Source organism: Psychrobacter sp. CoH-33_TS_01 (genome assembly GCF_058189395.1).
The window spans coordinates 57,672-115,342 of record NZ_JBVGQI010000006.1 but is presented as its reverse complement, the minus strand read 5'-3'; the positions used below and the strand labels follow the sequence as shown (position 1 = coordinate 115,342).

46 protein-coding genes and 1 pseudogene (2 of these 47 cut by a window edge) are annotated in these 57,671 nt (G+C 45.5%); 20 read left to right on the top strand and 27 right to left on the bottom strand.

The window, feature by feature from the left end:
- Positions 1–114 carry the end of a glutathione S-transferase gene (locus ACZ2XM_RS10735; RefSeq protein ID WP_490588875.1) on the top strand. It extends 645 nt beyond the left edge of the window, so 114 of the gene's 759 nt are visible here — the last part of the coding sequence; the start codon falls outside the window, past its left edge; its stop codon occupies positions 112–114.
- 70 nt (positions 115–184) lie between these two features.
- Here ACZ2XM_RS10735 and ACZ2XM_RS10730 read toward each other — a convergent pair whose 3' ends face one another.
- Positions 185–1,915 (bottom strand): retron Ec67 family RNA-directed DNA polymerase/endonuclease, encoded by a 1,731-nt coding sequence (locus ACZ2XM_RS10730; protein ID WP_490588876.1) that lies wholly within the window; start codon positions 1,913–1,915, stop codon positions 185–187.
- A gap of 398 nt (positions 1,916–2,313) precedes the next feature.
- A complete protein-coding gene (gene ahpF, locus ACZ2XM_RS10725; protein ID WP_490588965.1) occupies positions 2,314–3,882 on the bottom strand; it encodes an alkyl hydroperoxide reductase subunit F in 1,569 nt (522 codons plus the stop codon).
- 394 nt (positions 3,883–4,276) lie between these two features.
- On the opposite strand from ahpF, the gene ACZ2XM_RS10720 reads away from it, so the two are divergent.
- Positions 4,277–4,501, top strand: a complete 225-nt coding sequence (locus ACZ2XM_RS10720) for an HP1242/YdcH family protein (protein WP_490588877.1) — start codon at positions 4,277–4,279, stop codon at positions 4,499–4,501.
- 302 nt (positions 4,502–4,803) lie between these two features.
- On the opposite strand, the gene ahpC is transcribed toward ACZ2XM_RS10720, so the two are convergent.
- Positions 4,804–5,370: an alkyl hydroperoxide reductase subunit C gene (gene ahpC / locus ACZ2XM_RS10715; protein ID WP_490588878.1), complete on the bottom strand. Its 567-nt coding sequence runs from the start codon at positions 5,368–5,370 to the stop codon at positions 4,804–4,806.
- Between the two features lie 590 nt (positions 5,371–5,960).
- Between ahpC and ACZ2XM_RS10710 the strand changes: the two genes are divergently transcribed.
- Positions 5,961–6,890 carry a hydrogen peroxide-inducible genes activator gene (locus tag ACZ2XM_RS10710; RefSeq protein WP_490588879.1) on the top strand — a complete coding sequence of 310 codons (930 nt, stop codon included), beginning with the start codon at positions 5,961–5,963 and terminating at the stop codon, positions 6,888–6,890.
- A gap of 63 nt (positions 6,891–6,953) precedes the next feature.
- A complete protein-coding gene (locus ACZ2XM_RS10705; RefSeq protein WP_490588880.1) occupies positions 6,954–7,610 on the top strand; it encodes an HD domain-containing protein in 657 nt (218 codons plus the stop codon).
- 93 nt (positions 7,611–7,703) lie between these two features.
- Here ACZ2XM_RS10705 and ACZ2XM_RS10700 read toward each other — a convergent pair whose 3' ends face one another.
- The 7 genes from ACZ2XM_RS10700 to ACZ2XM_RS10670 form a co-directional block, all read right to left on the bottom strand.
- Entirely contained in the window at positions 7,704–8,354 is a 651-nt protein-coding gene (locus tag ACZ2XM_RS10700; RefSeq protein ID WP_490588881.1) for a methyltransferase domain-containing protein, read from the bottom strand.
- Between the two features lie 76 nt (positions 8,355–8,430).
- Positions 8,431–9,093: a M48 family metallopeptidase gene (locus ACZ2XM_RS10695; RefSeq protein WP_490588966.1), complete on the bottom strand. Its 663-nt coding sequence runs from the start codon at positions 9,091–9,093 to the stop codon at positions 8,431–8,433.
- An 81-nt stretch (positions 9,094–9,174) separates the two neighbouring features.
- Positions 9,175–10,632, bottom strand: a complete 1,458-nt coding sequence (locus ACZ2XM_RS10690; protein ID WP_490588882.1) for a DUF1513 domain-containing protein — start codon at positions 10,630–10,632, stop codon at positions 9,175–9,177.
- A gap of 3 nt (positions 10,633–10,635) precedes the next feature.
- Positions 10,636–11,793, bottom strand: a complete 1,158-nt coding sequence (locus tag ACZ2XM_RS10685) for an imelysin family protein (protein ID WP_490588883.1) — start codon at positions 11,791–11,793, stop codon at positions 10,636–10,638.
- 105 nt (positions 11,794–11,898) lie between these two features.
- Positions 11,899–13,509 carry a di-heme oxidoreductase family protein gene (locus ACZ2XM_RS10680; RefSeq protein WP_490588884.1) on the bottom strand — a complete coding sequence of 537 codons (1,611 nt, stop codon included), beginning with the start codon at positions 13,507–13,509 and terminating at the stop codon, positions 11,899–11,901.
- Between the two features lie 427 nt (positions 13,510–13,936).
- Complete coding sequence (locus ACZ2XM_RS10675; RefSeq protein WP_490588885.1) at positions 13,937–15,409, bottom strand: imelysin family protein; 1,473 nt, start codon at positions 15,407–15,409, stop codon at positions 13,937–13,939.
- 262 nt (positions 15,410–15,671) lie between these two features.
- Positions 15,672–16,325, bottom strand: a complete 654-nt coding sequence (locus tag ACZ2XM_RS10670; protein ID WP_490588886.1) for a YiaD family glycine zipper/OmpA-like lipoprotein — start codon at positions 16,323–16,325, stop codon at positions 15,672–15,674.
- A gap of 604 nt (positions 16,326–16,929) precedes the next feature.
- Between ACZ2XM_RS10670 and yihG the strand changes: the two genes are divergently transcribed.
- The 5 genes from yihG (at position 16,930) to minE (ending at position 21,901) form a co-directional block, all read left to right on the top strand.
- Positions 16,930–17,883, top strand: coding sequence for a 1-acylglycerol-3-phosphate O-acyltransferase, YihG family (gene yihG, locus ACZ2XM_RS10665; protein WP_490588887.1), 954 nt, complete (start codon positions 16,930–16,932; stop codon positions 17,881–17,883).
- Positions 17,884–18,239: 356 nt separating this feature from the next.
- Positions 18,240–19,361 carry a hypothetical protein gene (locus ACZ2XM_RS10660; protein WP_490588888.1) on the top strand — a complete coding sequence of 374 codons (1,122 nt, stop codon included), beginning with the start codon at positions 18,240–18,242 and terminating at the stop codon, positions 19,359–19,361.
- A gap of 102 nt (positions 19,362–19,463) precedes the next feature.
- The gene (gene minC / locus ACZ2XM_RS10655) at positions 19,464–20,297 is read left to right on the top strand and encodes a septum site-determining protein MinC (protein WP_490588889.1); all 834 of its coding nucleotides are present in this window, start codon (positions 19,464–19,466) and stop codon (positions 20,295–20,297) included.
- Between the two features lie 501 nt (positions 20,298–20,798).
- On the top strand, positions 20,799–21,611 hold the full coding sequence (gene minD, locus ACZ2XM_RS10650) for a septum site-determining protein MinD (RefSeq protein WP_490588890.1): 813 nt from the start codon (positions 20,799–20,801) through the stop codon (positions 21,609–21,611).
- A 2-nt stretch (positions 21,612–21,613) separates the two neighbouring features.
- A complete protein-coding gene (gene minE / locus ACZ2XM_RS10645; RefSeq protein WP_490588891.1) occupies positions 21,614–21,901 on the top strand; it encodes a cell division topological specificity factor MinE in 288 nt (95 codons plus the stop codon).
- A 154-nt stretch (positions 21,902–22,055) separates the two neighbouring features.
- Here the strand turns inward: minE and ACZ2XM_RS10640 are convergent, their stop codons facing one another.
- From ACZ2XM_RS10640 to pilG, 9 genes and pseudogenes are all read right to left on the bottom strand, one after another.
- Positions 22,056–22,595 (bottom strand): cytochrome b, encoded by a 540-nt coding sequence (locus ACZ2XM_RS10640; RefSeq protein WP_490588892.1) that lies wholly within the window; start codon positions 22,593–22,595, stop codon positions 22,056–22,058.
- Positions 22,596–22,900: 305 nt separating this feature from the next.
- Entirely contained in the window at positions 22,901–23,470 is a 570-nt protein-coding gene (locus ACZ2XM_RS10635) for a hypothetical protein (RefSeq protein ID WP_490588893.1), read from the bottom strand.
- A 21-nt stretch (positions 23,471–23,491) separates the two neighbouring features.
- Positions 23,492–24,457, bottom strand: a complete 966-nt coding sequence (locus tag ACZ2XM_RS10630; RefSeq protein WP_490588894.1) for a chemotaxis protein CheB — start codon at positions 24,455–24,457, stop codon at positions 23,492–23,494.
- Complete coding sequence (locus ACZ2XM_RS10625) at positions 24,447–31,727, bottom strand: Hpt domain-containing protein (RefSeq protein WP_490588895.1); 7,281 nt, start codon at positions 31,725–31,727, stop codon at positions 24,447–24,449. Before ACZ2XM_RS10625 ends, ACZ2XM_RS10630 begins: the two co-directional genes overlap by 11 nt.
- Positions 31,728–31,840: 113 nt before the next feature.
- Positions 31,841–32,743 (bottom strand): CheR family methyltransferase, encoded by a 903-nt coding sequence (locus ACZ2XM_RS10620; protein WP_490588896.1) that lies wholly within the window; start codon positions 32,741–32,743, stop codon positions 31,841–31,843.
- A gap of 99 nt (positions 32,744–32,842) precedes the next feature.
- Positions 32,843–33,892, bottom strand: a pseudogene (locus ACZ2XM_RS10615) (methyl-accepting chemotaxis protein); the annotation flags it as partial.
- A gap of 1,332 nt (positions 33,893–35,224) precedes the next feature.
- Complete coding sequence (locus ACZ2XM_RS10610) at positions 35,225–35,755, bottom strand: chemotaxis protein CheW (protein WP_490588897.1); 531 nt, start codon at positions 35,753–35,755, stop codon at positions 35,225–35,227.
- A gap of 3 nt (positions 35,756–35,758) precedes the next feature.
- A complete protein-coding gene (locus ACZ2XM_RS10605; RefSeq protein WP_490588898.1) occupies positions 35,759–36,121 on the bottom strand; it encodes a response regulator in 363 nt (120 codons plus the stop codon).
- Positions 36,122–36,203: 82 nt separating this feature from the next.
- Complete coding sequence (gene pilG, locus ACZ2XM_RS10600; protein ID WP_490588899.1) at positions 36,204–36,581, bottom strand: twitching motility response regulator PilG; 378 nt, start codon at positions 36,579–36,581, stop codon at positions 36,204–36,206.
- Between the two features lie 607 nt (positions 36,582–37,188).
- On the opposite strand from pilG, the gene ACZ2XM_RS10595 reads away from it, so the two are divergent.
- The 7 genes from ACZ2XM_RS10595 to ACZ2XM_RS10565 all read left to right on the top strand — a co-directional run bounded on the left by ACZ2XM_RS10595 (position 37,189) and on the right by ACZ2XM_RS10565 (position 46,339).
- Positions 37,189–38,592 carry an efflux RND transporter periplasmic adaptor subunit gene (locus ACZ2XM_RS10595; protein WP_490588900.1) on the top strand — a complete coding sequence of 468 codons (1,404 nt, stop codon included), beginning with the start codon at positions 37,189–37,191 and terminating at the stop codon, positions 38,590–38,592.
- 525 nt (positions 38,593–39,117) lie between these two features.
- Positions 39,118–39,840 carry a response regulator transcription factor gene (locus ACZ2XM_RS10590; protein ID WP_490588901.1) on the top strand — a complete coding sequence of 241 codons (723 nt, stop codon included), beginning with the start codon at positions 39,118–39,120 and terminating at the stop codon, positions 39,838–39,840.
- Between the two features lie 182 nt (positions 39,841–40,022).
- Positions 40,023–41,978, top strand: a complete 1,956-nt coding sequence (locus ACZ2XM_RS10585; protein ID WP_490588902.1) for an ATP-binding protein — start codon at positions 40,023–40,025, stop codon at positions 41,976–41,978.
- A 310-nt stretch (positions 41,979–42,288) separates the two neighbouring features.
- Complete coding sequence (locus ACZ2XM_RS10580) at positions 42,289–43,059, top strand: methionine ABC transporter ATP-binding protein (RefSeq protein WP_490588903.1); 771 nt, start codon at positions 42,289–42,291, stop codon at positions 43,057–43,059.
- 2 nt (positions 43,060–43,061) lie between these two features.
- Positions 43,062–43,748, top strand: coding sequence for a methionine ABC transporter permease (locus tag ACZ2XM_RS10575; RefSeq protein WP_490588904.1), 687 nt, complete (start codon positions 43,062–43,064; stop codon positions 43,746–43,748).
- 462 nt (positions 43,749–44,210) lie between these two features.
- Positions 44,211–45,149 carry a MetQ/NlpA family ABC transporter substrate-binding protein gene (locus ACZ2XM_RS10570; RefSeq protein ID WP_490588905.1) on the top strand — a complete coding sequence of 313 codons (939 nt, stop codon included), beginning with the start codon at positions 44,211–44,213 and terminating at the stop codon, positions 45,147–45,149.
- Between the two features lie 338 nt (positions 45,150–45,487).
- Positions 45,488–46,339 carry an aldo/keto reductase gene (locus tag ACZ2XM_RS10565; protein ID WP_490588906.1) on the top strand — a complete coding sequence of 284 codons (852 nt, stop codon included), beginning with the start codon at positions 45,488–45,490 and terminating at the stop codon, positions 46,337–46,339.
- A 168-nt stretch (positions 46,340–46,507) separates the two neighbouring features.
- On the opposite strand, the gene ccmE is transcribed toward ACZ2XM_RS10565, so the two are convergent.
- The 5 genes from ccmE to ccmA all read right to left on the bottom strand — a co-directional run bounded on the left by ccmE (position 46,508) and on the right by ccmA (position 50,165).
- Positions 46,508–47,011 (bottom strand): cytochrome c maturation protein CcmE, encoded by a 504-nt coding sequence (ccmE, locus tag ACZ2XM_RS10560; protein ID WP_490588907.1) that lies wholly within the window; start codon positions 47,009–47,011, stop codon positions 46,508–46,510.
- Between the two features lie 186 nt (positions 47,012–47,197).
- Complete coding sequence (gene ccmD, locus ACZ2XM_RS10555; RefSeq protein ID WP_490588908.1) at positions 47,198–47,443, bottom strand: heme exporter protein CcmD; 246 nt, start codon at positions 47,441–47,443, stop codon at positions 47,198–47,200.
- Between the two features lie 97 nt (positions 47,444–47,540).
- On the bottom strand, positions 47,541–48,332 hold the full coding sequence (ccmC, locus tag ACZ2XM_RS10550) for a heme ABC transporter permease CcmC (RefSeq protein ID WP_490588909.1): 792 nt from the start codon (positions 48,330–48,332) through the stop codon (positions 47,541–47,543).
- Between the two features lie 142 nt (positions 48,333–48,474).
- A complete protein-coding gene (locus ACZ2XM_RS10545) occupies positions 48,475–49,158 on the bottom strand; it encodes a heme exporter protein CcmB (protein WP_490588967.1) in 684 nt (227 codons plus the stop codon).
- A 383-nt stretch (positions 49,159–49,541) separates the two neighbouring features.
- On the bottom strand, positions 49,542–50,165 hold the full coding sequence (gene ccmA / locus ACZ2XM_RS10540) for a heme ABC exporter ATP-binding protein CcmA (protein WP_490588910.1): 624 nt from the start codon (positions 50,163–50,165) through the stop codon (positions 49,542–49,544).
- Positions 50,166–50,389: 224 nt separating this feature from the next.
- Between ccmA and ACZ2XM_RS10535 the strand changes: the two genes are divergently transcribed.
- The 3 genes from ACZ2XM_RS10535 (at position 50,390) to ACZ2XM_RS10525 (ending at position 53,414) form a co-directional block, all read left to right on the top strand.
- Positions 50,390–51,520, top strand: a complete 1,131-nt coding sequence (locus ACZ2XM_RS10535) for a hypothetical protein (RefSeq protein WP_490588911.1) — start codon at positions 50,390–50,392, stop codon at positions 51,518–51,520.
- Positions 51,517–52,377, top strand: a complete 861-nt coding sequence (locus tag ACZ2XM_RS10530; protein ID WP_490588912.1) for a YbjN domain-containing protein — start codon at positions 51,517–51,519, stop codon at positions 52,375–52,377. The genes ACZ2XM_RS10535 and ACZ2XM_RS10530 overlap by 4 nt, the downstream gene beginning before the upstream one ends.
- A gap of 131 nt (positions 52,378–52,508) precedes the next feature.
- Positions 52,509–53,414, top strand: coding sequence for a histone deacetylase family protein (locus ACZ2XM_RS10525; protein WP_490588913.1), 906 nt, complete (start codon positions 52,509–52,511; stop codon positions 53,412–53,414).
- Between the two features lie 361 nt (positions 53,415–53,775).
- On the opposite strand, the gene ACZ2XM_RS10520 is transcribed toward ACZ2XM_RS10525, so the two are convergent.
- The 3 genes from ACZ2XM_RS10520 to coaBC all read right to left on the bottom strand — a co-directional run bounded on the left by ACZ2XM_RS10520 (position 53,776) and on the right by coaBC (position 56,606).
- Positions 53,776–54,426, bottom strand: coding sequence for a DNA-3-methyladenine glycosylase family protein (locus ACZ2XM_RS10520; RefSeq protein ID WP_490588914.1), 651 nt, complete (start codon positions 54,424–54,426; stop codon positions 53,776–53,778).
- Between the two features lie 124 nt (positions 54,427–54,550).
- Entirely contained in the window at positions 54,551–55,318 is a 768-nt protein-coding gene (locus ACZ2XM_RS10515; RefSeq protein WP_490588915.1) for a sulfite exporter TauE/SafE family protein, read from the bottom strand.
- A 34-nt stretch (positions 55,319–55,352) separates the two neighbouring features.
- Entirely contained in the window at positions 55,353–56,606 is a 1,254-nt protein-coding gene (gene coaBC, locus ACZ2XM_RS10510; RefSeq protein ID WP_490588916.1) for a bifunctional phosphopantothenoylcysteine decarboxylase/phosphopantothenate--cysteine ligase CoaBC, read from the bottom strand.
- Between the two features lie 517 nt (positions 56,607–57,123).
- On the opposite strand from coaBC, the gene radC reads away from it, so the two are divergent.
- Positions 57,124–57,671, top strand: partial view of a RadC family protein gene (gene radC, locus ACZ2XM_RS10505; RefSeq protein ID WP_490588917.1) — the 5' portion only. It continues 133 nt past the right edge of the window; the window shows 548 of its 681 coding nt (coding positions 1–548); the start codon lies at positions 57,124–57,126; its stop codon lies beyond the right edge, outside the window.

Sequence of the window (57,671 nt, the reverse complement as noted above, 5' to 3'; positions counted from 1 at the left end):
TTGAATAATGCCTATGTTAAGCAATGGCGAGAAGCGGCGCTTAATGAGACGCACCGCATTGTAAAGGATGAGGCGGGTGAGATATTGAGTTTGGTTGGGGTGTTGAGCGGTTGATTTTTGTTTAAAGCATTTAAATAACAATCTAATAAATATTAACTATCTATACTTAAGCTACGACTATGAGTTAATTTTTTCTTTTTTCAAAGTCTTCTATAGCTAATTGTATTCTTTCAAAAATTTGGTCAAAATTTGACCAGTCATTTAATACATGGTGCTTTGGCACCACATGAGTAGCAAATAAGGATTTAGGATAGACATTACCGCTTGAAGATTTGGCTGACTTTTCAAAAAACCTTCCGTCAACTTGGATATCAATAATTTCTTCAGAGTAGAAGCTTTCTATATCTGTTTCTTTATCACTTAGTCTAGGTAAAAAAACCACATACATATTATGAGCTATATGATAAAAACCATCTAAACCCGCAGGTCCTTTAATTTTTTTAGAAGTTTGTATATATTTACTTATATCCTTCGACCCTTTATCATTATCTACTAAAATTATTAGTGGATTCTGAGTCTCATCTTTATAATATCTTCTGCAAATCTGACTATAGTCCTTTATTAGTTTCAGGATGTCTGCCGTGCCGCCGCTTCCTGAGATAACATTAAATAATTTATTTTCAAAATTATTAAAGTCAATCTTCTTCCAACCATTAAAATTAGATGGAAGTGGTTGTTTATCTTCATTACGAAACTTTAAATAATGTAACAAATGAGACTTATCCGTCTTACCTTCACCAAAAATAGTTGTTTGTTTTGGATTAAATAAATAACGGTACATTAAATAGTCTTTTAAAACTTTCTCATCTTTTGTAAGACGGTTGTAATTTGGGTAACTATTCTTAATTTTAGGATTATCTTCTCTATAGTCGTGCTCAATCCGAGCAATATAATTAAGCATTCCTTGCAAGCTATCTAACTTATTATCGTCATTAATTTTATCTTTTTTAAACGATTCTTTAAACTCGAAGTCACCCGTAATGCAGAGCTTATGTACTAGAGCACGCACAGTATCTCTATATTTTCTAGGAGTATTAACTCGACAATTTACAGTTAGACCTGTCACCTGCTGCTGTGAATAGAAAAAGCTCATCCTAACTTTTCTAGAATTTATTTCGAAACCACTTTTATTAATTATCTTAGTCAGACTCTGACTCGGAATGTATTCACTCCCCTCAATTGTAAAAGCAATCTCATGAGGAAAAACTCTTTTGTTAGTTGAAAAAGTAATATCATCACAGTATCTAGAATAACTACAACCACATTTTGAAGCCAATTGGGCTAATTTAATATCAAGAATGTGGCCTATTAAGTTTGAGATAACTGGTGAGCAAGGACTGCCCTGAGGAAGAGTATTGTTATAGCAAGCGATTTGGGCAAGAATGGCAGCTACTTTAGGATGAAGTCCAAAATTATTATTAGCAATGAAGAATCCCCTAACCCTTCCAAAGTTAATAGAATCAAAAAAATTCTTTAAATCTATATTAAACACATATCTTTTTTTGACATGAACCTTTGCATGGCTCATTGTTGAAAGACCTTTCTGATAACCGTAGGATAGATTACCTTTAACCCCTCTAATTATATTGATTTCTTTAATACATTTATAAAGCAATTCAGACAAAATTTTTTGAATCTTTTTAAGACCATTAATGGGTGCAAGTATTTTCCTTACACCACCTTGCTTTTTAGGTATCTCAAACTCTTTATACTTTTTCTTATTACTATTATCTTTATCTGTATCTAATATATAGAGATGATATGATAGTATTGAAGGTTTAATTTTAAGTAAGAAAGCAATATCTTGAAGTGTTGTTGCTGATTGAAGTGCTTTCAGATTAGGAGTATAAGCCATAATTTTTCTTAAATATTAAAGTAGAAGACCTACGAATACTCTTATGCCCTTATAGTTATACTCCATAATACTCTACGGAACTCTAAGGATAAGTTTAGGACGGCAAAATCGGCCGTAGCATGAAAATCACTCAAGGTGAAACACCTTGATAAAATCTATTCGTAGGTCTATCAACTAATTTATACAAATATTTAAATATGTCAATAAATTAAGTATAAATAGTTTTAATTTATAGACATATTTATAAATCGAGGCAACAGGAACTCTACTAGCCATTAGTCACCGCTCCAGTGGACGAGCAAGATATGAGCGCAAAGCAAGATTGGCTAAAAAATGAGCACCCGTAAAAAACCACCTCAATGAATGAGACGGTTTTTTTATTTTTCAAAGCTTAAAGCCTACTGCATAACTAGATATTCAAAAGCACTTAGAGCTGCCTTAGAACCTTCGCCCATAGCAATATTAATCTGTTTAAAAGGTACCGTAGTCACATCACCACAAGCAAAGATACCTTTGCGATCTGTCTGGCAGCGCTCATCGATTTCAATCTCACCAAAGCGGTTCATATCGACAAAGCCTTTCACGAATTCAGAGTTTGGCACTAGACCGATTTGCACAAACACTGCTGATAAATCAAGCTCTTTAGTCTCACCGCTGTTGCGGTCTTCATAGACGATTGAACTTACTTTACCGTTGGTAGCTTTGACTTCTTTAGTCGCTACAGATGTCATGATATCGATATTGTCTTTGGAGTTTGCCTTGTTGATAAGCACCTGATCCGCTTTTAAGTTATCTGCAAATTCAAATACGGTCACATGGCTAACGATACCTGCCAAATCAAGCGCTGCTTCGATACCTGAGTTACCACCACCGATGACCGCTACGTCTTTGCCTTTGAAGAATGGACCATCACAATGTGGGCAATACGCCACGCCGTTACCGATATTCTCTTCTTCGCCAGGGACGTTCAGCTTACGCCATTGTGCGCCAGTCGCTAGGATGATACTGCGGGTTTCAAACTGCTCACCTGTATTTAGGTGGATAGCGTAGTTTTCTTCAACCGTTTCAGTGATTTCTCTAACGACTACGTGCTCTTTCAAGGTGACGTCGTACTCTTTTAGATGCTTATAAAAGTTAGCTGACAGCTCGGTACCATTGGTCAATGGGATAGAAATTAAGTTTTCGATATCTTGCGTGTCTTTGACCTGACCACCGATACGGTCCGCGATAAGCGTCACTTTTAAGCCTTTACGAGCGGTATAAATTGCGGCTGCAACACCTGCTGGGCCACCACCAATCACGGTGACGTCTTGCTGCTCAAGCTGCTCTTCATCGCTAGCACTGCCACCTGATAATAGGTCAGGATACTGCTCTTGTAGCTTGTCTAAGATACGCGCGGTGTCCACTTTACCATTGATGAAAGGCTTGCCGTTTAAGAACACTGCAGGGACGCCTTGGATGTTATTGGCTTCCACTTGCTCTTGGAATAAGGCACCATCAATCATCTCATTGCTAATGCCGTCATTTAATAAGGCAAACTGGTTTAACGCTTGCACCACGTCTGGGCAGCTGTGGCAAGACAGCGACACGTAAGTCTGGAACTGCATGGGCTCATTAAAGCGTTTCACTAGCTTTTGTATGCCATCGTCCAGCTTTAGGGTATGACCACCTGCTTGTAAGATAGCTAGGATTAGTGAAGTGAACTCATGGCCCCCTGGGATACCGCTAAAGACGATACCGGTGTCCTGACCTTCTGTCATAACTTTGAAGCTGATGGGGCTTGGCAAAGTGCTATCGCTATCCGCTTCATTAAAGTTAATTTTATGGCTAGTGCCTGCTATTTTGCTTAGAAAATCAATAAGCTCAGCACGTTTCTCATGCTCACCTTGACCCAATACAAAAGTGATTGAACGCGTCATATTTTCGCTATAGCTTTTGACGGCATCTAATAAACCTTGGTCCAACATAGTCATTTCCTCATCTTTCTAATTAGTGTTTATTTAAGTGTTTGAATAAGATGGGACTATTATCAGTCTTCCCCACCTGAACTGCAATCTGAGAAACTCAATCTACGACTTTTAAAAAACCAATCATTATTTAATAATTGTTTTGAAAAACAAATACTAACGGAAATAATACTTTGTGTTATTGCTTGATAATTTCATTGGAGAAAGGCGCTGTTATTAGATACACTCATAGGGATATCTACGCAATAGTATGGTCATTATGCTAGGCAAATAGACGTGATGTTTCATGAGTTACGGGGTTTTCCTACCGGTGTCCAAGATTGCTTCCTTGGTATCAAAGCGGGCTGTCTATGGCTCGAGTCACTATATTATTTATTTATACAAGGAAAGTATTATGTTGCATGAAAATACTGATTTGATTAATGAACTTAAACAGTCTGATGCCCATTTTGCCAAAATGTGTGATGAGCACAGCCAACTGGATATGGAAATTGGCAAGTTAGCAAATGATGTCGTCAAGCACGCCAGTCGAGATGAAGAGATCGAAGTCAAAAAACGCCGCAAGCTCCAACTCAAAGATGAAATCTATCGAACCGTAGAAAAACACAGTAAGGCATAACTTTAGCCCTCTACCACAGCGCTGAGTCTTACTAGCTGGCTCTTACGAAGTTAGGTCTATAACAGTTACCTTTAGCTGCGCTTACCTGGTTATTTATTAACACGACTTATCAGCGCTACTTATTAACGCTACTTATTGACGTTATTTACTAACCTAACATAATTTGGCGGTTTCAGGTCAGCAGCAATGCCCTAACCTCCCAGCCAAATTATGCATAATAAAAACCCCACCTACTCACGCAGATGGGGTTTTTATATTGTAGACTCTAAGAAAGAGCCACAACTTACTAATTAAAGGCTAGCTTAGATTTTACCAACTAAATCTAGGCTTGGCTTTAGAGTAGCGTTACCTTGTTCCCAAGCAGCTGGGCATACTTCGCCGTCGTTTTCACGAACGTACTGAGCAGCTTTAACTTTACGAACCATATCTTTAGCGCTACGGCCGATGCCTAGGTCATGAATTTCAGCTACTTTGATTAGGCCATCTGGATCGACTAAGAAAGTACCGCGTAGTGCTGCGTTGTCTTCTTCGATCATGATGTTGAAACCGCGAGTGATTTTACCAGTACCATCACCTAGCATTGGGTAAGTCACTTTGCCGATAGCTTCTGAAGAGTCATGCCATGCTTTATGCACGAAATGAGTGTCAGTAGACACAGCGTAAACTTCAACGCCTAGGCCTTTTAATTCTTCGTAATGGTTGGCCATGTCTTCTAGTTCTGTAGGGCATACAAACGTGAAGTCATGTGGGTAGAACATAAAGATCGCCCAGCTGCCTTTGACGTCTTCAGACGTGATGGTTTTGAACTCACCATTTACAAAAGCTTCAGTTGAAAATTCTGGGATTTCTTGATTGATAATAGCTGCCATGATTGGCTCCTTTTTAGTTAAGGTTTAGTTATGAATTAAATAAAGAGAGGGTAATCACTTGAGCCGCATCGACTCCTATTACCGCTAATCACAATACTCATTTCTTAGGGAGTATCTGCTTATAGTAGTAAGACTATCAGATGCTTATGTCAGCTTAGTGACTTGGTTATCTCTAGTAGTAGTTGAGAACAAGATTAACTATACGCTAAATCTATAATTAATCTAATTAAAAGTTTTTAATATGATGATTTGTTTTATAAAACTTGCTACAATATTTGACCATTCTATAGCCGCTTAAATTTTTTGGCAATAGCTTAGCGACTGCTTTGTTATAGCCATACTATAGGTAGATTTATAGCCTTAAGCGATTTAATAATATAACAAGGATTCACGAATAGCTGTGTTAGATATCCGTGTGAATTGTTAACGAAACCTTTTTTAATTAGAAGACTTTACATCACCTATCCAACACTGAATACTGTGCTTTTGGTGTGGACATCCTTATCGTACAATCCAGGCCTGCGCTAAGTCATAGCTTATAAGCTAGATACCACCCTCTATAACCCTTAAAATATTTTAAGAGAGCCGCTATGATCACCCTACGTCAATTAGAATTTGCCCTAGCCGTCGCCAAACACCGTCACTTTAAGCGGGCTGCTGAAGAGTGTAGCATCTCGCAATCGGCGCTAAGCTTGGGTATTGCTGAGCTAGAAAAACAGTTGGACACGCAAATATTTGAGCGTAATAACAAGCAAGTATTGATTACTCCTATTGGCGAAGAAATTTTGACCCGTGCGCAGCGTGTATTTTCTGAAGTACACGATTTGACGACGCGCGCGCATAGCCATCAGACCCCGCTGGCTTATCCGATGACCGTGGGCATTATTCCTACTATCGCGCCTTATCTGCTGCCTAAAGTACTCCCGGCTATGAAAAGCCAGTACCCTAACTTTCGCATGACTATTGTAGAAAACCAAACTGAGCGCCTGTTAGAGCAAGTGCGCTATGGTCATATCGATACCGCTATCATTGCCCTACCGTATCCGGTTGAAGGGCTGCATACTTTTGACTTTTGGTCAGAGAATTTCTTTGCCGTCTTCCCCAGTGATGATGTGCATGCCAAACTAGAGACTATCAATGCGGATGAGCTGGCCACAGCAAACCTTATGTTATTGGGTGAGGGTCACTGCTTGACCGACCAGGCGCTATCGGTGTGCCATTTTGATAAGAATGAGATGAAGTCAAACTTTTCAGAGGCGAGCCTGAACACTTTGATTCAAATGGCATTGGCCAATATGGGCACGACTTTAGTCCCTGATATGGCTTTGGACCAGCTGCATCTACAAAATCAAAATGCTGTCGCTATTCCGTTAGCCGAAGCTGGACCGCATCGTCATATTGCCTTTGTTACCCGCTTAAATTATGCGCGGGTAGATGATGTCAATCTATTGGGGGAAGTGTTTGGTGAAGCGCTGCATGCCGATAAAGACGCTAAACAAAAGAGCGAGCACACGGCTTAAGATAGCTCATTTATGGCGCATAGGTAAGGCACGGCTGCAGCGGCAAGAGAGAGGGCGAAAGAGATGACTGCAACGCTTAAAAACCGTTTTATTCAGCATTTACAGGCCTTGTCGCCAGACCTAGCAGCGGCAACTATAGAGCCGCTTTGGCAAGATATCGAGCAGCGCTATGCAGAGCCGCAGCGGGCCTATCATACACTCGCCCATCTTGAGTTTATCTTCGCGCAGTTTACTGGTATTAGCGAGCTCTTGCGTCAACCGCATCTAGTAGCAATGGCGCTGTTTTATCACGATATTATTTATCATGTAGGGGATAAGACAGCCGCGCCTACCGTTACCAAGAGCAATGAGGCGTTAAGTGCCGACCATGCTACAACCCAACTTAGGGACTGGCTCAATCCTGTACAGATTCAGCGCATCTATGAGTTAATTTTACTTACGGAAACGCATCAGCTGAGCGATGCTGCAGATAGCGATGCCGCTTACCTATTAGATTTAGACTTAAGTGTGTTAGGGGCCGCTTGGCTGACCTATCAGAACTATGCGGAGGCCGTGCGTTTTGAATACCAACACGTGCCACTAGAGACCTATCGACTAGGACGTACCAAGGTTTTAAAGCAGTTGTTAGGCCATGCTAGATTATATATGACAGAGCAGTTTTACACGCAATGTGAGGAGTCTGCTAGAGCCAATATAGCGCGAGAACTGCAGATGCTATAAAGACTCTAACAGCGGTTTAACGCTTAGCTGGGCTAGGCAGTTAGCCATTTAAAGCTTAGTCGTTAAAAGCTTAGCCGTTAAAAACTTAGCTGTTTAAGGCTTAGCTTTAAGAATAATAAACAGCTCGCTACCTTGGCGTGCTGGATGCGAATTATGGCACTGCTCCATCACTTCGATATCGAAATAAGGGGCAAACAATTCGCGATATTCCGCTTCTGTGCCACCAAATGGCGGCGTAGGCCTACCAAAGTCTTTATCAAATAACAGTCCCACCAATTTGCCGCCCGGCTTGAGTAAAGTATGCATTTGCTTGACATAGTCGGGACGCATATTGGGATCAATAGCGCAAAAGAAAGTCTGCTCGATAGCCAAGTCAAACTGATACTGCTCAGGCGCTAGCGCAAAAAAGTCAGCACAGACCAAGTGGTCTTTGGGAAAGTCAGGATAGCGGCGCGCAAAGCCCTCTAATGGCGGCGTAACGATGTCAAAGACAGTCACTTGGGTAAAGCCCTGCTCGTGCAAATAGCCGACCTCATAGGCGTTGCCTGCGCCAGCGACCATAATGGCTTTGGTTTTATCTGCTGCGGGTAATTGGTCGATATAAGCTTGAATTGGTGGTGACACTTGCCCCATATCCCAACCTAACTGTCCCGCCTCATAACGCTCTTGCCAAAAGTCTGCATCTACCTTCACCCGTTGTCCGGGTTGTAAACCAGAGATATCTACTGCACTGCCTTCATCCATGACTCATTTCCTTGTTAGCTTTGATTACCTTATGGTCATCACCTAGTATAAGTATCTTATATTTAACCAATTTTAGCTAATCTATCTCGCGATTGTCTAGAGAGCCATCGCCCTTCCCGGCCAACATATCATGCCACTGCTGATACGCTGGCATCGCCTTAGCGACTTCTTGCCAAAAAGCCTGGCTGTGATTGGCATGATGTAAATGACAGAGCTCGTGGACGATGACGTATTCTGTGCATTCGATAGGATAAGCTGGGAGATAAACCGATAACCAGACCCGCCGCGCTCGCACATTACAACTGCCCCAACGCGTGGTCATCTTTTTGATGCGCTGCTCATGGGCGGCCTTGCCTACGATAGGTTGCCATTTGGCAAACAAGGTAGGCATCACTGCCGCTAACTCTTGCCGATACCAAGCTAACCGCTGTAGCTCACTCATAACGCCCTCTTGTGCCACGCCCCACAGTCTTAGTGCTTGGCGTGCCTCGCCACCCTGTTGGACTTGCTCGCGGGCTTGCTGCGCCGCTATAATTTTAGGGTGCTGCGTCAATATCCACTCTAAGCGCTGCTCAATAGACTGAGCAATGCGCTCATGGCTTAATCGCGCAGGCGCAGACACTACTAATAGCTGCGGCTTTAGACGAAAATTAATATTTTTGACGCGTTTACGTTGCAGCTGCAGTTGAATACCCGCGGCTAGCAAGACCTGTTGCAGGTCTCGATAAGCGGCGGGCAGTGTTGGAGATTGAGGTAAGGTATGTTCGGAAATAGGAGAGGATGACAAAACAGTGGCTCAAGACAAAGAGATACTGCAGTTTTATAACGCCTGCAGGTGATTGTCAAATGACATCTTGTGATAGACCGCTGTAACGATCACTTGCCAGCTATTATCAGTAGTAAAATCCAAAGTTTGCTCACTTATTTTTTGTGAGGCAGCTGTCATTCGACTTAGCGTTAATGCTGTGATACTGCCTTGACCATCACTGACAATAAAACCTGCCTGTTTAGGCTGAGCCACCGCAGTTTTAATGACTGACGCGCCGGCACAATCGGGCAAAGTGACCACATCGATAAGCTGGCGCGTGGTTAGGTCATAAACCGCAGCACAGCCACCAATAGGCGTGGTCACACACAAAAGATTGTGCTCGTCGTCCATCGCCACACTGGCGATATATTGATGGAAACACTGCCACTGATTTTGGGGCATTTGCAATGGGGTAAAGTCTGTATCCCCGCGTTGATGGGTTAATACTAGCGGCACGTTAATATGCTTGGGGCCTTGGAACTGAATACCAATCATGACCGTACCATCGCGGTGAATATCTAAATGGCGCACACTCATCTGCGGGTGCTGAGGAACGATCTGTTCTAATAGCATGCCATCATGCCGATTAAGGTAAGCCAAAGACGGACGCATACTGTCGAGATTTAGCTCATCGCGAGAGGCCTTTTCAGTCTTGATACCACCATTGGCAATGATTAAAGTCTCTCCATCCGGATGCATAACCAGCTCATGGGGGCCGATACCATGCGAGTCAAATTCCTTGACCTTTTGGTAGCCTTGCCTCGCGTCATACACACCAATTTTACCGGCTAGGCTGACCGTGTCATTTTCGGTGACATAGAGATAATCCCCATCGAGACTAAAGCAAGCATGGCCATAAAAATGACGGTCGCTTTGTGCCTTTATAGTATGACGCAGCTCACCGTTCGTAGTATCCAACACCCAAAAGTGCTCGCTTGGGCGGCGACCCATGACCACCACTTCGCGTATTTTAGTAGCAGTCGTAGCATCTGTTCTAGTGTATGTTGTAGCGCCTGTTTTAGTAATGATGCCATCTGTAGCAGGTTGTACCACGATATCGTGGACCCGCTCAGACATGGGCGTTTGCCAAACAATCTGGCGCTCGCTATCTACTCCAACGACCCCATAACCGCCTTCGACTAAAGCCGCTACCCCACTGACCCATTGCACCGTATCAACAGCTGTATCTGACTGATGGCTAGTCGCTAAATAATGAGACTCGCTAGGAGTTGCGGATGCCGTTTCTAAGGCAAATTCGCTGTCTTGATAGGCGTTAATAAAGGCTTTCGCCCCGATTTGACCTGCCCGCGCTAGCTTTAACAACTCACTTTTTACGCCTGCGGGATAGTCAGCTAACCGCGCAGTCTCAATAGACTGGCTGCGGTAGCGATGGTGTACGGCTATAATCGCGGCGGTCCCTAAAGTCGACCAAGCGAGCGTTTTTACCGTTTGTTGCACTGGGCTAGTCATGGCTTAATCGCCATCGGTGCTATTAAAGCCGACGCGGATACCTAAGGTAGGAATCAGTTCGCGTTTGATAATTTGCGTCACCGTCGTCAAGTGGTCATAAAGCTTCTGTTGCGTCGCTTTATCCGCTTGGCTGATGTCTTCTGGCATTTGTGCCAATAGCGTGCTTGTATCGGCTAGCGCGGTCGATAGCTTATCGCCGACTGCAGAATCAGTGTTATCGCGGCTTAAAATGGCGGTTAATACCGGATCAGTAAAGGCTTGGTTTAGGGTAGCGAGCTTGGCGTTAATAATAGCGCGGCTCTGCCCTGCCGTCATAGCGGGCACATGACCTTTACTCTTACCGTTTAAGCCTAATGGCTGCTCGATAGCGCTCGATTTCATAGTTTCAATCAGCGATAACAAGGAGTTGACCCACTGGTTGAGGCCTTGGTCTGAGCTGGCCGTTTGGTCGATAGCCAAAAGACTCACAGAATCTTTTTGCCAAGTCGCTTCAATATCTTTAAGACGAGTGGTCAAAGCTTCACTGGCACTAATGACGTAAGCACACTGCGCAGCCTCTAAACGGTCATTGGCATAGAGCGCTTCTTCCAAGCCTGGCACCCCTTGCACGATAGCACTCTCTTGCGCCAGTTGTGTAGGGGTGAGATTCGGATTGGCAGCGATTAGATCAGCGACTCCGCTATGCACTAGGCCACGCTCATCAGGATAGTAGTTGATATAAAGGTTGCTCATGCTTTGGGTCGCTGGACCAAAATTAATCATCTCAGCACCGGCCCAAGCTTGTGCTAATTTGAGCCACTGCTCGCGCAGCTCGGTTAGCGGTGCACCTTGCACACTACCACTCGCACAATGCTTAATAGCTAAATCGTGTAGCGCTTGGCTCTGTGCAGCGGCATCGCTATAAGCGGGGACCACAATGTCATCAGCCACGTGCGTCAGGTAGGCCTTTTGCGTGTCTGCTGAAATCGTTACCGGGGTAATTTTGCTAGTACTTGCTGTATCGGTGGCCGGCGTCTGTTGTGCTGCCGACTCATTACTGACTTCACTTTCGCTGGCAGCTGTATCAGTAGACACAGCGTCATCATTAGGTTTGGCGCAGCTGATTAATAGACCAGCACTCAGCGCAGAGATGGCCATAGCAATGGCGTGATGTTTTTTCATAAAGGTCTCGTTATCGGAGTCTTACGGTGTATTGCACCCATTATCGCTGCGCCAGCCCTATAATCGAGAGCTGAGCGACAGCCTAATGAATAGTATAGTAAATCGTTATAAAGACAGTAGAAAAGCATTGAGCGCTTCTCGACCTTTTTTGTCAAGCTTGAGAACTTGCTGTTTTTGTTGCTCAGCCTCGCCGCCATGCCACAGCACCGCTTCCATCGGAGTGCGAGCGCGGCCATCGTGTAAGAAAGTCGCTTGGGCATCAACCGTTTGCGCCAAGCCGATACCCCATAACGCTGGGGTACGCCACTCAAAAGAATTGGCCAAAAACTCAACTTGCGCACTCTTGGGCGGCAGCTTACCAGCGATAGTCCGATCTGCTAAATCGTCGCCCATATCATGCAAGAGCATATCGGTATAAGGGTAGATAATTTGCCCGTGTTGCTCTAAGCGGTCATCATCGGTGGTCGGCAGTTTATAGCGCGGGGTATGGCATTGCACACAGCCCATATCGTAAAACTGTTTTTTACCGGCCAATACCACTGGATCATCAGCATTACGGCGGTGCGGTACCGCCAAGTTGCGCGTATAGAACTCTACAAACTTAGCCACATCATTGCTGACCTCAACTGGAGGACCGCCATCGCCTTGCTCATCGGCACCCGTAGGCGCGTTTAAACAATCGGGCTGATTTTTCGTGCAGGATTCTATCGGGCGAATTCTCGAGGTCAGCCCCATATCTTCGTTAAAGGCACTCTGGTTTTGCGTTAATAAGCGTGTCTGTCCAGCCTTCCAACCAAAGCGACCTAGCGCCGTCTTACCCGTCTGTGGGTCGAGCACCCAGTTGTATTTACCGGTAACCCCATTGCCATCTTTATCTTTCGCATCCGCCTGACGTTGAATATCAGCATCCGGGATTTGCTCTAATAACCCCAGACCAATCATCGGCAGCGCTATCCTTGGCGAGACCATTAGCTCAGGGTCAAACTCGCCATAACCGGGATTGCTCAAGGTATAAGTAGGCCGACGTAAAGTCTCAACGTGACCATCGGCAAATTTTACCGGTACAGGAGTCCATTTTACTTGGACGCGGGCTTCTGCCGCGACGCCCTGAATACCGCGGTCTTGCAGCTGGCCACCATAGACCGCATGGGGGATTTTTTCGACTAAAGAATTTTGCAGCTGCTGTTGCTGCTCAGGCGTGGTCGCGGGCATGGCCAAACGAATCAGCAAACTATCAGCATCGTCATCAGCGCTCATGGGCGCATGGCCACGACCATCTTTGATATGGCAAGACTGACAAGCGGCCACATTAAATAATGGCCCTAGCCCATCACGGCTGTCTGTACTGGCGGGCGCGACCACCCAAGGTTGCCGAAAAAAAGCATTGCCAATGAAGAAGTCGCCTTTACGCGAGGCAGGAATATTTGAGGAAGGTTTGGAGTAGCTCTCACTGGTGGTGATAGTAATGCCGGTGTCGCCGCCCTGTTTGACCTCTTGCGGATCAAAGGTGAGCAGCGTCTTATAAGGCACTCCAGCCAATTGCTCAAGGGTTTGTTCGCGAGCATTTAACTCAGAGTCTGCGGTTTTATCTTGGTCAGTATTAGCCGGCGAACAGGCTGTTAAGCTTAACAAGCTGCACAACATACCGCTCAGCAAAGTCCCACTAAGGCGCAAAGGTGTAGCTGCTTTTACTTTATCACGAGACGTTATAACCATTTAATTCTAGTTCCTTTAGGGTACTACTGATAAGACATAACTTGCTCTCATGCAGCTTGGCCTATGGCCCAACTCACCTTAATTCGTCCCTGACCCTTCACTTCCTATCGCTATGTCTAACTATCACCATAATAAAGGCGCTAATCACTAGCGTTATTTTACCTGAATCACCCTTTACCTAAACAGCACTTTTTGTGACCCTGCTTTTATCTAAATCGCACTTTTAAAAAACCGATTGCTAAACTTAGATAATAGTGAAAACCTATAATAGGTTAAAACTGGGAAACGGTGAAAACCTGTGAGACGATAAAAACGCAAACACACCGCCAGAATGCTCTGACAGTGTGGGGATAAAGCCGCTAATGACTATTAAGAGTCGCTGTTAACGCAATCTTGGTTAAAAACCCTTAAAACTGCTTATAACCGCCTAAAACATTGACCCTGCATCCGCATCTAAATTATCAATACCAACGGCTTTAGCCGCATTTTCAATGCCTACAGTTACTTGTTTCAAGTCATTGATAGCCGCTTCCATCCAACTACGGCGCTGCGTTTGCTCTTCAGCAGAGATACCATGCTTACTGGCTTGACCGACGGTAGCAATCATTTGATCCACTCTAATACCATCTTTTTCGCCTTTACTCACGATAGTGTTGAAGCTATCAGCCACTTTATTAAAGTCAGCGGCTAGTTTATCCGCTTCAGCTTTATGACCACTGTCCATCAAGTACTGTTTGATGCCGTAGCCGCCAATAGACTCCCCCGCTACCGTTTTGTAGCTGCCATTAAAGACATTGTCGATACCACGAGCATTGTTGGCATAGCTTAGATGGGTCAAATCACTAAAGCACTCGTGCTCATCTTCGGTAGAGCCCGTGACAAAGGCTACCTGCATGCGCTCAGAGGCCAACTCACCTAAAGATAAGCTGCCCATTTGGTACATGATTTGGCGCAAAGCATTACTGTTTTTGCGGGTCATAAAATCACTGCGCAAGGTATTGGTACTATCAGGCTGCCATTCAGCGACCATATCGGTTAAATCATTCACCAATAAGGTAGCAGCGGCTTTTAGATAGGTGCCACGACGCTCACAAATCGTCACGCCTTCATTGACCGTATCACCGCTGGTGCATTTACCCTCTTCAGTCAGATAATCACTGACCGGACGCTCGCCAGCACCAGGCCCTGTACCATTCAGGTCTTGACCCCATAATAGAAACTCAATGGCATGGTAGCCAGTCGTTACGTTGGCTTCACTACCGCCAATCTCATTCATCTCAGCCAATAGCTCAGGCGTGATTTGCTTAGTATCTTGGCTCACACTGCCGACTTTAATACTATCGCTATTAATGATGTTGTCTTTAGCGTTATATTCGCCTTCGTAGCTGTCGCTTACGTAATCGATTAACGCTTCATCCAATGGCCAAGCATTCAATTGCCCTTCCCAACCATCGATGCTGCCAATTTTACGTTTATCATCTGCAGTGACAAAGCCTTCATCAAAACGGAAAACTTCAGTTTGTGAGTAAGGCTGACGCGCTGCTTTATAGGCCGCTTTTGCTGCTGCTAAGTTTTCTTCAGTTGGCGTTGCTACAAAAGTATCGATAGCCGCTTGTAATTTTTTGGCTTCGGCTAAGGAATCTTCATAGGCCGCTTGTGCCATATTGGCATAGCTGACCGCGAGACGGTCGATATGCGCATCGCTAGCTGAGGCGGTGACCGCTTGACTGTCGGTTGTCTCTACGGCTTGCGCATTGTCTGCTGTTACTGCCTCTTCATCCGCCTTTTTCGTACAGCCCGTGATGCTTAACAGTCCTGCGAGAGCGAGGGCTACTGCCATCGGCAACGCTTTAGAGGGTCGATTGGTCATACTAGTGGTCGTAGACGAATGATTTTGCATGCAAATCCTTAAAGACGAATAAAGAGTAAGTTAATAATTTTAATCAATAAAGTAACAACTAATTCAAGTAAAATTCATGAATAACGGTAATTATAATGTTATTGAGAATGATTATCAAATTAAATTTTGCTCAAAAAAAAGCCAACCCTAAGGCTGGCTTTTTCTAACTTACTCAAAAACAGCTCACATTTTTTTTTGAGCAGGCTACCAAATAGAGATTCTCTCAAATAAATAAAGAAGTTCTCTACCAAGTTAGTTGATTCTAGTTAACGCTTTGTGGAGCATTAAGCGTTAGCTCAACACGACGGTTTTGCTGACGACCCGCTTCTGTGTTGTTAGTAGCTACTGGACGTGACTCACCGTATGGGATAACTTGGATACGGTTATAAGAAACGCCACGTTGGCTTAAGTAGCTGGCTACTGCGTTTGCACGTTGCTGAGATAGGTTCATGTTGTAACCTGCATCACCTTTACTATCGGTATGACCCGCGATAGTGATAGTGTTTTGGTTGTACTCAACTAGCGTAGAAGCCAATTTGTCTAAAGTTGGTTTGAAAGAGTTGTTTAGCGTAGCATCATCAAAAGAGAAAGTGATACTGCCTGGCATAACTAGGTCGATGTTACCATTTGGGTTCTGTTGTACAGAAACGCCAGTACCTTGCATTTGTTGCTTAAGCTTATTGGCTTGGTTCTGCATATACAGACCAATACCACCACCAACAGCAGCACCAATGGCAGCATCACGGCCAGTTTTATCACCGCCCGTTGCTTTAGAAATAGCTGCACCGCCTAAACCACCAGCTAGAGCACCAAGAGCGCCTTTATTGATTTGTGTTTGACCGGTCATTGGGTCAGTAGCACAACCGGCTAGCATCATGCTAGAAGCCACAGCAGCGATCATAAGTTGGTTACGCATAATATATTCCTCATATTTTGTGACAAGCCGCTCACCACTATAACTGCTAACATAAAGTCTCAGTCTAGGCAAAATCAGCTTTTAAGTGTTGTTTTTTTAAGATAAATAAGTCGTCTTTATCGTTTCTTATTATCCCAAGTGTAATCTAACTGTGTGTAATATTTTGTCACATCTCTGTATAAGTAGTGCGCTTAGTCTCTTTAGCTCTGATATATAAATAAGCTTATTTTGCCAAGCTGTGTACTCCGATAAATACGCTCACAAGTGTAGACCTATGGCGTTCATACTAAGCACTGGTACAACAGGCGTGCACTGATATAATAAATTATTACAGCTCTATTCCTACTTTAATCGCCCGATTGACTGAGCGTTGTTAATACCTGTTTTTAATAACCGCTTTTAATAGTTAGCTATTGGGTGCATTGAACTAAATATTCATTTAATATCAGAGCATTAGCTGATTTTCAGCAAGCCGTTTAATAATAAATATCAGCCACTATTATCGCTAGCTATTATGCTACGTTTATTTTGCATGCCCTTTTAGTGTGCTAGCCCGCGTCTTATAAACTGGCTTAGAAAATGTCATTAATTTGCAAGGATAATTATGCGTGCCGCTTCTTTAATTCAACGTCTTCATAATAAAAAACCGAAGCTTGGTAAAGCCGTTTCATTCAGCGCTGCCACTGGGGTCATTTTAGCCAACAGTTTTGGTGGCGGTATCCCACTTTGGTTAATGGGCGCTACAAAAATATTAACGGGTGCCAAAATCGCTGATGACACGGTGATTCGCATTGCCGACCACTGGATTCGCAGTAACAATGCGGTCATTAATCACCTATTGCCCAAAAAAGACTGGCGTATTAACTTGCCTGCTGATGTGCGCCCTGATGGCCAGTATCTCCTAATTTCAAACCACCAATCTTGGGTGGATACCAGCATCGTGCAATATATCAGCGAAGACCGTTTGCCATTAACACGCTTTTTTACGAAATTTGAGCTGATTTATATCCCTATCGTCGGCCAAGCCTTTTATTTCTTAGATTTCCCGATGATGCGTCGTCATTCTAAAGAAGCCATCGCAAAAAATCCTGAGCTTAAAGACCAAGATATTATAGAGGCCAAGCGCGCTTGTGAATTATTAAGAGACAAGCCTTTTACGCTGCTGAACTACTTAGAAGGCACACGCTTCACCCCGGAAAAGAAGGCCAAACAAGACTCTCCTTATAAGCATTTGCTAAAACCTAAAGCCGGCGGTTTATCCTTAGCCATTGGGGCATTAGGCAGCCAAATTGATGGTATTTTAGACATGACTATCGTCTATCCAGACGGCAAGCCTAACTATGCTGATCTTTGGAAAGGCGATATTACCCGTCTTGGTGTAGACGTGCGCCATATCGATATGCCTAAGCCATTATTTGACGCTATTGTGGCGGGTAATTATGAGAAAGACGCTGAGGTTAAGGCCGAAATGTTTACTTGGTTGGATGATGTTTGGGCACAAAAAGATGCTCTCATCGACACTATGTTGGCAGAGTTTGATACGCCAAAATCAGATTAATCGCTACTAGACCGATGCTCCGCTAAGCGGCTTTTAATACGCACTGGTAGTTAGTAATATTTAGCTAATGATTAATAAATAGTAAATGCAGTGTCCTCTTAATAAGTATTTTCTTAAATAGGGGGATGCTGCTTTTTAGCTTTTAACCTTTAAAAGGCAGCTATAGTCAACCCTAGTTAAAACTAGCATACGGCGAGTCACGGGTTAAATACGCCGAAAGCATTAGCCCCTCGTTGAGCAATCAAACTACGCAATCCCTTGATTTTTTTTGTGAGTCAATTCACTATACCTACTGAATCAATGCCGTAACTTCCCTACCCTAATTTCCCTTAGCCACTCCTATTGAGCGCCTCTATATGTCTGTTACTGAGGTGGCCGCTGTGCCGCCCTCCGACTCGTCTGACCCTAAGCCTGCTGACCCTAAGCCTATTGGTGATAAGCCTACCAAACCCAGTAAGCCTAAGCTCGTTTACGATATCGCTATGGTCGTGATTATTATCATCGACCTGAGCCTGATTGCCCTCGATAATATTTTTATGAGTGCCACCTTCTCACAGCTGATTGCTAGGTTGAGTTTCGAGGCCAATACTAGCGCTATGACAATAGTGGGTTGGTTAATGTATTATCGTGAGCATATTCACGAGCCACTGCGCGGCGCAGGGGGTATCTTTACAGTATTCCTAGTGTTTGAGCTGCTAGTACGTTGGGCGCTCGCTATTAAAAACAAACGCTATTATCGTTGGTTTTTCTTTCCGTTTGCGCATTGGTACGAGGTGCTGGGCTGTTTACCGCAATTGCGTGCGCTGCGTTTACTGCGAGCTGTCATTATTGGTCACCGTCTCTATCAGCTAGGCTATCAAGTGCTGCCGGCCTCTTGGTTGGCTACCGGTAAATTCTATTTTGAGGTGGTTTTAGAGGAGCTGTCCGACCGGGTTATCCTGACGGGGCTGAGTAACATCCGCCATCAGTTTCAGGATACTGAGGCCTCAAGAGCCCTGATAGCCAAGACCATTCAACGCAATCAAGTCGAGGTTGAAGCCGCCCTAGTCGCCTTATTAAAACAGGTCATTGAGCCGCATATCACAGCCAAGCCCGGCAGCGCTACCCCACCTGCTGTCTCGCAATTTTTGGCCACAGAGGTGGGCGCGGCAGTACAGGAAGGTTTAGCGAATACCCCCGAAATTAGCCGCTATCTGAAGCTAATTCCCATTGCAGGCACGCTGATCTCAGGGCAGCTGCTACAGATTGGTCAGCACGTCGGTGAAAATGTGGTATTGTCGCTGAATAAACGCTTGCTTGAACCGCAATCCTTGGATAAGGTATTGCAAGAAGTCGTGCATGGTATTGTGACTTTGGATATGAGTAACCCAGCTTTAGAATTGGTGGTAAAGTCGCTGATCGAAGACACCCTCGATGGTTTAGAGGCGCAAGTGAAAGTGCAGCAGTGGAAGCACTCTCAATATCTGAAGATGCCATAACCTTACAGCCGTAATAATTAATACTCTGTTGGCTGTGCCATTTAAGCGACCCCCTTCCCTATAAATTTACTATACTTTTGATACGTTTTAAGGATTTAGATAATGTCTAATTTAGATACTGACCAAGCGGCCCAATCCCCTGAGCACAGTGTCATTTTCTACGGCAAGATGCTGAATTTTACTCAGATAAAATTGCAGACTGCTGACCTCGCGGTCATTGAGGCAAAGCTCGAAGCCTTACTTAGCAACAAAACCAGTCAAATCCCTATGGTAATTAATAGCGAGGTCGAGCAAGACTTAGACGCTCTGGTAGATTTACTGTGGTCATGGGGCCTACAGCCTATCGGCGTGGTTACTGGGGTGCTGGACGAACAGGCCAAAGCCCGCAAGCTGGCTATCTTTCCAGGCGATGGCAAGCGTATTGAGCGCATCAAAACCAAGCAACCGGCTCCTACCCAAACGGTCCATGCTACCGAAACGGTATTGGCCTCTACGGCAGACAGTGACAGTCAAAGCGTCGCTCCTGCACAAGCTAGCGTAGCCAATAAACTGAACTCAGACAATATGATAGGGCAGCAAAGCAGCCATGGCGACCATATCTCTAGTATGATTTATGATCAAATGCTGCGCTCTGGGCAAAGTATCAACCATGTGGGTGGCGACCTAATTATGACCAACAGTGTCAATAATGGCGCCGAAGCTATTACGGACAATAGCCTGCATATTTATGGCCGCGCTAATGGCCGTTTGGTCGCGGGTGCTACAGGTGATAAAGATGCGCGTATCTTCTGCCAGTCCTTTAATCCGTCTTTAGTCTCGGTGGCCGGCACTTACTGTCTACGCGACAATATCCCTGAAGAGATGATTGATCAGCCTGTGCAAGTGCGCTATCAAGAAGGCGAAGGCTTAGTCTTTACTGTGATGAATAATACTTAATCTATGCTCAAATAAACGGCAGCCCTATAAAAACATCTGGCGCTATGCTACCCTACGATGATACCTTGTTTTTAGTTATGTTTTGTCGAGCAGCTATGTTTGGTTGAGCAGTTATGTTTTATTGATCAAAGATGCTCAAGTTATTATGCTAAGGATAAATAGGAGGTTTTAGCGCTGCTGTAAAACGGTAATTGATGCCGCTATAGCAGCTGAATCTCCTGCCCAAAGTTTGCGTTAATATTAATGAATGGTGACTTTTTTATGCAACTGGCGTAATCTCTTTATGTTAGGCTGTGAATTTGCTAAAAAGCGTATAACATAGCATTTTATGAGACTCGCTCTAGTAGTATGCATGTCGAGTAGTATTCATGAGCAGCCGTCTTACTTTATCAGTATTAATCCACTTGATTGCTAGTAACTAATTTTGAGTTATGAATCCAGTACATTGCTGGATTTGGTTTATATACTATTTATATATTATAGGTATAGGAGTGTGCCATTGTGGCAAAGATCGTCGTCATCACTTCCGGTAAGGGTGGTGTGGGTAAAACTACCACCAGTGCTTCTTTTGCAGCAGGTTTAGCTTTACGCGGTTACAAGACCGTGGTCATCGATTTCGATGTAGGCTTACGTAACCTAGATTTGATTATGGGCTGCGAAAATCGTATCGTTTACGATTTTGTCGATGTCATTAGTGGCAATGCCAGATTATCGCAAGCGCTGGTTAAAGATAAGCGTTTAGAGAATCTCTTTATTCTACCTGCCAGTCAAACCCGCGATAAAGATGCCTTGACCGACGAAGGGGTCGCTGATGTGATGGCTGAACTGTCTAAACAGTTTGACTACATTATCTGTGATTCCCCTGCCGGTATCGAGCGCGGTGCACAATTGGCTATGTACCATGCCGATGAAGCTATCATCGTGACCAACCCAGAAATCTCTTCTGTCCGTGACTCGGACCGTATTATTGGTATTTTGCAGAGTCGCACGAAAAAAGTAGAAGACAACGCAGGCAGCGTGCGTGAGCATTTGGTGATTAGCCGTTATAACGCTGAACGGGCTGCTGCGAATGAAATGATGGATATTGATACCATCTCTAACGATATTTTGAAAGTACCCTTACTAGGGGTCGTGCCAGAGAGCCATACTGTGCTAGAAGCCTCTAACCATGGTGAGCCTGTGATTTACTATACCGATTCGGTAGCTGGGCAGTGTTACGATGATATCGTGGCACGATTCTTAGGTGAAGATCGTGAGCTTCGCCATATTAATGTGAAGAAAAAGAGCTTCTTGCAACGCTGGTTTGGAGGATAATCATGAGTAAGAAAAAAGGATTTTGGAGTAATCTCTTTGGCACAGACGACCGTACCCCGGGCAGTGCCAATACCGCAACCGAGCGTTTGAAAGTCATCGTTGCCAGTGAAAATCGTCTTAACAGCCGCCTAACCAGTGATCGTATCGAAAAAATGAAACGTGAAATTTTAGAAGTGGTGAATAAATACGTTAATGGCGTGCAGATTGACGATGTGAATATCCATCATCGCCACGAAGACACTTTAGACGTGCTTGAGATGAACATTAGCTTGCCAGACCGTCGCCCTTAAAGCAGTGCGGCCTGAATAACACTGCCCCAGCCCTCAGCTGTCTATAGTGTCTTATATAATGGCGGTGCCTAAAAAAAGCCCTAAGCTTATTAGCTTGGGGCTTTTTTGTGAGCTAGGGATTTTGACGTACCCTGCTAAACAGGCTAAAAACTGACTATTTCATGCGTGAGATTAAGCCATCTTTTTTGATAAATTGATGGTATAACGCAGCAACAATATGCATGAGCGTAAAGATAATAATCATGGGCCAGATAATATCAACATGAATATTATTGAATACGCGAGCTAAGCTGCGGTCGGGGGTGACAAATACGGGAATCTCAAATAGCCCAAACATGCTGACAGCTCGGCCCCCATATAGCGACATTAATAGCCCGGCGATCGGCATGGCCAGCAATAAACCGTATAAAATGAAATGCGTTAGATGACCCACTAGCGCTTGGAGTTTAGGCATAGGCACAGCAGGCGGGGTCTTAGAGATGAAACGGTTAATCAAGCGCGCTATCGTCCAGAGTAGTAGACTCACCCCAAAAGCTTTATGCAGGTTAATGAACTGATTGCCCTCACTATTGCCATGTAAAAGAATCATGGCCCATGTGACTAGCAATAGCACTGCGCTGGTCCAATGAAAAATACGGCTGGATAACGCCCACTTAGCCATATTATTGTGTGAAGAAGAGGGAGAAATAGACATCGCGGAACTCACCTATAAAAAATGTTGGGTTTGCATACGGATATTTGGTATAGCGTTTGCTCAGAAAAATAGCGAGTAATTCATCATAAGTTATAAATTTAGACAATAAAATTGGCCAACACGGTGATGCGGCCAATCAGTTTATGTACATTATTATAATTTTTACAGGGCCTTATGCAGCCCCTATTATAGACTTACTATAATACGCAGTAATTATGTCTATACTGTGCCAAAAGTAGACAGAATTGTGACCGTCTAAAGCAAGTTTTTACTCTCCCTCAATAGGCCAGTCACCTTAACCCTTATTAGCTGTCTAAATCGACCAAATGATGCGCAATTTTATCCAAGTCTGGGATCATATAAATCTTGCCGTCTATCTCTACGCACTCAAATAAGTAAGATAAGATGGCCGATTCATTAAACTTTTCATCAAAGCTGCTGTAAGAGTCGACTTTCACAGGCGCATCAAAGCTCAAAATTGAGTCTGTAACTGCGTCTTCAGGGCTATCTTTATAGCTGTCTGGAAGATACTGTTCTGGTAAGGGCACGTCTTTTACATCACTAATACGCACCTGTTTATTTTGTAAAGAACCCTTAAACTGCAAACCGAATCTATGCACATCCGTATTGCCTTCGAGTATCACGATAGAGGTTGGCGCCACCTCACGAGGCAGGAGATGGAAAATAGAGACCTGTTGCTGTTGCCATGAATACGTCCAAATATATTCATTAAATTCAACAATATCTAGGATCAAATTACTAGGAATAACCCAATCTGGCTGTCCGACTGCTGGGATAATGGTCACACTCATTAAGCCATTTTCAGCCGTTAATAAACTGACGGCCTCAAAACGATGTTTTAGAATTTTTTTCATAATACGCTTATTAGCTCCTAGCTATTCACTATGCCTATGCTCGGTGACATAATCCGTAAGGTGTTGTGCCAACTGCGCAGGGGTACCAACGAATTGACAGTAGCCTGAATCAATGATGGCTTTAGGCTGACTGGCACAAGCACTATCAGCAGGGTCTTGCGCCCACAGCTGACTGTTATTTTCTTGAATCTGCTCAAGATGCTGCGAGCCATCTACCCCCATACCAGAGAAGATGATACTGATAAGATCCGCGCCAAACACGTCACTAGTATTTTTCAATAACGTACCAATAGCGGGTTTATACTCCCCTTCCCAACCTTGTTCAGCTAGGATGACGCGGCCATTTGAGTCACAGACTATCTTTTTATCGACCGGCGCAATCAAGCATTGCCCGGGCTGTAACATCTGCGTGGTCGTAATGACTTGGCAGCGCCACTCATTGTGACGGTTTAGGATACGCGGTAACGTATGAATCATCTTATCGTTAAAATGATGTGCCAATAAAATACAAATGGGCAGCTCAGTAGACAGATGATCTAAGAAACTCTTAATGGCACTAGGTCCTCCCATAGAGGCACCTAAAAGCACCACAAATTGCCAAGAGCGATTACTGACTTCAAAGCGTTTGCTGCCGATGATTTCTGGCATATCTAGCATATTTGCCAGCTTACGTTTTAGCCGGCGTTGCCACTTTGCATAACGTTGCGACTCATTTAAAAAGGGGGCGGTATCAAAGCCCACTAGGACTGTATCTGGCTTTGAAGCTTCAATAGCAGCGATCATCTTATAATCATAACTGCTGTCAATCAGCCAAATATCCACGTCAGACTGGGCATACTTTTGGGTCACCTGCTCGCAGGTAATACAATCTACTAAGGTCAAGCCACAGCTGCGTACCGTATCACTAAAGGCAATGCGCTGATGCTGAGTTTCGGAGACGACAATGACCCTGATCTCATCCAACCGCCGCGTAGGCTTAGCCGTCATGATGACCACCTGTTTGCGTAGCTGCTGAGCCTTGCTTTAGACTGCTTGAACCATTCGCTGCTAAGTCACGCTCTCCTAGCAATTCGTCGATACGGTCTAGCAACTCGTCTTCTTGGAAAGGTTTGCCCATATAGTCATTGACCCCAATTTCCATAGCACGCTCACGATGCTTTTCTCCCGTACGTGAGGTAATCATGATAATTGGAATGTCTTTTAGGCGGCGTTGATGGCGTACTTGGGTCGCCACTTCAAAGCCATCCATACGGGGCATTTCAATATCCAATAGAATAATATCAGGGGTGAGATCCTGTAGTATTTCAAGAGCATCGATACCGTCTTTAGCGACGACTGCCCGCATACCTTGACGCTCTAAGAAACGCGAGGTGACCTTACGAACCGTCACTGAGTCATCGACTACTAGGACCGTAGTTTGCGTATCAACGGCTACCGCTTGTATCTCGCTATCGACTACTGGCTGCTGCAACACTTGCGGCTTAGCTTGCGCCGTGCGCATAAGGGCTACCATATCTAAAATGAGCATCACTGAGCCGTCACCCATAATAGTCGCAGCTGAGATACCGGGTAATTGCGCCATTTGTCGGCCCAGTGGCTTCACCACTACCTCGATTCTAGAGCCCGCAATTTCATCCACTTGCATAGCAATAGACTGGCCTGTCTGACTCTTAATAATGATAACCGGCAGACTGCTGTTGCTCGTCATCAGCATTTCATTAAAGGTATGCCCAGATAATATTTCGTTGAGATAACGGACTCGATAGTCTTTATTTTCAATCATTAACGTGCTGTCTTCAGACTGATAATAAGCATGTAACTCTTCAGGACTAACCCGCACAACACGCTCAATCTGCACCAGCGGAATAGCATAGTAACGATCTGCTGCGCGCACTACTAGGGCGTCAGAGACCGCCACGGTCAATGGCACACGCATGGTAAAGCGTGAGCCACCACCCTCTACTGAATCAACGGCGACGACACCACCTAATTGACGAATCTCACTGCGTACCACATCCATGCCGACACCACGACCCGAAATTTGGGTCACTTTTTTGGTGGTCGTTAATCCGGCATTAAAGATGTATTGCATCACCTCTCTGTCCGTCAGACTAGTATTATCGGCGTCAATTAACCCTTGATCGATAGCCTTTTTGCGCACAGCTTCGATATCAATCCCGTTACCATCATCCGTTAAGTGGATAACGATTTCACTGCCCTCACGCATCACCTCTAGCTTAATTTGACCTGCGCGTGGTTTGCCTGCTGCTACCCGCTGATCGGGCATCTCTACGCCATGGTCAACAGCATTTCTAAGCATATGCTCAAGCGGTGAGGTAATACGATCCAAAATGGTTCTATCGATTTCATCATCGGCATTAATAACGTCAAGCTCAACGACTTTATTCAGCTCGCTTGCCGTCTGACGCAAAATACGTTGCAGACGCGGTAACAGCCGTGAAAACGGTACCATGCGCGAGTCCATCAAGCCGTTCTGTAGCTCAGCCTGAGTACGGGATAGCTGCAGTAGCAAGGCTTCACTATCGCGCGTCTTCTCTAGTAAAGTCGTCTTAATATCGACCAAATCCGAAGCCGACTCTGATAGTGATTTAGACAACTGATTTAGGGCTGAATATTGATCCATCTCTAGCGGGTCAAAGTCAGCGTTATCTAAAATCTCTTCTTCATCAATTTGCGACAGAATCTGTACTTCAAGCTCGATATCCATACGCCGTAACTGATCGGACAAACGCTGAACCGTAATGCCCATTTCTTCAATACTATTGGTCAGGCTGCTCATGCCCATATCGATACGGGCGCGGTTAATCGCTGACTCACCCGATAAGTTAATCATGCGCTCGATCAGGCCTGACGGGATACGAATCATCTCATTGGTATTGTCTGACGCCGTTTGACCTTGCTCAAAGCCACCTGTCATCAGCGGCATTTTACTGATGTCGCGTTGCTTAGAGGCCGCTTTTAGCATCGCCTCATGCTCAGCAATAGCGGCCATTTGTGATTGCAATGACGCCGGCACGACTTCTTGCAGACTATCTGGGTTTTCATTAAAGCTTTCTAACGCCGCCGTCATTTTTGCAGGGGCCGGCGGGTTGATATGGTGCGAGATAACAAAGATAGCGTCTGTGAGCCAGTCTTGACAGTCAATCAGCAATTGTATGACCAGCTTGGTCGCAGGACGGCGGCGACTGGCAAGCGCTTCAAACACGGCTTCCATCTGGTGCGCTAGATCGGCCATGCCGTTAGCAGACACCATACGAGCGCCCCCTTTGAGCCTATGTAAGTTACCTTGTAAGCTTTGCAATGCTACCACGTCACTAGTATTGCTGATGAAAGACTGCATATGCTCACGGATACTACTGTCTAGCTCACGCGCTTCTGCTAAGAAAACAGCCAAAATATCAGGGTCAGGCTGCTCCTCTGGCCAAGATTGGGTGACCATCTCTAAATAATTATGCTCAGGTTGGTCACTGGTTGACTCATCTTCACTATGCTCATCTAGGCCAGTCACTAACTCTACTTCGCTAGCGGTCGCTTCGGCTGCTACCGTTCTAAATACTGGTAAGCTAACTTTAGCGTCTTCTGGCAGCGTACCCATGCTGATAAAGCTCTGTAAAGCTTCCACTAAATCTGTGGCATAAAAAGATTGTTGATGCTGTACTAAGTAATCAATCTGCGCTGACATGGTATCTTGGATACCTTGCATCACATTGACCCAACCTTGCGAGGGGGTTAGCTTACCGCCAACAAAGTACTCATAGACCGTTTCAGCTTCATGGGTCAAATCGCCGAGACTCTTAATCCCTGCCATACGCGCACCACCTTTGATGGTATGCAAATGGCGCTGCAAGGCTTTTAAGGCCTCCATGTTATTAGGAGCCTCTACCCATGTGGTGAAAATATTATTGATATCGGCATCTAGCTCTTGAGCTTCTTCTAAGAAAATCTCTAGGAGCTCAGCATCCGTGTTGATGGGCTCAAGCTCTAATTCGCTCACTTCCATAGTTTGTGATTTAGCGCTTAAATTCGCTATCATCTCATCTTCAATGCGCTGGCTCTTTATCTCTGCTAAAGCAGTTTCTGAAGCCACTGTTTGCTGACTTAAGCTGGGGCTGGCAGACAGCTGAGCGATATGAATTAACTCATCAACTACGGTCTCATTTAACTTTAAGGAGATACTGCCTGCTAGCGCATCAAACAAGCCCGTAAGCTCGCCATGACCGGCCAATAAGCCATTAACCATTTCATCCTGCCATGCTAATTCTGGGTCGGTTGTTAGCCGCTCATATACTGCCAATAGCGCTGTCAGAAGCTTTTGGAATTTGCTCAAACTAATGGTCGAGGCCAATAGTCTATTGATTTGCTCCGTCATAGTTAGCGCATACGCACTAATATGAGAGACGTTTTGCTCAGACAAATGTGACTCTAACTCCCACTCGGCATCTAGCAAGTCATCGATATCATCTTGAATCAGCTGGGCTACTGAAATCTCGTCTGCACCAGACTGAGAGTCTGACTCGCCCAAAATATCTTGAATCGACTGTAAATCTGTCGAATTGACCTGAGCCTCTAAGGGGTCTTGCTCGGTGTCATCTTGCGTTCGGTCAGCTATCCCTTGCAAGTGGTTACTTTGATAAGTCGCTAAACGGCTTTCTATTAATTCAACAGCCTGCTCGAGAGCTTGCAGATGCTGTGGTCTCATCGCCGCATCATGCTGCTGCAACTGCTCTAAGCTATGCTCTATCGCACTACTAATCTTACTAATAGTAGTGAGAGACTGCGTACCAGAAGCGCCTTTTAAAGTATGGAATGCGCGTACAATCTCGTCATCTACCATAACTTCAGACGCAGAGTGGTGGGTCTTTACAAAGTTTCTAATGGTCTCTAACCGCTCTTGCGCTTCTTCCATAAAGACTTCAAAGAAGGCCTTTTCTTCTTCATTTTTTGGTTGCAGAACCACGGGTGCGGCCACCAATTGCTCATTAATACGGGTAAACACTGCCAACGAGTCAGCCTGCAGCGCGTCTATTTTAGAGTCTATTTCAGGGTCTGCATCCTGATTATCTACTTGCTCAGTGGTGGCAACGTTCTGCTTTTTGGCTACCGCATAACTGAACTGTTTGCCCAACCCTTTACTATAAGCATTGGCACAGGCTGCCCACAAAGCCACTTCTTCAGGATAATCATTGGTGCCTGCTTCGTAGATGGATAAGAAGGCAGGATAAGCACTGATGACGTCTGCCACTAGGGCTAGCATATCCGCAGTTGGAGCTAAGGTATGCTCCAGAATTCGGTTGAGCATATCTTCTACCGCCCAAGCCAGCTCTGCCGAGTGATTGGCGCCTACCATACGTCCTGAGCCTTTTAAAGTATGGAAACCACGCCGCACTTCTAATAACGCCTCTTCCGCTTCTGCAGACAGTTTGCCATTATTTTTACCGCTATTGTCGGCGTGCGCTAACTCCGTTTGATACTGAGCGAATTTAGGCATGATAGTCGCTAAGACCTCATCCGCTTCTTCGATGAATATCTCTTTGATATCAGGGTCAGTATCTTTGGTATCTTTAGGTAAAGCTAAGGACATAAAAGGCGCCAATACTTCGGGAAACTCGGCCAACATAGGGTCTGTCGCTATATTATTAGCAATGTCAGCATCAGTATTAATCTCAGTATCAGTATTAATGTCAGTCAGCTGCTCTAATGCTAGCGAAGGGTTACTATCGATAACATGACTATCCCCGCTATCTTCAAGCATGTCAGTCACCGTTAAGTCTGCAGCAGTCGTCACGGAATGCTCTAAACTTGAAGCGCTGTCATTATTAGCTTCTGTAGAGCTCAACATCTTTACCTCTGGCTGACCCTCTCCCACCAAACCTTGATTAATGGGCTGACCTGCCAAGATATTTTTCGCCTTCAATACGGTAATAGCAGGATCGATACTAGGCTTGCGCAAATTGGCAAAGTCATCGACTAAGGTAGGAATTAAATCTTTGGTATCTCGGATAAAGCTTATTAACTCATCGGTTACCGGTACGGTCTTATCCAACACACGGTTAAGCATATCTTCGACCGCCCAAGCCATCTCGCCTGCATTGAAAGCGCCGACCATACGACCAGAGCCTTTCAAGGTATGGAAACCACGGCGTATCTCAGCTAGAGGGGTAAAGTCTTGCGGCGCGTCCGCCCATTGCGGCAAATACTGATCGAGCTGCTCTAATACCTCTTCGGCCTCTTCGACGAAGATTTCACGGATTTCTTCATCCATGTCAAAGTTATCGTCTTTTAACGTCGCTCGTGCTGCTATTAATGCCTCACTGTCCTCAGAAACGCTTGGAGCGCTTGTGTCTAAGGCCTCTGCACTTACTACTTCGGTAGTGGCTTCCTCAGCTAAATTGCCCTCAACCAGACTAACTGTAGCCTGGGCTGCCGGAACGATTTCTATAGAGCTAGCTTGTTGCTCACTATTTACTGCGACTATTTCACCGCTATCATCGTAACGAGTGACATTGTCAGCTGCCGCGAGCTCACTAGAGAATAATGCGGCCGTAGCAATATCGGACGCATCAGGGTCAGCAATAATCTCATTCAATAAGCCATTGGCCACTTCAATATGAGCTTGTAGTTGCCCCAGCAGATTTTGATCAAAGACTTGTTGCGCCAGATAGTCTAAGAACAGCTCTAAAGAAGCTAAGCTTTCAGCAATGGCATTCACTAAAGGCCAATGTAACTTAGTTAATTCAGCTGCTTTTAGTTGTGAAAATAATTTGGCTATCTGCGCACTGACCTCAGCCACTTCGTGCAATTGAATATCGATAAAATCTTGTTGAATGGCCGCAAATTTATCTGCGCTAGGTAAGCAAGCTGGTTGGCCCTGCTGTAAATAGCTATTAAAATCTGACTTGATGCCTTCAACCGCAATTCTAAGTTGACGCACAGTATCAGGTTGAGAGTGATAAGGCGCGTGGGCAGAATCTGACCCCGCCGCCTCTAAACTTGGCGCAAAGGTATGGGTTTGACCAATCTTATTAACAATAGTCTCATGAGCATTTAATATCGTGGTGGTGAAGGCCTGCAGTTGCTGTTCAATCTGCTGTTGCAACTGGCCCGAACCATCCGCTGCATGTGGCAAACGCTTAATATCAGTAATGATGTGATCAATATCGCGCTCATATAGCGACCAACCGCGTTGATGCAGTAGTCGTCTAATATCTGACAAAGTAGGAACGATTGCCAATGGCTGCTGTGGCTCAAAGACTGCCGCTTCTAGCTTGGACAGGGTACGAGGCAAGAATCTCTGCGCGCTTTCCGTATCTGTGTTGATGGCAGACAGAACCACTTTGGCTGCTGAATTATTGTGAGTTAACGCGCTTAAATGAATACAGACTTGCGCCACTACCCCTTCAATAGTTAAGCCTTGCAAGACTTCATTGAGCATTTGACTATCAATAAGTGCGCTATCTACCTCGGTACTCAATTGACTGAGCACTTGCAATACTTGGTCGAGTTGCGCTAATAGCCCTGCATATTGGCTAGGGGTTGGGTGCTCGTTATCTCCCAAGTTATCTAACCATATTTTACTGAGATACCAGATGGCTTGCAGCACTTGGGAACTACTGGCTTGCCACAAGTAATGAGTGATTTTTTGCAGGGGAGCTAGATACTGCGCCTCATTACTGTTCACCAGCAATAGTTGACGCACAGACTGACGCCAGGCTTTCAGCAGTAAACTGTATTGCGCGGCCATTAGTGGTCTGGATAAAGTTTCTGGAATAGGCCACTGGGTAGCAAATAGAATATTAGGGAAAGCTTGGGTATCCATCTGCGCTGAGGCAGTTGAAATAGTGGCTGGTAGTAAGCGGACAACTTTTTGATTACACTGTACTAAAAACTGGTGACGAATATCGCCCGTAATCGCATAGTGATTGAGCTCACCTTGCAGCAATGCATTCGCAAAAGCACCCGAGCTGTGAGCAGTTTTGCGAATCTCGCGGTCAGAGATTAACTGCTGTGACAATAGCTCTAGACTTTGGGTCAATGGAAGGAATGCGGACAGCTCTGCCATGTGCAAAGCGCCACTAAGCTCATGATAGCGTGCCGTCATATCGGCAAAATCTGGCCAAGCGTCTGCGCTAGTCTCCTGCGCTAGCTTGTCCCATGACCTCTGCAGGTGCGATAACTCCTCATTGAATAAAGGTATCAACCACTCAATGGTCACAAAATTGCTAGGCAAAGAGATCATAGAATCATCCTAAAGTTGTCGTCTGTCAGACCACGGTATTGTTCCCGCAGCTGCCATAGTTATATTATTGTTTGCGGCACTCAGTTTTAGGAGCGTACGCTAGAGCAGTCTAATCATGCCCGTATCTTTTGCCATAAGTTCACTTCTGGGTGGGAGATACGCTGCATCTTAGGATGCTGCCAAAATAGCGCCTCGCCGGGAGCTAAAATAATATGGCCCCCAAGCTCACATTGTTCTACGAATCTCGCCAAGATATCGCGTTGATCAAATTGTCGAAAATAAATCAGCATATTTTGGCAAATAATGACTTGTTGCTTGGTATGAGTCGCCGCCTTAGTACCAAATATATTATGATGGCGAAAACTCACCTTACTGCGTAACGCGTCTATTACTTGCCAACGGCAGCCCGTCTCTATGCTTTGGGATTCTGTGAGCGGGCTGAGTAAGCTGTCGTCAGTATCACAGGGTTGTATGTAATGCTGGTAGTCCTCTGGAATGGTCGCTATTTCCCGAGGACAATAGAGGGCTTGCTGCGCGTCCTGAATAGCTTCGTAATTCACATCAGTACCCAAAATACAATAATCTGCTATTCCGCTATTTTCCAGCAGCATGGCCAATGACCATACTTCTTGACCCCTAGCACACCCGACACTCCATATTCGATAGGAAGACTGCTTTTGCGGTCTATTATTTAGTCTGTTATCAAGGGTATCGTCTGCAGTTATGCGGTGCTCGCGAGCTACAGCCTGCTCCTTGGCTAAAGCCGCTATATACTCAAGAGATGGCCCGTGACGAAAAAACCGACTTTCCACTATTAATACTCTATCAAGCAGTTGTTGGCGCAGTCTCACATCCGTTTGTACTGCGAGCCAAAGCTCAGACAAACTCCGCCCACTGTCCTCTGCGGTCGTCAAAATGGCATTACTTAGCCATCTCACTTGAGTTTTGGGCAGCACAAAGCCTATCTTACTTTCGATGTAGTTTTGCCACCTTGGCGTATTAATAGTGCTGCTCATAACCACCCGTTAAGAGTATTCATCAGCGGCCAACCCCATTATAGTGTTGGCCCCTATCTATCAGTATGAAGGCATTAACATCAGCTATATTGATCCTGCTTATGCCGAGCGTAGGTCTTCTTCTGCAACAAAATCATCGTCTGACAGCTTAAAGCCAGATACTGACTCCTGCAGCGCCACTGCCATCTCACTTAGCTGACCTACTGAACGTGCCGTAGTCATGGTACCTGACGAGGTCTGTGAGGTAATATCTTGGATAATATTCATCGTGTTAGAAATATGACCTGCAGAATCTGCCTGTTGCTGAGCGGCGTTCGAAATATTCTGAATCAGATCTGCCAAGGTATTCGAGACGCTCTGTACTTCCTCGAGGGCTTCACCAGCATCTTTCGCTAGGCGGGCACCACGGACAACCTCTGAAGTCGTAGACTCCATCGACATAACCGCTTCACTCGTATCGGCCTGAATCGTTCTCACGAGGGTTTCAATCTGTTTGGTCGCATTAGCAGAGCGCTCTGCAAGACGTTGAACCTCATCGGCAACTACCGCGAAACCACGACCCGCTTCCCCAGCCATCGAGGCCTGAATAGCGGCGTTCAAGGCTAGAATGTTGGTCTGATCGGCAATGTCGTTAATCAAGCTAACGATATCTCCAATTTCTTGTGAAGACTCACCCAGACGCTTAATACGTTTTGAGGTCTCTTGAATCTGATCACGAATAACGTTCATACCTTCAATCGAGCGCTGTACAACGGCAGCGCCATTATAAGCAATAGCAACCGAGCGTTGAGCAACTGCGGTTGACTCGTTAGCGTTCGCAGATACCTGGTCAATAGAAACTGCCATCTCATTAATAGCAGCCGATACCCCAGCAATTTCTTGCGCCTGATGCTCAGAAGCTTCAGCCAGTTCAATCGCATTCATCTGAGTTTGTTCTGAAGAGGTTGCTACGCGCTCAGCTGTGGTGTTAATGGCAGTAACCAGTTGACGCAGCTGATCGATTGCGAAGTTGACCGAGTCAGCAATGGCTCCCGTAAAGTCTTCTGATACCGTCGCATTTACCGTCAAATCACCTTCTGCCAAATCGCCTAACTCATCAAGTAGACGCAAAATAGCGATCTGGTTACGTTCGTTTTCTTCCTGAATCTTACGCGCACGCTCTGACTCAACTTCAGCTTCTTGTCTCTGACGCATGGTTTCTTTTTCGATCAAGAGGCGCTGCGAGCGACCACGGCGGTTCAGTAGGTTATAGAAAGAATATATCAAGCCTAAGAGGCCGATTAGGAACCCTAGCGCCGGTAAAATAATGCCACTACGCGTTAGAATATTACGATTTACATTCTCTAGCTTAGTTTGGGTATTGCGGGCGATATCGTTTAACGCGTAAGCATTTTCACGGGTTTTAATAACCGGATCATTTAGCGTCTTAATTTGCTGTGAAACTGGGGCTATCAATTGTTGATAGGTTTGATCCACCTGTTGTAGGGCAGGTAGGTTTTGACCATAGCTGGTTTTCTGCGCGGCTAAAGTGGTGGCGAACGCTGCTACTTGCTCATTGAAAGTTTTTGAATTGCTGTCGATACCACGCGTCAACGCTTGCATTTCAGTATTGATGCGCTGCGCACGTAGCATTTGCTCTTGAATATCGCTGATAGCTGCTGCGGGTAGACCGGCTGCAACCGCTTGCTGAGTCACTTGACGGTAATGGTTTTGTAGCTGCTCACTGCCACCCGTTACGCGCTCTTGCAAATCTTTTAGCGCATTGACATCATTGATATGCGCCAAGACATAGTCAATCTGCTCTTTATTAGCTGCCCAATCGTTAGCCAAGTCTTTGAATACAGCTCGGTTATCAGAGGCCGTAGCTTGGGCTTCGTTTAATGCCCCTTCATACAGCTGCACATCTCTCTGGAGTTTTTCGTAGGCCTTACTGGTGACTTCAAAATCTTGCGAGAAAGTCGCTTCATTTAAGTCTTGCACGATATTAGCAGAGCTGATCTCTAACTGGTTGACGCTACCTAAGTAGTTATTCATATTCAGTAGAGTGTAAATCAGCCACGCTAAACTGGCTAAGCTTAGGATAGCGAAAACCCAACGCAGTACTTGCCAAATATCGCGTTCATTGTCCGCGGCTGAAGGATCTGTCTGAATTATTTTCGCTTCGGTCTGGTTATTCAAAGTACTCATTGTATTTAATCTCTCCAAAACAGTCGCCTAAGCCATTCGCCAAGTGTGCATTGCTAATGTCTATGTTGCTGATATCGTTGACTGATTAATATTAAACCCCAAAATAATAGCGCTTGGTCATAGTCGTATTGCTCAACACAAGGTTTGGTGTTGCAATAGCGCTCACCACCGTAAGGGTTAGCCTGAATTAACTGAATTTATTAGTCTGTTTATAGTTAAGTGGTTAGCTAAGTTGTTATAAGCAGATATCTGCTTTAGCCCACGCTCTATTAACGCAGCCACAAGGCCTTTATTTTAAATAGCGGCTTCTACATAGCGCTGATCTTGTACCAGTAAGCTGGGCATAAAGACGAACCACTCTTGCTCATCTTTCACGAACTTACCATGGCTGTACGCGGCAAGAGGCGAGTCACTAGGCAAAGATTCTGCCCGATATTGGGCACTCGTAAACTGCTGGATACCTAACACGGCGTCGATGACTAAGCCTGAAAAAAATCCAGGCTGGTCAATAACTAAGACTTTTCTTTGGCTAGGACGCACCGATGCTCTAGGCAAAGATAAAAACGAAGTCAAGTCGGTTAGTGGGAGCAGGCGGCCACGAACGTTGGCCACCCCAAGCAGCCAAGGCTTAGTTAAGGGTATGGTGGTTAAATCAGGCATACTGAGGACTTCAGAGACTTCGCCCATAGGCGCTACTAACCGTTGTCCTGATACTTCAAAGACGACGCCTACCCATTGCGTTTTTTGTGCATTATAGCGACCACTTTGCCGAGCTTTGGCGAGATCTGCTAAGCGAAGTATTTCAATAAACCCTTTAGAAGCCACAACTTACTCCATTACTGAACGGATGACCCGCATAAGTTCTTGTTCTTGGATAGGCTTGGTCAAGTACTCCTTGGCCCCTTGACGCTTGCCCCAAAGGCGATCGGTCTCTTGATTCTTCGTGCTGACCATGACCACAGGAATATGGGAGGTGGTCTTGCCGCGGGTGATGCGACGCGTTGCTTGAAAGCCATTGACTTCAGGCATAACGATATCCATTAAGATAACGTCAGGTAGGTGCTCAGCCGCTTTCGCACAGCCTTCCTCACCATTACTCGCCTCTATAACCGTAAAGTTATTTTTTGCCAGTATGTCGCGAAACCTAGCCATCTCGGATGGTGAATCATCGACAACTAAAATGGTAGTCATACCATTCCCCTTAAATGTATGCAAAGACTAAAATTAGCCCTAAAAAAAAGCCGGCGCTGCAGGTAGCAGCTGGCCGGCAATATTATCGATATTGGTTAATGGCGTTAAACAGCTCATCTTTACTAAAAGGCTTGGTTAAGTACTCATCAGAGCCAACAATACGTCCACGTGCCTTATCAAATAAACCATCTTTAGAAGACAGCATAATGACAGGCTTACTGGAATATTCTGGATTATTCTTAATTAGAGCGCAGGTTTGATAGCCATCTAAGCGCGGCATCATAATGTCGACGAAAATAATATCAGGGTTATTGTCTACTATCTTAGCTAAGGCATCAAAACCATCGACTGCCGTTATGACTTCACAACCCGCTTTTTGCAGTAGGGTCTCTGCGGTGCGGCGAATGGTTTTAGAGTCATCAATGACCATGACCTTTAAACCTTCAAAGTTATTTTCCATTACCATTATCCTATAAATATCTGAGTCAAATTATGAGATATTAAATTATGCCAGAGTCGCCTCATTGCGATATCTGCTAGTGGTTTCAGGCTACTCAAACCGTGTAACTACGTCCTTGCAGTATCAACGCAACCTGCTAGCGATGTAAATGTCTAGAACGCATCATAGCACTTATGGTAACAAAAAAAATCATATATTAAAGACTACAGAGATACATTTAACATAAGAATATTATAGCCATAGCCTGACAATATCTAGCTAAAAATATGGATTGAGGAGTTACTAAATATATATTTTTATAAGTTTTTTTTAGTCTAACGAACAATAGTTGTTTTCATAAGTAATAAAATTTGTTGATTTATCTGTCTTTTATATCATTTTATAATCAATAAAAGCTTTGTTCTATTCTTATAATTATTCAGCATCTGTTTTAGCATTTATCCCTATAATCGGCAGATATTCATGAATTTCCCCAGATTACATTAGCATGGCATTATCCCAACCGGCCCTTACGGTTATTAATTCGGACTTTCTTGTAATTAATCCGGACCTTACTGTTATTACGCAATTGCCTTATACTTCTGCCTTATATATCGAGCCCCTACTTATGACTGACCGATCCTCTACCCCACCTCGCTCAAAGTCTATCGAATTACCTGCGATGGCTTTTCACCCTGCCATATCTAGTAATAAAGCTCATACAAAAGGCAGGCTATCGGGGTCGCCGCAGCCCACTACGCGAACAGGGTTAAAGTCTTCTTTAGTAAAGCGTCCTTTATTAAAGTCCTCTGTATTAAAGTCATCTGTGTTATCGCGGCTTTCTATAAGTGTGCTATTGGGATTAAGTTTGGTCGCCTGCCAGCCCCCTGCTGAGCAAGCTACCAATGAGGCCGCAGCAGACCCTACTCAGGGCAGCGACGATAAGGTCATCATTACTGCCGATACGGTGACGCTAACTACCAACCATATTTTGAATATTAAATCCAAACGTTATCAGCCCAGCTTGGGCTTAAAAGGCACCATGTTTGCTACCAACACCACCACGCTAGCCAGCCCCACCAATGCTAGCGTACAAGAGGTATTGGTCACTGCAAATCAACAGGTCAAAAAAGACACCCCATTATTCGTCTTAAAAGTACTGGCGAATGCAGAGGGCGCCACAGACGACCTAAAAACAGACAGCGCAGAAGCCGACGAATCAGCAACAGACACGGTAGCAACAGGCGCTCAGGCTGAAGAGTCTAACCCTACAGTCGCTGCTACGAAGACCACGCCTACTAAGCCAGCAGCTAATGAGCAACCTCCAGAATTGGCCAAAAATGCTCCCAATGACCCTAGCGCACCTGCTAGTACAACACCCGCAACGCCGCCAGCCACCGTATATAAGGTAGGCCAACTGCTCACCTTTAAAGCCCCGTTCTTTGGCAGTATTGAGCAGCTCGATATCAAGGCAGGCGATCGCGTAACGGCGCAGCAGCCCCTACTCAAACTGAGTAACCCTAATGATCTACAATTTATAGCGACGTTGCCTATCAGCGCGAAATCGCAGCTGTCTATAGGGCAAAACGTGACTTTTTCGGTAACGACCTTGCCAGACACGTTTACCGGACAAATTAGCAAGCTAGTGCCCTCGAGTAATCCACAACATCTGCTGGTTCATGTGCATATCACCCAACATGACGAAATACACAACCAACTCAAACCTAATATGACGGTGCTAGGCCGAGTCGATTACGGGCAGATTGAGGTCGGTACTATCGTGCCTAAATCTGGAATTCATAATGCCGATTTGACCTCGCTGCTAACCCCGCCATACCGCGCCATCAATCCTATTAAAGCTGAGGTGTGGATTATTGGTCAGGATCAACGTCTGAGCCGGCAACAGATTCAGGTCATTGAATATGACCCGGAAACTCAGCAGTATCTGGTGGCCGGTATTAATAATGACAGTTTAATTTGCCTTGCGCCCCTACCCACGGACTCAGAAGGGAAAAAAGTAGTGGTGTCTTAATCGTAAGGCCTGCTAGGATTCTGTACTGGCGTCTTTGCGGCTAGGGAGCTTTCTATAAATAAGCGTTAATTGCGCCATAAATAAAAGATGGTTGCCCCACAAATAAGGGATAACGACAGCGGTGTTTCCTTTATAACGCAACGTTTCTTAAATAAAGGGACAGGGCTTAGACAAACGTATAAAGACAGGGGTAAGGGCGTTACATTTAAGAGACTCAGTAACAATTGGCCTCTTGTATGGTTACCCCGTAATTCGGCACTATAACAGCCTAAGACTAGAGGTCTTAAATGTGCCTCTTAAGTCCGAAAATTAATACCAACGGCTAATCCTATAATCACCGACAGCTAACCCTACAACGTCCTATAACAATAACGACATAAAATTAGCCATTATAGTTAGTCAGTCTGTAGTAAATATCATGTGACAGCCACACTAGTATGAAAACCACTGGGTGTATTATCCAAGCGTTTCCTAACGTAGTCCGAGTCTGCACATTCCTATAAAAATTTAATTAAAGGATATCTTATGAGCAAGCAAATTTTATTAATTGAAGACGATCCAGACCTAGCCGAATTAATCAGCGAATATCTGTCGATGAACTATTACGAAGTACATCATGCTGGCTTGGGCCAAGATGGCCTTAATGTCCTAGATACCAAAGAGCGCGATATTGATCTTGTGGTGCTCGATTTAATGCTACCGGATATGGATGGTATGCAAGTTTGCCAAAAGATTCGTGGTGGTAAGAATAATCAGACCAACAAAGTCCCCATTATCATGTTGACGGCTAAGGGCGATACTACGGATCGCGTCTTAGGGTTAGAGATGGGCGCTGACGACTATATCGCCAAGCCTTTTGAGCCGCGTGAGTTATTAGCGCGTATCCGTGCGGTACTGCGTCGCCATGAGCAGCCGAACCAAGCGGATAGCCATTCAGACAGCCTTACCTTTGGCCGCCTAAGCGTGTTCCCAGACAGCCATGAAGTGACCATTGATGATCAAGCTGTGCGCCTGACCACGCATCAGTTCCAACTGCTGCATTATTTTGCCACCCATGCCGGTAAAGTCTTGAACCGTGAGCAGCTCTGGCAAGCCATGCCCAATGACGACAGCTCAGACAATATCGACCGTGCTATTGATGTGCATATCTCTAGACTGCGCGCCCTGATTGAAGACAATCCGCGCCAGCCTAAACGCATCATTACCGTACGCGGAGTGGGCTATCAGTTTGCGACCGATCAGGTGTAGCCACTGACTGCTGAATTCTAGCCATCTACCGCTACCTAACTGCGTTATTATTATCAAATTAATAGGAGGGGTCTCCTGCAGGCCACCTCCTATTTTCTGCGTTATTGTTTATCGCTTTAGCTTGCTAAACCCCTTACCTCTAGGCAATAATGTCCTCTATTGGTCCAACTCGAGTTTTATAAATGCAGCAACGCGGCTTTCGCTCAGTATTCGTCAAATTATTTGCCAGTGTCATGCTGGCATTGACATTATTCGCCATAGCGATGGTCCTGTTAACGCAGCTGGTACACGATAAAGACGCTACAATTCGCTCGCAAGTTCTGGCCACGCAAATTCTCGGCCAAGTCGACCCTTTCTTAGTAGACCTCAATAAAGCGGCCTTGCATAACAACCGCTTGCAAGCCCGGTTTATGCTGGCTGTGGTGAAAAAAAGCTTTGATATCTTTGATGAGTCGCTACAAGCCAAGATGGGTCTGTACGATCACGAAGGTCACTTGCTGATGCAGACGGAAAGTAGCGATCTGCCGACCACTTTGCCCAAAAAGCCTTCTATGGCCAGCCGAGTTTTTCCTTTTTTATCAGATGCCCCAGCGCAGCAAGTGCAAGTCTATAGCAGCACTGGCTATACGTTGCTGTTCGAATCTCGTATTCCTCCCAAAAAAGCCCCTTTTTCAGCAGCTCTAAATTTATTTACCGGCACTATCTTGCTGCTACTCATCATGGCGGGGGTATTGTGGTGGATTGCGCGCTCGATGACTTGGCGTATCGATCAATTAAGCCAGCAGATGGTGCAATTAGGCGACGGGGACTTTAGCGCCCGCGTCAACGTTAAGGGCAATGATGAGATTGCCTCCTTAGCCAAAGGGTTTAACCAAGCTGCCCAAAAAATCGAACATTTGGTCAATGCCAATAATTTGCTATTAGCGCACGCCTCGCATGAGCTGCGCACCCCCATCACGCGTATTCGTCTACAAATCGAAATGATGGATATGCTAGCCTCTGAGCTCAAGACCGAAAGTAAGGCGAAATTCGATAAACGTGCCTTGGCCATTAATCGCGACCTTATTGGTCTGAACGATTTGGTCGAGAGCATCCTACTGGTGAGCCGCTTAGATGCCGGGCATGCTTTACAGCAAGTGGAGCGTTTGGATTTATATGAGCTGGTCCATCAAGAGCATCAGCATTATCCTGAAGCCTTTTTGATGGGCGAACATATCGTGATTGAGGGTCAGGCACAACTGCTAACCCACCTCATTCGTAACTTATTAAACAATGCTATGCTGCATGGTATTCCGCCTGTCACGGTCATGCTATATGGGGTAGAAAAGTATGAAGATGCGGGGACGATCCCTGAGCATTTGATACAAACTGTACTGACTCAAGACCTTGAGCCTATGGCGGATGATGAGTGGGGCAGTCATGTCGCTGCCACGCCTTTCATCAATGAGATAAGTGCTGATATAAATGCCGATATGAGTGCAACTGCAAGCCAGTCTGTAGATGAAACTGGCCTAGTAACGGATGGCACTACTGCCAATAACAACGCCGCTAACGATAAACTTCCAGAGAATAAGACAGCGATAGCAAATAATAATGCTACTAATGCCAGCAATAGTAAAAGCAATGCCAGTATTAATAATAATGAGACCGCCGCTGCTGGTCCAGTGCATGACCATAGCTATGCCGATATTATTAGCTCGTTTTCTGCCGTATCCTCCTCATCTAAATCGCAACCAGCCAACGTCACCGAGCTGCCAGCGACTGCGGACGACGAGTCGAAATCTACTACTGAGCCGGCACCGATAGTAGAAGCGAAAACCCGTAGAGAAAGCTTATTTACCAAGCATCTCCGCAAAGCTAAAGCCGAAGCACCTACTATTAAGCCTAACTATGCCGTGCTGGCGGTCATCGATGAAGGAAGCGGTATTCCAGAGGATAAACGCGAAGATATCTTTAGTCCTTTTGTACGACTACAGCAAAATAAAAAAGGCTCAGGGCTTGGCTTATCCTTAGTCTCGCAAATTGTTCATGCCCATCAAGGCCGCATCTCTACCGATACCGTAAATGGTCATACCCGCTTTTTGGTAGTCATACCCATCGAGGCCTCCAACCATTCGCTAGTGGTAGAAGACGCTTAAAATGGCACTACTTGGCTGATACCGCCTATAGCGGATATGAAGTATTGGCATGCGCTAATAGCGCATTAATATATCTAGTCAGGCTAAGATATGCTATATTACTGCGCTTTATTTAAGCGGGTTATCTCGGCGTATTAGCACTGCTAATTCCTTATTCAACGTCTATTGAATCCCGTTTAATTAGTGATCGCGGCCCTAGACTATGTTGCCCTATTGATTAGCCTTGCTACTGTATTATGTAGTACGCGCCACTAGCAACCCGCCTCTTTTTTTAATTTCAGTAGCCTTATCCGATAATTTTGAGTCTTTTATGAGTGATATGATCGTTCTAAATGATGTGAGCAAACGCTTTATGAGCGACCGCTCCGTCAAAGACAAGGCCGGCAAACCGCATTGGTTTACGGCAGTGCAACCGACTTCATTACGCATCAAAAAGGGTGAAATCTTTGGTCTGATGGGGTATTCAGGCGCGGGTAAATCCACGCTACTGCGTCTCATTAATCTGCTTGAGCGTCCTGATGGTGGTCAAGTTATCATCGATGATGAAGACCTTACCAGTTTATCTGCAAGCGACTTACGGGTAGCACGCCATAATATTGGCATGATATTTCAGCAGTTTAATTTGATGTCGAACCGCACGGTTTATGACAATGTCGCCTTTAACTTAAAAGTGGCCGGCTACCCGTCTAAAGAAATCCATGCCCGAGTGATGGCCTGCCTAGATATCGTCGACTTAAACGATCGCGCGCAGCATTATCCAGCACAGCTGTCCGGTGGCCAAAAGCAGCGCGTCGGTATTGCCCGCGCCATTGCTCCTAACCCAAAAGTATTATTGGCCGATGAGCCTACCAGTGCGCTAGACCCGGCTACCACGCGGAGCTTACTAACGTGCTTGCGGGATATTAATGAGCAGCTAGGCGTGACCATCGTCATCGTGACCCATGAGATGAGCGTGATTCGTCGTCTATGTAACCGCGTCGCCCTACTCCATCAAGGCGAGCTGTTAGAAGTCGCTGACATCAGTGACGGCGCTATTCAAGCGATGACACCTATCGGCCAAGGCTTGATTCTAGAGGACTAATTATGATTATCAGCGCAGCACTCTCTGAGTCAATAGCCAAACTGCTCACCATGAAAAAAGAAATCTTGCAGGCTTTGCTAGACACTTTTATCATGCTCGGCATCTCTACCACGGTCGCTATCTTGATTGGTGGTATCTTTGGTATTTTTCTATTTTTATCGAGCGATCGGCAGTTTTTGCAGAATAAAACGGCTTATGCCATTCTGGGCGGTATCACCAACTTTGTGCGGGCTTTCCCTTTCGTTATCTTAATGATTGCGATGAGCCCATTTACTAAAGCTATTGTCGGTACGGGTATTGGTCCAATCGCCGCCTCATTGGTATTGGCCATTGCTGGGTCGTTTTATTTTGCCCGTTTGGTCGAGCAGAATTTACGCGAAGTACCGCGCGGTATCATCGAGGCAACCGAATCTATGGGCGCCCCGCCATTTACCATTATCAAAGTGTTGCTGAACGAAGCGCGCTCAGGCATCGTCTCTTCGGTGACTATCCTAAGCATCAGCTTGCTGTCGTTTTCAGCGGCTGCCGGTATGATTGGTGGCGGTGGTTTGGGGGATTTGGCCATTCGTTATGGTTATTATCGCTATCAAACCGAAGTGATGGTGTTTATTGTCATTCTATTATCAATCATGGTGATTCTGATTCAGGCGGGGGGTAATTTATTAGCCCAGCGTTTGGACAAACGCTAACGCGTCTACTTTATAATAGCTAAACTGATATAACTAAGCTGACATAGAGAAACCGAGATAGTTCAACCGCCATAGCTAAACTCATAAAGTAGTCCTACCCAGTATAGACTCCTGTTAAGCGCCCTGGCTTACCGTCAAGCAAAGCGGTCGTGTGAAAAATAGTTCATGACCTTATGAAGATTAATCATAACTAATGTTACCGAATTGTACTATACTGGCGGGCTGAAAATGACCGTTACTGGCTTGCCCTAGCGTCTCCTTAATCCTGCCGTATAGGTTAGTGTATTAAGGTAATAGAGGCTTATTAATCCCAATATAAGTTTATTAGTCTCGTTAGGGCATCACAATCAGTAGCGTGCCACTCCCTCTTATTCATGATAATCGTTGCGTGACTGTCTCTTTTAAGACCAACCGTCAAAACGCTGCGTTATCCCAGTTTTTTAAGTCCTCAAAGGAAAATATATGAAACTTTCAACTGTTGGCCGTCAAGTCGCCACTGCTTTTGCTGCTGTTGGCGTATCTGGCTTTGTTTTAGTCGGTTGTAACAATTCTTCAGCGCCTGAAGCGACGAAGCAAGAGCCTACCACCACTGAAACCACAGAAACCACTACTGCTACGACTGAAGCTACCAAAACTGGCGACCGTGATCCTAATAAAGAAAAAATCGTCATCGGGACTACCGAAGGTGACTTTGCTGATATGGTTCGTAACCAAGTTAAGCAATCGCTTGAGTCACAAGGTTATGAAGTTGAGCTAGTGACTTTCACCGATTACGTTCGTCCGAACCAAGCTTTGGCCGATGGCGATTTAGACATTAACATCTTCCAGCACAAGCCTTACCTAGACACTTTCAAAACTGAAAACAAGCTAGACCTTGTTGAAGTTTTCCAAGTCCCTACTGCCCCACTAGGCATCTACTCTGGCAAAAAAACCAAATTAGAAGAAGCTTATAAGGGCATGAGCGTCTCTGCGCCAAACGATCCAAGCAACTTTGCTCGTGCCCTAGTAATGATGGCCGACCTAGGCTGGATCACGCTAAAAGAAGGCATCGACCCATTAACTGCCTCTAAAGCTGACATCGATGACAACAGCAAATTCGATATCAAAATCGTCGAATTAGAAGCCGCTCAGCTACCACGTGCGCGTGATGAAGTAGACTTTGCCGTGATCAATGGTAACTACGCGACAGACGCTGGTATCAAACTGACCGACGCTTTATTCCAAGAGCCTAGCTTTGCTTATGTCAACTGGTCAGCTATTAAGACCGCTGATAAAGACCAGCCATGGGTGAAAGACGTGACCAACGCTTATAACTCTGACGCGTTCAAAGCCTATGCTCATGAAACTTTCCCAGGCTACAAATACCCTAAAATTTGGGGTGAGCAACCTGCTGCTAAATAATGCAAGTTAGCTAGTAGACCCGTTGGACGATTAGAAAACACTTTAGTCGTTCAATAAAAAAGCACTTTTAGCTTGAGCTAGGAGTGCTTTTTTTGGTCTCGAGTTTTTGTTAATAGATTAAAAACCAATATGAATAATAGCGTTACTGGTTATAAAACTACCCGTGACAGCCTGTGGCAACTTTGTAGGGTTTCGTCAGCATCCCTATAACCGCAGTCTAAACTTCCTTATAGTAAGGTTATGGCGAGCAGCACTGATATTTTATAAATAGCTATTTTATAGACCACTATTTACGCTAGCCAAAACACTTTAAATGAATAAAAAATAAGGAAAATTATATGAACTTGCATAAAACTTATAATATCCGTACGGCAGGCCCTGCCAATATCCCTGTATTAGGGTTAGGCACTTGGCAATCGACTGGTCAAGACTGCATCGATATCGTCAGTCAAGCCCTACAAATGGGCTATGAGCATATTGATACCGCTCAAGCTTATAGCAATGAAACCGAGGTTGGCAAAGGCATTCAGCAGTCTGGGGTTAATCGTGAGAAGTTCTTTTTGACCACAAAAATATTCCCCGACGACATGAAGTTTACTCCTGAGAATTTGCAAGCGGCGGCCGAACGTTCGCTAGAGAATTTAGCGGTGGATTATGTCGATTTGCTGCTGCTGCATTGGCCGGATGAGCGGGTGCCATTAGCCGACACTATCCCTGCATTATGTGCCTTACAGAAACAAGGGCTGACTCGCCATATCGGAGTTTCAAACTTTAATATCGACTATTTGCTAGAGGCCAAAGCACATGCGGATGTGCCTATCGCAGTCAACCAAGTGGAGTTTCATCCGTTTATCAAACAAACTACCTTGCAGAGCTTTATGAACAACCATCATATTCTGCTAGAGGCATATTCGCCACTTGCTCGCGGTAAGGTGTTTGATAACGATATTATTAAAGCTATTGCCGATAAACATAACCTTACCCCAGCGCAAGTCTCTTTGGCTTGGATTCTCTCAGATAGCAAACGCATAGCTATTCCGAAAACAGCCAATCCCGACCATCTACAAGGTAATTTAGACGCAGCACAGGTGCGTTTAGATAGTGAGGATATTACCCAAATTAACATTTTAGCAAGCAGTGCTGGGCGTATGATTGAGCACCCTGACTATAGTCCTAACTGGGACGATTAATAGCTCGGCAGACTAATAATTAGGTCGCGTTATGAGGCCTGCCTAGTCAAAATTAACACCGTAAAATAAAAAGGGGCAATCACGCTAATGATTGCCCCTTTTTCTATGGCTACTACTATTGCTACTTTGACTGCTATTGCTGCGCTCTAAATCGTGCCAAATGACTGGCTATTGCACCAAAGTTTTAGACTCATGCATCGGTGTCGCTGGCGTATACTGCTCTGAGCTTGGCGCTACACCACGCGCTTTCTGGTCTTGTTTCAGCGATTTGGCGACTTCAGGCGGCATATAGTTTTCATCATGCTTGGCCAATACTTCGCTCGCGACAAAGGTCTTACCCTGCATTTTACCCGTGGCAACGACCCCTGAGTTTTCGGCGAATAAGTCGGGTAAAATCCCTTCATAGCTTACGGGCACGGTGGCATTAAAATCTGTTACTTCAAAATTCACATGGGTAGGGTCGTTGGGGTCGCGATGAATACTGCCAGCGACCACCATCCCACCGGCACGGATACGTTTGTTTTGGGGGGCTTCACCTTGCTCGATGGCGGTTGGGTCAAAGTAGTAATCGGTCTGTTGACCAATCGCATAGATAACCAACACCACGGCTACTACGGCCCCTGCTAAAGTGGCAAGGACCCAAGTGAGCTTTTTACGGCGAACTGCATTCATACCTAACTCTCATTCGTCTATTATCGACGTGGCTAATATTACAATGGCTGATAGGGATTGGACGCGTACACGTTAAGACAATACAAGTTTAACTTAACGTTATAAATTATTAAGGATTACTAAGGTTTAATGGGGGTAAAACTGAAGCATTCAAGGATGATGATGACGACGGTACACCAGCCACTACTACCCTTCGGACTTAGGCACAGCGACAGTCACAGATGATGGCTTTCTACTCTTAGCTTTCGCAGGACGCTGAGCTTGACGCGCTTGTTGCACCGCCAATTGCTTAAGTAAGGTCTTGCGCTGCTGGCGACTGTACCAAATAAAGGCCAGTAGCATCCCTACGGTAATCGCCCAGCATGACCAGACAAAAACACCGTGCTTGCCCATGGCCAAAAATTCAGAAAAGCTATAAAAATATGGCTGCATTATCAGCTCCTCATACATTGCTACGCGATTAAAACCAGACAACTAACCTTAGAACTTCCAGACTATACCGTGCCTCTTACGCGGGCGGGGCAATAGCCTAGCTGGCCTTATTACGGCGCACGTATTCATTGACCCAAGCTTTAGCTTGGTCACGGCGTAGGATTAAAGTATTGGTGCGATAAATAGCTAAGGCGCCTACTAAAGCATAACTACCGATCATCATTAATAATAACGGCAACCACATATCTACCGACATTTTCGGAGCTGAAGTTACGGTAAAGGTTGCGCCTTGGTGCAAGGTGTTCCACCAATTAACTGAGTATTTGATGATAGGTAAATTCACCGCGCCAACAATAGATAAGATGGCCGCCGCCTTACCACGATTTGACGTGTGCTCAAAAGCGGCAAATAGCGCCATCACGCCAGCATATAGGAAGGCCAAAATCAGCATAGAGGTCAGTCTAGCATCCCACACCCAATAGGTTCCCCAAGTGGGCTTGGCCCAAATAGAGCCGGTCAGCAAACTAATGATACACAATAAAAAACCCATGGGCGCTAAGGCTTGAGCTACCAGGTTGGCGGTTTTAATCCGCCAGACCAAAAAGATAACGCCCAAGATAGCCATAGCAAAATAGATAGACAGCGCCAGACCCGCCGCAGGCACGTGGATAAATATAATCCGATAGCTGTTGCCCTGTAGATAGTCCGGCGGCGCAAAAGCCAAGCCCCAGATACTGCCAATCGTCAGACAAATGGCGGCCACGATACTCAGCCATTTCACCCAAGGGGAGAATATAGCGAAAAATTGCTTGGTGCCAACGGTCACCAAAAACACCTGCCAAATACGCTGCCATAGGCTAGGAGTCGAGACGGGTCTGGAATTGGGCATGATAATAAACCTTGGCGGTTGGCTTAAGTCTAATAGTCTGCCGACTATAAAACACCATTATAACAAAAATCTAGCCCTGCTCCATGCTAGACCGTCTCTATAACTGACTCGATAGGCTGCTTGTGGTTAGAGTCAACAAGCCCTAGTTTAACCAAGCCATCCTTAATGTCATCGCAATGACCCAAGGCATTATTAATACTGAAACAATACTGCCTGCTAATAGCAATGCCAAAATGGGCAAGCCATTCATACCAGTGGCAAATAGGTCGACTGCGCCAGTAGCGAAAATCAATACGGGCAGCTGCATGGGTAAGGCGATGAGCGGCACTAATACCGCGCCATTTTTCAGCGATAAGGTCAGACTACTGGCAATCGCGGATAGCATTAATAACATAGGACTGCCGGCGATAATAGACGCCATCAAGATGCCGGTCTCGAGCCACGATAGGCCGAACAAAGGCACCGCTAACACGCTAAGCAAGGCAATAATGCCACTGCTAAAAATCCAATGGATAGCCAAGCGAATCAGCACCCATAAAGGCAGTGGCGCCTCGGCCACCATCAACTGTGCTAAGGTGCCATTATCTAAGGTCGGCTTAAACAGACCATCGACTCCCATGACCAATGACAATAGCGCGGCAATCCACACCGCGGATACGCCTAAGCGCGCGAGCAACTGCGGCTCACTACCAACGGCTAATGGAAATAAGGTAATGATGACCAAAAACAGCACTAAGGGATATAGCCACTGTACCGCACCCTGCTGCTTGACCAACCACTCGCGGCGCCAGAGCTGACCGAAGCTAATCCCTGGCCGCGCCGTCATCATTGGACGCGCAGCAGCGCTACGAGTGGGCACAGCCGTATTTGACGTAACAGGTACAGATTCTGAGGCAACATTATCAGACATTAAGTTCTCTTATTACAGGAGCACAGCAGCGGCTAATGGGGCTCATATTATGAATTATAGTGGCATCACTGGAAGGTTATAGACAGTGATAAAAAATATTTACTAGGACGTGTTCTCAATTGAATCATGAGACTAAAAGTGAGATAGATTTTTGTCAGTCCATGGAAATTTTGCAGAGAATATGATCATATTGTCTAGACAATTTTCGCAGAATGACCCTGTTAATCTAAGTTAAGCTATAGCCAGTTTTAGTCCATTACACGCTAGTGTTGTTAATTGAGGACACGCCCTAAGGATAGCTATAAAAGATAATCAGTCAAATCCAACACTTGATCGGCTACGGTAACCGGCTGATGGCTGGTCATTAATACCGCCCCACCCTGCTGCGTAAACTCGGCCAAACGCTCTGAGAGCAGCGCTACCATATCCACATCCAAAGCGGTAAAGGGCTCATCTAATAACCAAAAAGGCGTGATTTCTGGCTGCATTAAATACAAGCGTGCCAAGGCAATGCGCCGAGTCTGTCCTGCAGAAAGATGGTTTGAGCTTAACCCTTCAAAACCTTGCAGACCCACCCACGTTAGCGCTGCATCGATCTCATCAATATTGGGAGAAAGACCATAAAGATTGAGCAAAAAGGTCAGGTTTTGTGCCACCGTCAGATTAGGGTGAATACCAAGCTGGTGCGAGACATATAGCGGCTGCAAGGAGAATTCGGGGTCATCATAATAGCGGATACTGCCTGTGATAACGGGTAAAAGGCCTGCTATTTGCATTAATAACGTGGTCTTACCCGCCCCATTTGCCCCGATTAAATGACAAATTTGCCCCGCTTCTAAGCGCAGTTCCACGCCTTCACATAAGGGCAGCTCGCCGCGCTGAACAGTAAGGTTTTCTAACACGACTATGGGAGGATTTATCATCGCTACAGCTGTCTTTTTAAGTTATGAATATTTTTAGATAGAATGTTTTTAAATACAACGATATAACTGATTTTTACCGCTCTTAACCCTCGCTTAATAGGCTAAATAACAGCTATAGCGGGGCTTATTGCGGCTAAAGTAATCGCACGACATATGTAGTACAATGACAATTCTGTTAAATCACCCTTTTTAAGGCCTTAAAGTATAGCAAATTAAGCCGAATCATGATGCCCCCTACTGACAATAGCGCTAGTGCCTTACCTTCTACTCTCGAGTCGCCAGACGTGGCCACGCTCTCTGGCGAGCAGTTGGCTGTATTGACCCCGCTGATTGATGCGCAGATAGCGTTTATGCAGCAGTGGTTGACGCGGCCGGCTTATCAACAGCAGCTTGGGAGCGATTTTTGGCATTGGTTAGGCGCGCAGCCTTTAGCCCGTTATGTCTCTGCCGCCCAACTGATCAGTGTGGTCAATGACTGGGCTTTGGCGCAGACGATGAGCGAGAGCATGCGTGCCGATATCCGCGCTTTGCTACAGGCCTTGGTCTATCACCCGATCAATGATGACGTCGTGCTGGCAGAATTAATCGATGATGCTCAGGTCACCGCTTTGGCGCAATATGTCGCCAGTCATGAGTCGCAGCGCAGCAGTCTCATCCATGCGCTCATCGGCAATGATACCTTTACCGATATGCTCACCCAGACTCTGTACCATGCTATCAATGACTTTATGGAGTCCACCCTCGATAAGGCTGGCGGTGTAGGTAAACTGATGAAGTTTGGCCGCAGCTCTTTTGAGCGGGCGACCAGTAATAACCTCGATGACAAACTGCAGGGCTATCTCAACCGTAATATTAAAAAATTATCGCATCAAGCTGAAAGTAGTGCAAAAGCACATCTAAGTAATACAGAAGTCGCTAAACTGATTGAGATGAGTTGGGCGAGTATCAAAACTGCGCCCATTAGTACGCTACAACAGTATCTTGACGATGACAGCCTTATTAGCGCTGGTGAAAACCCAAATGGCGGCAGCGATGCTAATACGACGTTAAATAGGTTAGAGGCCGGTGTACAAGACAGCTATAATCGTTTAAGACAGTCATCTTATACGAAGACCTTGATTAGCGTTGGCATTGAAACTTGGTATCAACGTCATGCAGACGATAGCTTAGCTACCTTGGCGGCTAGCCTGAATATTGATGACGCTAGCGTAGCCGCACTACTGCCCCATCTGCATACTTTCATTAGCGATATTATGCACAGCGAGTTATTGACGGATACGCTTCGCCAACTTCTAACCGCTTTTTATGGCCAACCCGATATCCAACAGCACCTCAAAGGATACCCCTCTGTATGAGTCACTCCAAAAAACTTAACTTGTGGCAAAAGCTTAAGCGCCTATTGACTGAAAAAGGCACTGAGCACCAAGAGGAGAGCGTGGCTGCTAATCAGGAGACTAGTGACAGCGAAGCGACACCTGAAGCAAAAGATAATGATCTGCGCACACGGGCAACGCTGACGCCTGCCATAAGCATTAGCCATCAAGCTAAGTCTGCGCTGAAGTTAGAGATAGAGGCTATGGACCCTGAGGAAGCCGGCGACGATGCTGACGACTATATAGACACGCCTGCCGCGCTATCTTTTAAACAGATGCAAGCCAACAGTCTGACAGGGCCTGATGCCGGCGAAGCTCCTATTACCGCTCGTTTTAACGACTATCTGAGCGCGCAGCATTGGCACTTTACCCATCATTATCCCAAGAATAATGATGACTTAGAGACCCATCATCTGTCTTTGCGTATGAAAAATGAACCCGTCAATTGGGTGTGTCTGTTCCGTATCCAAGAGCGGACTCAACTGGTCGCCGTCTATGGTATCTTGCCTTTTTCTATCCCTGACAGCCATCGCAATGCCGCGATGCTGCTCAAGACCCAGCTCAACTACGATATGATTTTGGGCAATATTGAGATGGACTTAAGCGACGGTGAAATTCGCTATAAGACCGCTATCGATGTGGAAGCTGCTGGTATGTCTGATGAAGTTATCAGCTATTTGATTCAAAGCGTGATTGCGATGACCACAGTAACGTATGAATTGTTCAACGACTTACTAGACAACCCCAACCCCTCTGAAGATATCGATGTCCTACTCGATGAAATTCAGCATCAAGTCAATGACCGCACTTATTTTTTACCCTCTGAGCGCGTGCAATAGCTCATAGCTAACAACGATATCAATAGCAACAGTGACTGGCGTTGCGGGTTAATAACCCTCAGCGCTAGTTCATAGCTATCTATGTTACATCTCGCCTTCCCCAAACCTCTCTGATTTTGTGTTCTTACTTTATGCTAAAAATCGCTTATTCTGAAGTCTTCCGCTATCAAGTGCCCGAAAAACATCGCTTTCCTATGCAGAAATATACGATGATCCCTGAGCGGCTATTGCAGGAAGGCACCATTAGCGAAGCGAATTTTTTTGCCCCCTCTAAACTCAGTGAAGCAGAAATACTAACCACCCATACGGCTGAGTATTGGCATAAACTCGCTACGCAAACCTTGGACCGCAAAGAAGCGCGCGCCATTGGTTTTGAGATGAGCGAAACTTTGGTCGAGCGTGGCCGCTATATTGCCCATGCGACTTATGAATGCGCTTTATATGCCAAGCAGTTTGGCGTAGCGATGAATGTTGCTGGTGGCACACACCACTCTTTCGCCGATCATGGTGAGGGCTTTTGTGTGTTTAACGATGTCTGTATCGCTAGTAATCTGCTGCTGAATCGTGGGGAAGCCACAAAAATTCTTATTGTTGATTTGGATGTGCATCAAGGCAATGGCAACGCCAGTATCATGGCGGATGAGCCACGTGTCTTTGTGTTTAGCATGCATGGCGAAAAGAACTATCCGTTTCGCCGTCCGCCTTCGGACTTGGATATCGATTTGCCCAATGATACGGATGACGAGGCTTATCTTTCGATACTCACCGAGACTTTGCCCCGATTAATTGCAGAGATCGCCCCCGATATGATTTTTTATCAATCGGCTGTAGATGTCCTGGCAACGGATAAGTTAGGTAAATTGGCGCTTACTTTGGAAGGGTGTCAGACTCGAGATGAGTTTGTGCTAACGCAAGCGCGCGATAATAATATCCCGGTGGCAGTAGTGATGGGTGGCGGTTATTCGGAAGATATCGAACAGGTAGTTGAGGCGCACTGCAATACTTTTCGGGTGGCACAGCGATTGTTTTTTGGGTAGGCAATTTTTTAGATTAATGAAAGACGAATCGCAATAGGTATGCATAGCTGGGGTAACAGCCACAGTTATAACCTTGAATAATTCCGTGGGTTACGCTGCGCTAACCATACGCTATCTCAGACCTTTATTATAGACTTTGCGTAGGCTGGCGCTTTAGCCCAGCATTCTTGCAAAATTCATATTAGCTGGGCTAAAGCGCCAGCCTACAGTAGTCATTAAGCTAAGAGTGTGAGGGACGAGCACCGAGCTAACTCATTAAAGATCGCCTACCCTTGACCCGCATATTTCTCCCCTGCAAAAGGACTCCAATGCTGAGGCCAAGCTTGTTAGCTTTTTTACTCTGCCTGCCCTAATACTTAACCTAAACCGGTAGCGCCTCTTTATTTTTCAAAAACCCATAATAAGCCCATAGTAATAAACTCGCGGCACTACGATGCGGTGACCAACTTTGAGTTAACTTGCGAAATTGCTTAGGCGTAGGACGCCCGTCCAGCTCAAGCAATTGCTTAGCCCCCTCTTTAATCGCCAAATCATCCACTGCCAGCACATCCGCCCGACCCAACGAAAACAACAAATACATCTCTGCCGTCCAACGACCAATCCCTGTAACTGCCGTCAACGTAGCAATCACTGCGTCATCATTCATCTCGGCTAACGCCGCAAAGTCGATATTATGCTCGGCTAAAGAACGCACATAGCGACTCTTCTGTCGCGATAAGCCATTGGCTTTAAGTGACTCATCATCGGCGGCAATGATAGCCTCGGGTGTGGTTAATCCTGCCTGGTCTAATTTATTCCAAATACTTCGTGCGGCCGCCACCGACAGCTGCTGACCCACCATAGCTCGCATCAATTGCTCAAAACCACCGCTATTGCGGCGTAAATCCGGTACGCCAACTTGGCTATAAACTGGTGCAAAGCGCGGCTCAATTTTGATGAGTTGCTCGATATGCTTCTCGAGCTCTGCCGAGGTTTCGATAGTGGTGATGGGAGGAGTAATGTTAGAAGTCATGGTTATAGCCAGGTTCTAATGTAGTAAAAAAGCGAGGAAAAAGGTAGCCTAATAAGCTAGGAAGAACTGTAAGACGTGCAGAGTTATAAAACTGCCTAAAAAACAATCGTCACTTTAGCAGCAATCAACCCAACAACCCACTCAAACCCTGCCAAATTACCCGCATACCCAGTACCGTCAAAATGACCAAGACCAACTGCCGAAAGCGCGCTTGCGAGAGATGATGCCGTAAGCGGATACCAATCAATAGGCTGATAACGGAAACGCTAGTCAGCAAAGCAATCAGTCGCCAATCTTGACTGGATAAAGCAGCAATAGGCTCGCGTAGGATTATAATCTGTGCGACCTTACCCAATAAATAGCACATGTTGCCGACTTTAGCGACCGTATTCTTATCATCGCTAGCGGATAACAAGTACATAAGTAAAATCGTAGACATAGCATTGGTGGAGCCGCCAATGATACCCGCCACGAGTCCTGTAGCGATAAGAACTGGCGTGGTAGCCGGAAGACGAATCTGCTTGCCCAATACTGCAGAGCCGACATAAAAAGTAATCACGCTCCCCAGTAGCAATAAAATATAGCTGGGCTCGACCCAAAGTAGCAGCTTCACCCCTAGCAAACTGCCTATCAGACTCATCAACGCCAATAGCCAATAGCGCTTAAGGTAATAAGTAAAATTCTGCCAAACACTGCGCCCACCCCCGACCAGCCACGTCATCGCATTGAGCGCAGCCGAAGGGAAAATAGTGAGGATAATGGCCTGTTTTAAAGGGAATATACTGGCTAAAGCGGTCGTTGTGACTAAGGTAACCCCTAAGCCACTAATCCCATGCAATAGCGAGGCCGCAATAAAGATAGCGGCCAAGATAATAGAGTTATTCAACGGCATACGACGCTAGTGCAACGACGCTTAGGGCTTATTATCACGCCAGTTGCTTACCGACCAACGCCACCAATTGCTCAGCGATTTTATCTTTGCTGGCTTTATCTAGCGGCACCGGAGCTTGCTGATATTGCTCAGCAAAAAACACCTCCATAGCATTGTCATCACTAGCAAAGCCGATATCGCTGCGTGATACGTCATTGCAGGCAATCATATCGAGGTTTTTGGAGGCCAACTTACCGCGGGCGTATTTTTCTACGTCTTGGGTTTCGGCGGCAAAACCTACCATAAAGATATCGGGATAGTCATGTGAAATCGTCGCCAAGATATCTGGGTTTTTCACCAATTCTAACGTCATTGCATCTTGGGTCTTTTTGATTTTTTGTGGGGCGGCATCTTTCGTCCGGTAATCTGCCACAGCGGCCGTCGCAATAAAGACATCACAGCCCGCCTCTGCTGAAGCAATCGCTGCCTGCAACATATCATTAGCCGACAAGACATCTATCCGAGTAGCGCCCAATGGCGTCGGTAGCGTAATCTTGCCCCCAGCGATAATAGTCACTTCAGCACCGGCATCACGGCAGGCACGAGCTAAGGCAAAGCCCATTTTACCCGTAGAATGATTGGACAAATAGCGTACTGGGTCAATCGCTTCAACGGTAGGACCCGCAGTAATGGTGACTTTTTTGCCTGCCAAACTTTGCGGAACTATACGCTCGGCCTGCAACGTCAATACGTGATCGAGCAACACCTCAGGCTCAGGCAGACGCCCCTCACCCACATCGCCACACGCCTGCTCACCGCTAGCCGGCGCAATCATTAGATAATCCATATCGGCTAGCGTCTGCACATTTAACTGCACAGCTGGATGCGCCCACATCTGCTGATTCATCGCTGGCGCCACCATGACCGGTGCCGTCGTCGCCAAGCATACCGTCGCGAGTAAGTCATCAGCCATACCCATCGCTAGGCGTGCCAAGGTATTTGCCGAAGCTGGCGCTATGACGATTAAATCCGCCCATTTGGCCAATTCAATATGCCCCATCCCCGCTTCTGCACGCTCATCCAACAGCTGCGTATGCACTTCATTACCCGTTAACGCTTGCAAGGTGAGCGGAGTAATAAACGCTTGCGCCCCTTCCGTCATAATCACCCGCACGTCAAAGCCTGCTTTGACCAATGAACGTGCGAAAAACGCCGATTTATAAGCCGCAATACCGCCGGTAATCGCTAGGATGACATTTTTGATAGGAGGTAAGGTTGATAAAGGGTTCACAAAGGTGAAGATGCTCATAATACTGGGATTCCTAACGTATCAAGCGACTGAATGCCGCTGCGGCTCAAGGCGACCCTTCAGCCCAAAAATAAAAGTCACTAATAGTAACAATTCTACTGGGGCTTGGGTAAGGTTTATTTACGGTTATGAGCGCTAGTTTTGATTGCTCATCTAATTTTCCTCAGCCAAAAACAAACCTTTAAATGGGTTATAAATCAATAGTTCCATTAATAAATCAAATTCATCCTTAAAACATACGACACTAAGAGAGCATCTATCCACCTCTGTTAGCAACTCAAAGTAATGGCTTATAACCTCAGTTAACGCCCTTTCTAACCCAGTAGCGACCTGCTAGGATAAAAGACAGCTATAGCCAGTAATGCTCTTTCATACTAAAAAATACCGCCCCTATAGCTTGAGAACATAGCTTAGCCTTTAATAGAAAGATATTTTCAAACTTTATAAACCCCTTGAAGATTTTGATAAAACCTCCTGCAAACCTTTGATAAAAATAATAAGTACCCTAAGGATGATAATGGCGATTAAAGATTGGCACGAAGACGATCGACCGCGCGAAAAACTTTTGAAACTTGGTGCGGCTCAGCTTTCTGATGCGGAGATTCTAGCGATATTTTTACGGATAGGGACCAAGGACTATTCGGCTATTGAATTAGCGCGACTATTAATTGAGCACTTTGGCAGTATCGCAGAATTACTTGCTGCCCCAAAAGAGGAGGTATTGGCCTGTCACGGTATCGGTATGGCCAAATATGCCCAGATGCAAGCCAGTTTAGAGATGGGTAAACGCTACTTAGATAGCGAGCTTAAATCGAATAAGGCTTTAGACCGCTCACAAACCGTCAAAGACTATGTGGCTAGCCAGCTACGCCGTGAATCGCGAGAAGTGTTTGCAGTGCTTTGTCTGGATAACGCGCTACGGCTATTACATTACGAAGTGCTCTTCACCGGTGGTGTCAGCTCCTGCTCAGTCTGTATCAAACAAGTATTACGCCATGCCCTCACCCACGCCGCCAGTCGCCTTATCATCGCGCACAACCACCCACAAGTTAGCGCCACCCCCTC

Coding starts and splice junctions, on each gene's coding strand:
- ACZ2XM_RS10730 (WP_490588876.1), bottom strand. CDS start 1,915: ATGGCTTATACTCCTAATCTGAAAGCACTTCAATCAGCAACAACACTT.
- ahpF (WP_490588965.1), bottom strand. CDS start 3,882: ATGTTGGACCAAGGTTTATTAGATGCCGTCAAAAGCTATAGCGAAAAT.
- ACZ2XM_RS10720 (WP_490588877.1), top strand. CDS start 4,277: ATGTTGCATGAAAATACTGATTTGATTAATGAACTTAAACAGTCTGAT.
- ahpC (WP_490588878.1), bottom strand. CDS start 5,370: ATGGCAGCTATTATCAATCAAGAAATCCCAGAATTTTCAACTGAAGCT.
- ACZ2XM_RS10710 (WP_490588879.1), top strand. CDS start 5,961: ATGATCACCCTACGTCAATTAGAATTTGCCCTAGCCGTCGCCAAACAC.
- ACZ2XM_RS10705 (WP_490588880.1), top strand. CDS start 6,954: ATGACTGCAACGCTTAAAAACCGTTTTATTCAGCATTTACAGGCCTTG.
- ACZ2XM_RS10700 (WP_490588881.1), bottom strand. CDS start 8,354: ATGGATGAAGGCAGTGCAGTAGATATCTCTGGTTTACAACCCGGACAA.
- ACZ2XM_RS10690 (WP_490588882.1), bottom strand. CDS start 10,632: ATGACTAGCCCAGTGCAACAAACGGTAAAAACGCTCGCTTGGTCGACT.
- ACZ2XM_RS10685 (WP_490588883.1), bottom strand. CDS start 11,793: ATGAAAAAACATCACGCCATTGCTATGGCCATCTCTGCGCTGAGTGCT.
- ACZ2XM_RS10680 (WP_490588884.1), bottom strand. CDS start 13,509: ATGGTTATAACGTCTCGTGATAAAGTAAAAGCAGCTACACCTTTGCGC.
- ACZ2XM_RS10675 (WP_490588885.1), bottom strand. CDS start 15,409: ATGCAAAATCATTCGTCTACGACCACTAGTATGACCAATCGACCCTCT.
- ACZ2XM_RS10670 (WP_490588886.1), bottom strand. CDS start 16,325: ATGCGTAACCAACTTATGATCGCTGCTGTGGCTTCTAGCATGATGCTA.
- yihG (WP_490588887.1), top strand. CDS start 16,930: ATGCGTGCCGCTTCTTTAATTCAACGTCTTCATAATAAAAAACCGAAG.
- ACZ2XM_RS10660 (WP_490588888.1), top strand. CDS start 18,240: ATGTCTGTTACTGAGGTGGCCGCTGTGCCGCCCTCCGACTCGTCTGAC.
- minC (WP_490588889.1), top strand. CDS start 19,464: ATGTCTAATTTAGATACTGACCAAGCGGCCCAATCCCCTGAGCACAGT.
- minE (WP_490588891.1), top strand. CDS start 21,614: ATGAGTAAGAAAAAAGGATTTTGGAGTAATCTCTTTGGCACAGACGAC.
- ACZ2XM_RS10640 (WP_490588892.1), bottom strand. CDS start 22,595: ATGTCTATTTCTCCCTCTTCTTCACACAATAATATGGCTAAGTGGGCG.
- ACZ2XM_RS10635 (WP_490588893.1), bottom strand. CDS start 23,470: ATGAAAAAAATTCTAAAACATCGTTTTGAGGCCGTCAGTTTATTAACG.
- ACZ2XM_RS10630 (WP_490588894.1), bottom strand. CDS start 24,457: ATGACGGCTAAGCCTACGCGGCGGTTGGATGAGATCAGGGTCATTGTC.
- ACZ2XM_RS10625 (WP_490588895.1), bottom strand. CDS start 31,727: ATGATCTCTTTGCCTAGCAATTTTGTGACCATTGAGTGGTTGATACCT.
- ACZ2XM_RS10620 (WP_490588896.1), bottom strand. CDS start 32,743: ATGAGCAGCACTATTAATACGCCAAGGTGGCAAAACTACATCGAAAGT.
- ACZ2XM_RS10605 (WP_490588898.1), bottom strand. CDS start 36,121: ATGACTACCATTTTAGTTGTCGATGATTCACCATCCGAGATGGCTAGG.
- pilG (WP_490588899.1), bottom strand. CDS start 36,581: ATGGAAAATAACTTTGAAGGTTTAAAGGTCATGGTCATTGATGACTCT.
- ACZ2XM_RS10595 (WP_490588900.1), top strand. CDS start 37,189: ATGACTGACCGATCCTCTACCCCACCTCGCTCAAAGTCTATCGAATTA.
- ACZ2XM_RS10590 (WP_490588901.1), top strand. CDS start 39,118: ATGAGCAAGCAAATTTTATTAATTGAAGACGATCCAGACCTAGCCGAA.
- ACZ2XM_RS10585 (WP_490588902.1), top strand. CDS start 40,023: ATGCAGCAACGCGGCTTTCGCTCAGTATTCGTCAAATTATTTGCCAGT.
- ACZ2XM_RS10580 (WP_490588903.1), top strand. CDS start 42,289: ATGAGTGATATGATCGTTCTAAATGATGTGAGCAAACGCTTTATGAGC.
- ACZ2XM_RS10575 (WP_490588904.1), top strand. CDS start 43,062: ATGATTATCAGCGCAGCACTCTCTGAGTCAATAGCCAAACTGCTCACC.
- ACZ2XM_RS10570 (WP_490588905.1), top strand. CDS start 44,211: ATGAAACTTTCAACTGTTGGCCGTCAAGTCGCCACTGCTTTTGCTGCT.
- ACZ2XM_RS10565 (WP_490588906.1), top strand. CDS start 45,488: ATGAACTTGCATAAAACTTATAATATCCGTACGGCAGGCCCTGCCAAT.
- ccmE (WP_490588907.1), bottom strand. CDS start 47,011: ATGAATGCAGTTCGCCGTAAAAAGCTCACTTGGGTCCTTGCCACTTTA.
- ccmD (WP_490588908.1), bottom strand. CDS start 47,443: ATGCAGCCATATTTTTATAGCTTTTCTGAATTTTTGGCCATGGGCAAG.
- ccmC (WP_490588909.1), bottom strand. CDS start 48,332: ATGCCCAATTCCAGACCCGTCTCGACTCCTAGCCTATGGCAGCGTATT.
- ACZ2XM_RS10545 (WP_490588967.1), bottom strand. CDS start 49,158: ATGACGGCGCGGCCAGGGATTAGCTTCGGTCAGCTCTGGCGCCGCGAG.
- ccmA (WP_490588910.1), bottom strand. CDS start 50,165: ATGATAAATCCTCCCATAGTCGTGTTAGAAAACCTTACTGTTCAGCGC.
- ACZ2XM_RS10535 (WP_490588911.1), top strand. CDS start 50,390: ATGATGCCCCCTACTGACAATAGCGCTAGTGCCTTACCTTCTACTCTC.
- ACZ2XM_RS10530 (WP_490588912.1), top strand. CDS start 51,517: ATGAGTCACTCCAAAAAACTTAACTTGTGGCAAAAGCTTAAGCGCCTA.
- ACZ2XM_RS10525 (WP_490588913.1), top strand. CDS start 52,509: ATGCTAAAAATCGCTTATTCTGAAGTCTTCCGCTATCAAGTGCCCGAA.
- ACZ2XM_RS10520 (WP_490588914.1), bottom strand. CDS start 54,426: ATGACTTCTAACATTACTCCTCCCATCACCACTATCGAAACCTCGGCA.
- ACZ2XM_RS10515 (WP_490588915.1), bottom strand. CDS start 55,318: ATGCCGTTGAATAACTCTATTATCTTGGCCGCTATCTTTATTGCGGCC.
- coaBC (WP_490588916.1), bottom strand. CDS start 56,606: ATGAGCATCTTCACCTTTGTGAACCCTTTATCAACCTTACCTCCTATC.